The 55,745-nt window shown below is 43.2% G+C and carries 69 protein-coding genes, 1 rRNA gene and 2 other annotated features (1 of these 72 running past the window's edge); of the genes, 69 read left to right on the forward strand and 1 reads right to left on the reverse strand.

Annotation, left to right across the window (positions count from 1 at the left end; genetic code table 11):
- Nucleotides 1-9 precede the first annotated feature (9 nt).
- The 69 genes from rrf to rpsI all read left to right on the forward strand — a co-directional run bounded on the left by rrf (nt 10) and on the right by rpsI (nt 54,588).
- A 5S ribosomal RNA gene (gene rrf, locus O2Q26_RS17700) occupies nt 10-123 on the forward strand.
- An 81-nt stretch (nt 124-204) separates the two neighbouring features.
- Entirely contained in the window at nt 205-897 is a 693-nt protein-coding gene (locus O2Q26_RS17705) for an MgtC/SapB family protein (protein WP_289217146.1), read from the forward strand.
- A gap of 166 nt (nt 898-1,063) precedes the next feature.
- On the forward strand, nt 1,064-1,528 hold the full coding sequence (locus tag O2Q26_RS17710) for a CtsR family transcriptional regulator (RefSeq protein WP_289217147.1): 465 nt from the start codon (nt 1,064-1,066) through the stop codon (nt 1,526-1,528).
- Nucleotides 1,529-1,549: 21 nt separating this feature from the next.
- Entirely contained in the window at nt 1,550-2,095 is a 546-nt protein-coding gene (mcsA, locus tag O2Q26_RS17715) for a protein-arginine kinase activator protein McsA (RefSeq protein WP_289217148.1), read from the forward strand.
- Nucleotides 2,095-3,165 carry a protein-arginine kinase McsB gene (mcsB, locus tag O2Q26_RS17720; protein ID WP_289217149.1) on the forward strand — a complete coding sequence of 357 codons (1,071 nt, stop codon included), beginning with the start codon at nt 2,095-2,097 and terminating at the stop codon, nt 3,163-3,165. Before mcsA ends, mcsB begins: the two co-directional genes overlap by 1 nt.
- A gap of 20 nt (nt 3,166-3,185) precedes the next feature.
- Complete coding sequence (clpC, locus tag O2Q26_RS17725) at nt 3,186-5,636, forward strand: ATP-dependent protease ATP-binding subunit ClpC (RefSeq protein WP_289217150.1); 2,451 nt, start codon at nt 3,186-3,188, stop codon at nt 5,634-5,636.
- Nucleotides 5,637-5,809: 173 nt separating this feature from the next.
- Complete coding sequence (gene radA / locus O2Q26_RS17730; protein WP_289217151.1) at nt 5,810-7,189, forward strand: DNA repair protein RadA; 1,380 nt, start codon at nt 5,810-5,812, stop codon at nt 7,187-7,189.
- 3 nt (nt 7,190-7,192) lie between these two features.
- Nucleotides 7,193-8,266, forward strand: a complete 1,074-nt coding sequence (gene disA / locus O2Q26_RS17735) for a DNA integrity scanning diadenylate cyclase DisA (RefSeq protein WP_253937208.1) — start codon at nt 7,193-7,195, stop codon at nt 8,264-8,266.
- A 141-nt stretch (nt 8,267-8,407) separates the two neighbouring features.
- Nucleotides 8,408-9,511, forward strand: a complete 1,104-nt coding sequence (locus O2Q26_RS17740) for a PIN/TRAM domain-containing protein (RefSeq protein ID WP_289217152.1) — start codon at nt 8,408-8,410, stop codon at nt 9,509-9,511.
- Nucleotides 9,512-9,613: 102 nt separating this feature from the next.
- Entirely contained in the window at nt 9,614-10,804 is a 1,191-nt protein-coding gene (locus O2Q26_RS17745; protein ID WP_289217153.1) for a bifunctional 2-C-methyl-D-erythritol 4-phosphate cytidylyltransferase/2-C-methyl-D-erythritol 2,4-cyclodiphosphate synthase, read from the forward strand.
- A gap of 58 nt (nt 10,805-10,862) precedes the next feature.
- Nucleotides 10,863-12,332, forward strand: coding sequence for a glutamate--tRNA ligase (gltX, locus tag O2Q26_RS17750; protein ID WP_289217154.1), 1,470 nt, complete (start codon nt 10,863-10,865; stop codon nt 12,330-12,332).
- A 44-nt stretch (nt 12,333-12,376) separates the two neighbouring features.
- Nucleotides 12,377-12,590: a binding site (T-box leader), on the forward strand.
- 75 nt (nt 12,591-12,665) lie between these two features.
- Complete coding sequence (gene cysE / locus O2Q26_RS17755) at nt 12,666-13,340, forward strand: serine O-acetyltransferase (protein ID WP_289217155.1); 675 nt, start codon at nt 12,666-12,668, stop codon at nt 13,338-13,340.
- Nucleotides 13,321-14,724, forward strand: coding sequence for a cysteine--tRNA ligase (gene cysS, locus O2Q26_RS17760; RefSeq protein ID WP_289217156.1), 1,404 nt, complete (start codon nt 13,321-13,323; stop codon nt 14,722-14,724). The genes cysE and cysS overlap by 20 nt, the downstream gene beginning before the upstream one ends.
- Nucleotides 14,724-15,131 (forward strand): Mini-ribonuclease 3, encoded by a 408-nt coding sequence (locus tag O2Q26_RS17765; protein WP_289217157.1) that lies wholly within the window; start codon nt 14,724-14,726, stop codon nt 15,129-15,131. The genes cysS and O2Q26_RS17765 overlap by 1 nt, the downstream gene beginning before the upstream one ends.
- Nucleotides 15,128-15,871, forward strand: a complete 744-nt coding sequence (gene rlmB, locus O2Q26_RS17770) for a 23S rRNA (guanosine(2251)-2'-O)-methyltransferase RlmB (RefSeq protein ID WP_289217158.1) — start codon at nt 15,128-15,130, stop codon at nt 15,869-15,871. The genes O2Q26_RS17765 and rlmB overlap by 4 nt, the downstream gene beginning before the upstream one ends.
- A 3-nt stretch (nt 15,872-15,874) precedes the next feature.
- Nucleotides 15,875-16,384: an NYN domain-containing protein gene (locus tag O2Q26_RS17775; protein WP_289217159.1), complete on the forward strand. Its 510-nt coding sequence runs from the start codon at nt 15,875-15,877 to the stop codon at nt 16,382-16,384.
- 79 nt (nt 16,385-16,463) lie between these two features.
- Nucleotides 16,464-17,117, forward strand: coding sequence for an RNA polymerase sporulation sigma factor SigH (gene sigH / locus O2Q26_RS17780; protein WP_289217160.1), 654 nt, complete (start codon nt 16,464-16,466; stop codon nt 17,115-17,117).
- Between the two features lie 79 nt (nt 17,118-17,196).
- Nucleotides 17,197-17,346 (forward strand): 50S ribosomal protein L33, encoded by a 150-nt coding sequence (gene rpmG, locus O2Q26_RS17785; RefSeq protein ID WP_289217161.1) that lies wholly within the window; start codon nt 17,197-17,199, stop codon nt 17,344-17,346.
- 35 nt (nt 17,347-17,381) lie between these two features.
- The gene (secE, locus tag O2Q26_RS17790) at nt 17,382-17,561 is read left to right on the forward strand and encodes a preprotein translocase subunit SecE (RefSeq protein WP_253937216.1); all 180 of its coding nucleotides are present in this window, start codon (nt 17,382-17,384) and stop codon (nt 17,559-17,561) included.
- Between the two features lie 134 nt (nt 17,562-17,695).
- Nucleotides 17,696-18,232 carry a transcription termination/antitermination protein NusG gene (gene nusG / locus O2Q26_RS17795; protein WP_289217162.1) on the forward strand — a complete coding sequence of 179 codons (537 nt, stop codon included), beginning with the start codon at nt 17,696-17,698 and terminating at the stop codon, nt 18,230-18,232.
- A gap of 151 nt (nt 18,233-18,383) precedes the next feature.
- Nucleotides 18,384-18,809 carry a 50S ribosomal protein L11 gene (gene rplK, locus O2Q26_RS17800; RefSeq protein WP_101847060.1) on the forward strand — a complete coding sequence of 142 codons (426 nt, stop codon included), beginning with the start codon at nt 18,384-18,386 and terminating at the stop codon, nt 18,807-18,809.
- 116 nt (nt 18,810-18,925) lie between these two features.
- The gene (rplA, locus tag O2Q26_RS17805) at nt 18,926-19,621 is read left to right on the forward strand and encodes a 50S ribosomal protein L1 (RefSeq protein WP_253937198.1); all 696 of its coding nucleotides are present in this window, start codon (nt 18,926-18,928) and stop codon (nt 19,619-19,621) included.
- A gap of 52 nt (nt 19,622-19,673) precedes the next feature.
- Nucleotides 19,674-19,820, forward strand: a sequence feature (ribosomal protein L10 leader region).
- A 52-nt stretch (nt 19,821-19,872) separates the two neighbouring features.
- Entirely contained in the window at nt 19,873-20,376 is a 504-nt protein-coding gene (gene rplJ, locus O2Q26_RS17810; protein ID WP_289217163.1) for a 50S ribosomal protein L10, read from the forward strand.
- A 60-nt stretch (nt 20,377-20,436) separates the two neighbouring features.
- Entirely contained in the window at nt 20,437-20,802 is a 366-nt protein-coding gene (gene rplL, locus O2Q26_RS17815) for a 50S ribosomal protein L7/L12 (RefSeq protein ID WP_289217164.1), read from the forward strand.
- Between the two features lie 76 nt (nt 20,803-20,878).
- Nucleotides 20,879-21,481 (forward strand): class I SAM-dependent methyltransferase, encoded by a 603-nt coding sequence (locus O2Q26_RS17820; protein WP_289217165.1) that lies wholly within the window; start codon nt 20,879-20,881, stop codon nt 21,479-21,481.
- A 319-nt stretch (nt 21,482-21,800) separates the two neighbouring features.
- A complete protein-coding gene (rpoB, locus tag O2Q26_RS17825; protein ID WP_289217166.1) occupies nt 21,801-25,331 on the forward strand; it encodes a DNA-directed RNA polymerase subunit beta in 3,531 nt (1,176 codons plus the stop codon).
- 54 nt (nt 25,332-25,385) lie between these two features.
- On the forward strand, nt 25,386-28,994 hold the full coding sequence (gene rpoC, locus O2Q26_RS17830; RefSeq protein ID WP_289217167.1) for a DNA-directed RNA polymerase subunit beta': 3,609 nt from the start codon (nt 25,386-25,388) through the stop codon (nt 28,992-28,994).
- Nucleotides 28,995-29,139: 145 nt separating this feature from the next.
- On the forward strand, nt 29,140-29,391 hold the full coding sequence (locus O2Q26_RS17835) for a 50S ribosomal protein L7ae-like protein (RefSeq protein ID WP_289217168.1): 252 nt from the start codon (nt 29,140-29,142) through the stop codon (nt 29,389-29,391).
- 95 nt (nt 29,392-29,486) lie between these two features.
- Nucleotides 29,487-29,900 carry a 30S ribosomal protein S12 gene (rpsL, locus tag O2Q26_RS17840; protein WP_253937192.1) on the forward strand — a complete coding sequence of 138 codons (414 nt, stop codon included), beginning with the start codon at nt 29,487-29,489 and terminating at the stop codon, nt 29,898-29,900.
- Nucleotides 29,901-29,947: 47 nt separating this feature from the next.
- A complete protein-coding gene (gene rpsG / locus O2Q26_RS17845) occupies nt 29,948-30,418 on the forward strand; it encodes a 30S ribosomal protein S7 (RefSeq protein WP_253937191.1) in 471 nt (156 codons plus the stop codon).
- 42 nt (nt 30,419-30,460) lie between these two features.
- Nucleotides 30,461-32,539 carry an elongation factor G gene (fusA, locus tag O2Q26_RS17850; protein ID WP_289217169.1) on the forward strand — a complete coding sequence of 693 codons (2,079 nt, stop codon included), beginning with the start codon at nt 30,461-30,463 and terminating at the stop codon, nt 32,537-32,539.
- Between the two features lie 126 nt (nt 32,540-32,665).
- Complete coding sequence (tuf, locus tag O2Q26_RS17855) at nt 32,666-33,856, forward strand: elongation factor Tu (protein WP_289217170.1); 1,191 nt, start codon at nt 32,666-32,668, stop codon at nt 33,854-33,856.
- A gap of 1,132 nt (nt 33,857-34,988) precedes the next feature.
- Nucleotides 34,989-35,297, forward strand: coding sequence for a 30S ribosomal protein S10 (gene rpsJ / locus O2Q26_RS17860; RefSeq protein WP_145997074.1), 309 nt, complete (start codon nt 34,989-34,991; stop codon nt 35,295-35,297).
- A gap of 34 nt (nt 35,298-35,331) precedes the next feature.
- Nucleotides 35,332-35,967: a 50S ribosomal protein L3 gene (gene rplC, locus O2Q26_RS17865; protein ID WP_289217171.1), complete on the forward strand. Its 636-nt coding sequence runs from the start codon at nt 35,332-35,334 to the stop codon at nt 35,965-35,967.
- 22 nt (nt 35,968-35,989) lie between these two features.
- Complete coding sequence (gene rplD, locus O2Q26_RS17870; RefSeq protein WP_253937154.1) at nt 35,990-36,613, forward strand: 50S ribosomal protein L4; 624 nt, start codon at nt 35,990-35,992, stop codon at nt 36,611-36,613.
- The gene (rplW, locus tag O2Q26_RS17875) at nt 36,613-36,900 is read left to right on the forward strand and encodes a 50S ribosomal protein L23 (RefSeq protein WP_253937153.1); all 288 of its coding nucleotides are present in this window, start codon (nt 36,613-36,615) and stop codon (nt 36,898-36,900) included. The genes rplD and rplW overlap by 1 nt, the downstream gene beginning before the upstream one ends.
- A gap of 34 nt (nt 36,901-36,934) precedes the next feature.
- Entirely contained in the window at nt 36,935-37,774 is an 840-nt protein-coding gene (rplB, locus tag O2Q26_RS17880; protein WP_289217172.1) for a 50S ribosomal protein L2, read from the forward strand.
- A gap of 57 nt (nt 37,775-37,831) precedes the next feature.
- The gene (gene rpsS, locus O2Q26_RS17885; protein ID WP_101847028.1) at nt 37,832-38,110 is read left to right on the forward strand and encodes a 30S ribosomal protein S19; all 279 of its coding nucleotides are present in this window, start codon (nt 37,832-37,834) and stop codon (nt 38,108-38,110) included.
- A gap of 20 nt (nt 38,111-38,130) precedes the next feature.
- Nucleotides 38,131-38,472 carry a 50S ribosomal protein L22 gene (rplV, locus tag O2Q26_RS17890; protein WP_253937151.1) on the forward strand — a complete coding sequence of 114 codons (342 nt, stop codon included), beginning with the start codon at nt 38,131-38,133 and terminating at the stop codon, nt 38,470-38,472.
- A gap of 3 nt (nt 38,473-38,475) precedes the next feature.
- The gene (rpsC, locus tag O2Q26_RS17895; RefSeq protein WP_253937150.1) at nt 38,476-39,117 is read left to right on the forward strand and encodes a 30S ribosomal protein S3; all 642 of its coding nucleotides are present in this window, start codon (nt 38,476-38,478) and stop codon (nt 39,115-39,117) included.
- A gap of 18 nt (nt 39,118-39,135) precedes the next feature.
- Complete coding sequence (rplP, locus tag O2Q26_RS17900) at nt 39,136-39,570, forward strand: 50S ribosomal protein L16 (RefSeq protein WP_101847022.1); 435 nt, start codon at nt 39,136-39,138, stop codon at nt 39,568-39,570.
- Nucleotides 39,560-39,760: a 50S ribosomal protein L29 gene (rpmC, locus tag O2Q26_RS17905; protein ID WP_008636054.1), complete on the forward strand. Its 201-nt coding sequence runs from the start codon at nt 39,560-39,562 to the stop codon at nt 39,758-39,760. Before rplP ends, rpmC begins: the two co-directional genes overlap by 11 nt.
- Before the next feature lie 24 nt (nt 39,761-39,784).
- Nucleotides 39,785-40,051, forward strand: a complete 267-nt coding sequence (gene rpsQ, locus O2Q26_RS17910; RefSeq protein ID WP_253937149.1) for a 30S ribosomal protein S17 — start codon at nt 39,785-39,787, stop codon at nt 40,049-40,051.
- Between the two features lie 41 nt (nt 40,052-40,092).
- On the forward strand, nt 40,093-40,461 hold the full coding sequence (rplN, locus tag O2Q26_RS17915; protein WP_253937148.1) for a 50S ribosomal protein L14: 369 nt from the start codon (nt 40,093-40,095) through the stop codon (nt 40,459-40,461).
- Nucleotides 40,462-40,505: 44 nt separating this feature from the next.
- Nucleotides 40,506-40,817 carry a 50S ribosomal protein L24 gene (rplX, locus tag O2Q26_RS17920; RefSeq protein WP_253937147.1) on the forward strand — a complete coding sequence of 104 codons (312 nt, stop codon included), beginning with the start codon at nt 40,506-40,508 and terminating at the stop codon, nt 40,815-40,817.
- A 26-nt stretch (nt 40,818-40,843) separates the two neighbouring features.
- On the forward strand, nt 40,844-41,383 hold the full coding sequence (gene rplE, locus O2Q26_RS17925) for a 50S ribosomal protein L5 (RefSeq protein ID WP_289217173.1): 540 nt from the start codon (nt 40,844-40,846) through the stop codon (nt 41,381-41,383).
- A gap of 26 nt (nt 41,384-41,409) precedes the next feature.
- A complete protein-coding gene (locus tag O2Q26_RS17930; protein ID WP_253937145.1) occupies nt 41,410-41,595 on the forward strand; it encodes a type Z 30S ribosomal protein S14 in 186 nt (61 codons plus the stop codon).
- Nucleotides 41,596-41,625: 30 nt separating this feature from the next.
- Nucleotides 41,626-42,024 carry a 30S ribosomal protein S8 gene (rpsH, locus tag O2Q26_RS17935; RefSeq protein WP_253937144.1) on the forward strand — a complete coding sequence of 133 codons (399 nt, stop codon included), beginning with the start codon at nt 41,626-41,628 and terminating at the stop codon, nt 42,022-42,024.
- 31 nt (nt 42,025-42,055) lie between these two features.
- Complete coding sequence (gene rplF, locus O2Q26_RS17940; protein ID WP_289217174.1) at nt 42,056-42,592, forward strand: 50S ribosomal protein L6; 537 nt, start codon at nt 42,056-42,058, stop codon at nt 42,590-42,592.
- Nucleotides 42,593-42,627: 35 nt separating this feature from the next.
- The gene (rplR, locus tag O2Q26_RS17945) at nt 42,628-42,990 is read left to right on the forward strand and encodes a 50S ribosomal protein L18 (RefSeq protein ID WP_253937142.1); all 363 of its coding nucleotides are present in this window, start codon (nt 42,628-42,630) and stop codon (nt 42,988-42,990) included.
- 20 nt (nt 42,991-43,010) lie between these two features.
- On the forward strand, nt 43,011-43,511 hold the full coding sequence (gene rpsE / locus O2Q26_RS17950) for a 30S ribosomal protein S5 (RefSeq protein WP_253937141.1): 501 nt from the start codon (nt 43,011-43,013) through the stop codon (nt 43,509-43,511).
- A gap of 18 nt (nt 43,512-43,529) precedes the next feature.
- Complete coding sequence (gene rpmD / locus O2Q26_RS17955; RefSeq protein WP_253937140.1) at nt 43,530-43,712, forward strand: 50S ribosomal protein L30; 183 nt, start codon at nt 43,530-43,532, stop codon at nt 43,710-43,712.
- Nucleotides 43,713-43,742: 30 nt separating this feature from the next.
- Nucleotides 43,743-44,183: a 50S ribosomal protein L15 gene (rplO, locus tag O2Q26_RS17960; RefSeq protein ID WP_253937137.1), complete on the forward strand. Its 441-nt coding sequence runs from the start codon at nt 43,743-43,745 to the stop codon at nt 44,181-44,183.
- The gene (secY, locus tag O2Q26_RS17965) at nt 44,183-45,475 is read left to right on the forward strand and encodes a preprotein translocase subunit SecY (protein WP_253937136.1); all 1,293 of its coding nucleotides are present in this window, start codon (nt 44,183-44,185) and stop codon (nt 45,473-45,475) included. Before rplO ends, secY begins: the two co-directional genes overlap by 1 nt.
- 41 nt (nt 45,476-45,516) lie before the next feature.
- A complete protein-coding gene (locus tag O2Q26_RS17970) occupies nt 45,517-46,170 on the forward strand; it encodes an adenylate kinase (protein ID WP_253937135.1) in 654 nt (217 codons plus the stop codon).
- Nucleotides 46,167-46,913, forward strand: coding sequence for a type I methionyl aminopeptidase (map, locus tag O2Q26_RS17975; protein ID WP_289217175.1), 747 nt, complete (start codon nt 46,167-46,169; stop codon nt 46,911-46,913). Before O2Q26_RS17970 ends, map begins: the two co-directional genes overlap by 4 nt.
- A gap of 16 nt (nt 46,914-46,929) precedes the next feature.
- Complete coding sequence (locus O2Q26_RS17980) at nt 46,930-47,265, forward strand: KOW domain-containing RNA-binding protein (protein WP_253937133.1); 336 nt, start codon at nt 46,930-46,932, stop codon at nt 47,263-47,265.
- Nucleotides 47,243-47,461, forward strand: coding sequence for a translation initiation factor IF-1 (gene infA, locus O2Q26_RS17985; RefSeq protein ID WP_101846995.1), 219 nt, complete (start codon nt 47,243-47,245; stop codon nt 47,459-47,461). Before O2Q26_RS17980 ends, infA begins: the two co-directional genes overlap by 23 nt.
- Before the next feature lie 35 nt (nt 47,462-47,496).
- Entirely contained in the window at nt 47,497-47,610 is a 114-nt protein-coding gene (gene rpmJ / locus O2Q26_RS17990) for a 50S ribosomal protein L36 (protein WP_003156543.1), read from the forward strand.
- Nucleotides 47,611-47,634: 24 nt separating this feature from the next.
- Nucleotides 47,635-48,000, forward strand: coding sequence for a 30S ribosomal protein S13 (gene rpsM, locus O2Q26_RS17995; RefSeq protein WP_253937132.1), 366 nt, complete (start codon nt 47,635-47,637; stop codon nt 47,998-48,000).
- Between the two features lie 26 nt (nt 48,001-48,026).
- Entirely contained in the window at nt 48,027-48,422 is a 396-nt protein-coding gene (gene rpsK, locus O2Q26_RS18000) for a 30S ribosomal protein S11 (RefSeq protein WP_253937131.1), read from the forward strand.
- Between the two features lie 177 nt (nt 48,423-48,599).
- Nucleotides 48,600-49,544 (forward strand): DNA-directed RNA polymerase subunit alpha, encoded by a 945-nt coding sequence (locus O2Q26_RS18005; RefSeq protein ID WP_253937130.1) that lies wholly within the window; start codon nt 48,600-48,602, stop codon nt 49,542-49,544.
- A gap of 44 nt (nt 49,545-49,588) precedes the next feature.
- Nucleotides 49,589-49,948, forward strand: a complete 360-nt coding sequence (gene rplQ / locus O2Q26_RS18010) for a 50S ribosomal protein L17 (protein ID WP_082235745.1) — start codon at nt 49,589-49,591, stop codon at nt 49,946-49,948.
- A gap of 165 nt (nt 49,949-50,113) precedes the next feature.
- Nucleotides 50,114-50,953: an energy-coupling factor ABC transporter ATP-binding protein gene (locus O2Q26_RS18015; protein WP_289217176.1), complete on the forward strand. Its 840-nt coding sequence runs from the start codon at nt 50,114-50,116 to the stop codon at nt 50,951-50,953.
- Nucleotides 50,929-51,801, forward strand: a complete 873-nt coding sequence (locus tag O2Q26_RS18020) for an energy-coupling factor ABC transporter ATP-binding protein (RefSeq protein ID WP_289217177.1) — start codon at nt 50,929-50,931, stop codon at nt 51,799-51,801. Before O2Q26_RS18015 ends, O2Q26_RS18020 begins: the two co-directional genes overlap by 25 nt.
- Nucleotides 51,794-52,591 (forward strand): energy-coupling factor transporter transmembrane component T family protein, encoded by a 798-nt coding sequence (locus tag O2Q26_RS18025; RefSeq protein WP_289217178.1) that lies wholly within the window; start codon nt 51,794-51,796, stop codon nt 52,589-52,591. The genes O2Q26_RS18020 and O2Q26_RS18025 overlap by 8 nt, the downstream gene beginning before the upstream one ends.
- 15 nt (nt 52,592-52,606) lie before the next feature.
- Nucleotides 52,607-53,344, forward strand: a complete 738-nt coding sequence (truA, locus tag O2Q26_RS18030; RefSeq protein WP_289217179.1) for a tRNA pseudouridine(38-40) synthase TruA — start codon at nt 52,607-52,609, stop codon at nt 53,342-53,344.
- Between the two features lie 395 nt (nt 53,345-53,739).
- Nucleotides 53,740-54,177 carry a 50S ribosomal protein L13 gene (rplM, locus tag O2Q26_RS18035; RefSeq protein ID WP_253937125.1) on the forward strand — a complete coding sequence of 146 codons (438 nt, stop codon included), beginning with the start codon at nt 53,740-53,742 and terminating at the stop codon, nt 54,175-54,177.
- Nucleotides 54,178-54,195: 18 nt separating this feature from the next.
- A complete protein-coding gene (rpsI, locus tag O2Q26_RS18040) occupies nt 54,196-54,588 on the forward strand; it encodes a 30S ribosomal protein S9 (RefSeq protein WP_163528039.1) in 393 nt (130 codons plus the stop codon).
- Nucleotides 54,589-54,727: 139 nt separating this feature from the next.
- Here rpsI and O2Q26_RS18045 read toward each other — a convergent pair whose 3' ends face one another.
- A protein-coding gene (locus tag O2Q26_RS18045) for an exo-beta-N-acetylmuramidase NamZ family protein (protein WP_390216790.1) crosses the window boundary here: on the reverse strand, nt 54,728-55,745 show its 3' portion. 224 nt of this gene lie beyond the right edge of the window; 1,018 of the gene's 1,242 nt are visible here — the last part of the coding sequence; its start codon lies off the right edge, out of view; the stop codon is at nt 54,728-54,730.

Consider the following 55,745-nt stretch of genomic DNA (forward strand, 5'->3'; position numbering starts at 1 on the left):
AATCAACGATGTAGTGGCGACAGCGAAGAGGTCACACCTGTTCCCATGCCGAACACAGTAGTTAAGCTCTTCAGCGCCGATGGTAGTCGGGTTTACCCCCGTGAGAGTAGGACGCTGCTACGTCAATGTGAAAGTCGAAAGCATATGCTTTCGACTTTTTTAATATATTAATTTAGTGGCTTTTTCTGAGATAGGGGTGTGAATATGGACCAAGAATATGTATGGTTAGAAAACTTAGACATATTTTTAATTCGCTTAAGTTTAGCATTACTGCTGGCGGGAATGATTGGCTTTGAAAGAGAGCTGAAAAATCATGCCGCTGGTTTTCGTACACATATTCTAGTTGGGGTCAGCTCCTGTTTAATGATGCTTTTATCAATTTATGGATTTGAAAACTTCATAGAAGAATATGATAATATTCGCTTTGATCCATCTCGTATCCCCTCCTACGTAATTAGCGGAATAGGCTTCTTAGGGGCCGGGACGATCATTGTTAATGGTATGACGGTCAGAGGTTTAACTACAGCTGCTTCCATCTGGACTGTTGCAGGTTTAGGACTGGTGATCGGCGCTGGGATGTATGGAGTCGGGATTTTAGCGACTTTTCTCGTCTTATTGAGCTTGATCTTTTTAAATAAGATCGAGAGGAAATTCATGAGGCATTATTATAAGAATTCTTACAGCATTATGGTTAACGAAGCATATCAAATGAATGAAATATTTGAAATATTTGATAGGAGAAATGTTGCGGTAGAAAGAGTGGAAATAGAAAATGCGGGTAATCTGACAAAAAGTATTTTTATTCAAGTGAACCGTAATAACCATTTGACAGAAATAGATATAATAGATGAAATTTCTAAATTGGATTATGTAGAGCGCATCAGCCATAAAGAATAAAGAAAAACTATACGTTTTATTTCGTATAGTTTTTTTGTTTTAATCTTGGATTATTTAGGGAATGATTATTCATGTAGCTTGAAACAAATATGTTGCGAACACGTATAAAATCAGTATAATAAAGTTAAGGTCAAAGATAGTCAAAGTCAAAAGAGGAGGAGGGAAAATGAGGAATATCTCCGATGTAATCGAAGAATACCTTAAGAATATTCTTGATGAAAATAATAAGCACATCGCCGAAATTAAACGAAGTGAAATTGCGGATCAATTTCAGTGTGTCCCCTCTCAAATCAATTACGTGATTAAAACAAGGTTCACCGTGGAAAAGGGATATATAGTCGAAAGTAAACGCGGTGGCGGGGGATATATTCGTATACGCCGCGTCCAGCATCGTTCAGTATCTCAAATGATTGATGAGATTGTCAGTTTAATTCAGCCGAGAGTTTCTCAGCCTGTAGCGCTAGACGTCATTGATAGGTTACTTGAGGATGATAGTATTACAGAACGGGAAGCGCGGATGATGGCCAGTGTTATGGAACGTGAGGTTCTCGCTTTCCCTCTTCCGCTTAGAGACGAGGTTCGCTCCAGAATCCTTACGGCTATGTTGCTCACCCTTAAGTATAAAAATTAGCTGAGGAGGGAGACGGATACTATGGATTGCCAAAGATGCCATAAACGTCCTGCCACTGTTCACTTGACCCAAGTCATTAATGGTGAAAAGACAGAAGTGCATGTATGCGCGTATTGCGCAAAGGAACAAGGTTATATGTCTGACAACCAGGATTTTACTTTAAATGATTTGCTATCGGGTCTTTTCAATTATGATAAGAGCTCTTCTTATAAAGGAAAGCAATCCAAATCCTATCAATCCAACAAGCAGTTGAAATGCCCTGGCTGCGGATTAACCTATCAGGAATTTGCCCAGATAGGAAAATTCGGATGTGCGGATTGTTATAAAACGTTTGATGAGCGCTTGAATCCGATTTTCCGTCGTGTTCACAGTGGAAACATAAAACACGATGGAAAAATCCCGAAACGGGAAGGTGGAAACTTACACCTGAAAAAGCAAATGAATGAATATAAAACACAGCTTCAGCACCTTATAGAACAAGAGGAGTTTGAAGAAGCTGCTAAAATAAGAGATCAAATACGTTCTCTGGATGAACAGATTCACCACGGACAGGGCGGTGAGGAATAATGTCTTTACAACAATTCATTAACGAAGCCATAAGTCCCTGGATGAAAGAAGAAGGACCAGACAGTGATATCGTGATGAGCAGCCGGATCAGACTTGCTCGCAACTTTCAAAATTATCCTTTTCCCATAATTTCTTCTGAAGAACGCATGGAAGAGATTTTGCAGTTCTTCAAAGAAGAATATGCCGGGAAATCATTCAGGGATTATCATCATTTTGAAGTTGTTGAAATGGATAAGCTGCAGTCCGTTGAGAAAAGGGTACTGGTCGAGAAGCACTTGATCAGTCCTCATTTAACTGAACACTCAAAACATTCTGCGTCTTTAATATCGCAAAATGAGCAAGTATCCATTATGATTAATGAAGAAGACCATATTCGAATACAGCTTTACTTTCCGGGTTTTCAATTAGATCGTGCTTTAGAACAAGCTTCCCAGTTAGATGACTGGCTTGAAGAAAAAGTGGATTATGCTTTTGATGAAAATCGCGGATATTTAACGGCTTGTCCTACAAATGTCGGGACAGGGATGAGAGCATCGGTCATGATGCATCTGCCTGCATTAGCCATGACACAGCAGATCACGCGCATGACTCCTGCGATCAACCAGCTTGGCCTAGTGGTGAGAGGGATTTTCGGTGAGGGAAGCGATGCACTTGGAAACATTTTTCAAATATCCAATCAAATCACCTTAGGGAAGTCAGAAGAAGACATTGTCGAGGATTTGCACAGTATTGTAAAACAGTTGATCGACCAGGAACGTAAAGCCCGTCAAGCGTTAATGCATCGTTCAGGAGTCCAGCTGGAGGACAGAGTTTTTCGTTCCTATGGTGTTTTGAAGCACAGTCGTATCATAGAGTCTAAAGAGGCGGCAAAATGTTTATCAGATCTTCGCCTTGGAATCGACTTAGGTTTTATCGACCATATCCCTAAAACGATTCTAAATGAGCTCATGGTTTTAACACAGCCTGGTTTTCTGCAGCAATATGCGAAAGAATCTTTATCACCCTCTGAACGCGATGTTCGCAGGGCTTCATTAATTAGGGAAAGACTTCAATTAGAAAATAAAGAATAATTCGTAAGGAGGTCGTGTCCATGATGTTTGGACGATTTACAGAAAGAGCACAGAAGGTTCTAGCTTTAGCTCAAGAAGAAGCTGTACGCCTTGGTCATAATAACATTGGTACAGAACATATTTTATTAGGTCTTGTAAGTGAGGGAGAAGGTATTGCTGCTAAAGCTTTGACTGCTTTAGGCCTTGAATCAAGTAAAATTCAGCAGGAAGTCGAAAACTTAATCGGCAAAGGGGAGAAAGTCTCCCAGACGATTCATTATACACCTCGTGCTAAAAAAGTAATCGAGCTGTCAATGGATGAAGCTCGTAAATTAGGTCATTCTTATGTAGGTACTGAGCATATTCTTCTAGGTTTGATCCGTGAAGGCGAAGGAGTAGCTGCGCGTGTCCTGAATAACCTTGGTGTTAGCCTGAATAAAGCTCGTCAGCAAGTTCTGCAGCTTCTTGGAAACAATGAATCAACAGGCGGACAGAATCGCCGCGGCGGAAGTGGTGCCCAGGCAGCTAATGCCAGCACACCTACTTTAGATTCTTTAGCCAGAGACCTGACCGCTATAGCAAAAGAAGGCAATATCGATCCAGTAATTGGCCGAAGCAAAGAAATTCAGCGTGTGATCCAAGTGTTGAGCCGTCGTACGAAAAATAATCCAGTCCTCGTAGGGGAACCTGGTGTTGGTAAGACAGCTATTGCAGAAGGTTTAGCACAACAGATCATGAACAATGAAGTTCCGGAAATCCTGCGTGATAAGCGCGTCATGACCCTTGATATGGGTACAGTCGTTGCGGGTACTAAATACCGCGGTGAATTTGAAGATCGCTTGAAAAAAGTGATGGAAGAGATTCGTCAGGCCAACAACATTATCCTGTTCATCGATGAGCTGCACACACTGATTGGTGCAGGGGGTGCTGAAGGTGCAATTGATGCGTCGAACATTCTAAAACCTTCTCTTGCACGTGGAGAACTGCAGTGTATCGGTGCTACTACGCTTGATGAATACAAGAAATATATTGAAAAAGATGCTGCATTAGAGCGTCGTTTCCAGCCTATCCAGGTGGATGAACCGACCCTTGATGAATCGATCCAAATTTTAAAAGGGCTTCGTGACCGCTACGAAGCGCACCACAGAGTGACGATTACCGATGAATCAATAGATTCGGCCGTCCGCTTCTCTGACCGCTATATTTCAGATCGGTTCTTGCCGGATAAAGCGATCGATTTAATCGATGAAGCTGCTTCTAAGGTTCGTTTGCGTTCTTATACAGCTCCGCCAAACTTAAAAGAACTTGAACAAAAACTTGAAGAAGTTAGAAAAGAAAAGGACGCTGCTGTACAGAGCCAGGAATTCGAAAAGGCTGCATCTTTAAGAGATAGTGAACAGCGTTTGCGCGACGAGCTTGACGAGACGAAAGATCAGTGGAAAGAAAAGCAGGGGCAGGAGGATTCAGAGGTAACCGTTGAAGATATCGCCTCTATCGTGTCCACGTGGACGGGAGTTCCAGTTTCTAAAATGACGAAGGATGAAAGTGAACGTCTTCTGCATCTGGAAGATACGCTTCATAATCGAATCATAGGTCAAGAGGAAGCTGTTAAAGCGATATCTAAAGCGATCCGACGTGCTCGTGCCGGACTTAAAGATCCTAAGCGTCCTATCGGCTCATTCATTTTCCTTGGTCCTACAGGTGTCGGTAAGACAGAACTGGCTCGTGCACTAGCTGAAAGCATGTTCGGAGAAGAAGATGCCATGATCAGAATCGATATGTCTGAGTATATGGAAAAACACAGTACGTCCCGTCTAGTCGGATCTCCTCCTGGATATGTAGGATATGAGGAAGGCGGTCAGCTGACGGAGAAAGTACGGAACAAGCCATACTCTGTCATTCTATTGGATGAAATCGAGAAAGCTCACCCAGAAGTCTTCAACATTCTTTTGCAAGTGCTTGAAGATGGGCGCTTGACGGATTCTAAAGGCCGAGTTGTAGACTTCCGTAATACCGTATTGATCATGACGTCCAACGTTGGAGCTCAAGAACTGAAATCTAATAAATATCTTGGGTTCTCTATGGGAGAAGCTGATCAGGACTATAAAGATATGAAATCCAAAGTGACAGACGAATTGAAAAAAGCGTTCCGTCCTGAGTTCTTGAACCGTATTGATGAAACGATTGTGTTCCACTCTCTTGAGAGAAAACACATGAAGCATATCGTGACACTAATGTCAGAACAGCTTAGAAAACGTCTGCTTGATCAAGAGATAGACTTCACGCTGACTGAAAAAGCAATTGAGCATATTGCTGAAGAAGGCTTTGATCCTGAATACGGGGCTCGTCCACTACGCCGCTCCATTCAGAAGAACGTGGAAGATCTATTATCTGAAGAATTGCTGAAGGAAAATATCCAAAAAGGTCAAAAAGTTAAAATTGACCTGAATGATGATAAAGAATTTACAGTTCACACTCAGCAAGAAGCATAAATAAAGGGAAATATGAATAAAGTATGAAAATGTAGAATCGGAAGGTGTTTGCCTTCCGATTTTTTTCCGTTTCAGATATGATTTTAGTAAGAATAAATTAATCTAATTGACACTCTTGTGAAACTTTTTCACAAACAAAAGCGTATATAATAAGAGTAGAGGGAGAGGTTACCTTGGCAAAAAGAAAAATAAAGTTTGTTTGTCAGGAATGCGGGTATGAATCTCCTAAGTGGATGGGGAAGTGTCCAGGGTGTCATCAGTGGAATACACTTGTTGAAGAAGCTGCTATGACAGGCGGCGGAAACTCTCGACACATATTTCAAACGAATTCCCAGACATCTGCGAAGCCGGAGAAAATCACCGCAATAAAATCTGAAAAAGAACCAAGAATGACTACAGACATGCCGGAGTTGAACCGAGTTCTTGGAGGCGGTATAGTGCCTGGGTCTCTGGTTTTAATAGGGGGAGATCCGGGTATCGGGAAGTCAACCTTGCTCTTGCAAGTATCTGCCCAAATTGCGGACAAAGAATTACCGGTTTTATATATATCAGGTGAAGAATCTTCTAGACAGACGAAGCTTCGCGCTGAAAGGTTAGATATTAGATCCGACGAGCTATACGTGCTGTCTGAAACCAATTTACAGGATGTGATCACTCAAATCGAACAAATAGATCCCAAGTTCGTCGTGATCGACTCGATCCAAACGATTTTTAAAGAAGATATTACTTCAGCTCCCGGAAGTGTTTCACAGGTTCGGGAATGTACGAGCCAGCTGATGAGGATTGCTAAAAGTAAAGGCATTCCTATTTTTATAGTGGGCCACGTTACAAAAGAGGGTTCGATTGCAGGACCTCGGCTATTGGAACATATGGTGGATTCCGTTCTATATTTTGAGGGAGAGCGTCATCATACGTTTCGAATATTGAGAAGTGTGAAAAACAGATTCGGAAGCACTCATGAAATGGGTATCTTTGAAATGAAAGAGAAGGGTCTGGAAGAGGTGCTGAACCCTTCAGAGATCTTTTTGGAGGAACGGTCCCAGGGAGCTGCTGGATCGATTGTAGTCGCTTCTATGGAAGGCACAAGGCCTGTTCTAGTTGAGATTCAGGCACTTATATCTCCTACCTCTTTTGGAAACCCTAGACGTATGGCTACGGGTTTGGATACTAGCCGTGTTCCTCTTCTGATGGCCGTCCTCGAAAAGCGGGCTGGCTTACTCTTGCAGAATCAGGATGCCTATATTAAAGTGGCCGGCGGAGTGAAACTAGATGAACCTGCCATCGACTTAGCGGTCGCTTTGAGTATTGCCTCCAGTTTTAGGGAACAAGTATCAAACGGTGATGATGTCGTAGTAGGGGAAGTCGGCTTAACAGGCGAAGTCAGGCGGGTGGCTCGAATTGAGCAGCGTGTCCAGGAAGCTGCCAAGCTTGGTTTTAAGCGAGTCATTATCCCTAAGAAGAATTTAGAAGGCTGGACGCCGCCATCCTCTATTGAAGTGGTGGGTGTCAGTACAGTGCAGGAAGCTATGCAAGTAACATTGGGGGATCGATAGATAATGGAAGGTCATGAACGTAATGAAAACCGCATCGGAGATATGCTTCAATTCGTGGCTCCAGGTACTCCCCTTCGTGATGGCATCGATAACGTGCTGCGTGCGAAGACGGGTGGATTGATTGTCATCGGGTATGGGAAGGAAGTTCAGCAATTAGTGGATGGAGGTTTCCATATACAGTCTGAATTCACTCCAGCCCATTTATATGAACTGGCGAAAATGGATGGAGCTTTGATTCTTAACGATGAAGGTACAGAAATTTTATATGCTAATGCACAATTAATGCCGGACCCCGATATCATCTCGACTGAAACGGGGATGCGCCACCGAACAGCAGAACGAGTAGCCAAACAGACAGGTCACTTAGTTATTGCGATTTCACAAAGGCGAAACGTCATCACTTTATATAAAGGCCCGGTCCGTTATTCACTTCAAGATATCGGGGTCATTTTGACGAAAGCGAATCAAGCCATTCAAACGCTTGAAAAATATAAGCTCGTGCATGACCAAAGTATTACGAATCTTGGGGCGATGGAATTTGAGAATATGGTTTCATTTTCCGAAGTCATCCAAGTTATTCACCGTATCGAAATGGTATTGCGGATCAAAAGGGAAATTTTGAATTACGTAAATGAATTAGGAACAGAAGGCCGTTTGATTCAATTACAGCTCACCGAACTGGTGTCGAATATTGAAGAAGAAGCCTCCCTTCTTTTAAAAGACTACAGTAAGAAGCCGGATTACGAGCCTTACTATATTCTACGAAAAATGCAAGAGGAATCAGGGACAGAGCTCCTCGCGGATGAACAAGTGCTTAAGCTGCTCGGGTACGCATCAGGAACGAAACTTTCCGATATGATTTATCCAAGAGGCTACCGGATTATGCACCGCATCCCGCGCCTCCCTTCACTGATCATTGAACATTTGGTTGAAAGGTTCGGTACTTTGAACGATGTCGTACAGGCCTCTGTTAAAGAACTGGTAGAAGTGGACGGTGTCGGGGAAGTAAGAGCTAAGAAAATATGTGACGGTTTGGAACGAATTCAGGAACAGCTGTTTGTGGATCGACATTTATAGACGTTTCGTGTAGATAAAATAGGCACTTTTGCAAATTGAAAAATATTGGAATTTGTGCTAATTTTATAAACAATCATTTACACCGTTTTACGGTTAGCAGCTATTGAGGTTGGTCATAATGACACTAAGGAGGTGAAGCGAGTGCTTAAACGAATTGTTCAGTTATTTATTGTCATAACCGGCGGTACTGTAGGTTATCTTTATATCCCGGAATTATTTTCAATGATGGACGTGACCTGGCAGAGTTGGATTCAATCTGTAGCAGGAGCTATTATCGGAGCACTTATATTATTTTTATTGACATTTTGGGTTGTGGATTATATTGTCAACTTCCTGAGGTGGGTCGAGGACGCACTTGTACGAGCACCTGTTGCCGATTTGTTATTTGGGAGCCTTGGTTTAATCGTTGGTCTGATCATCGCTTATTTAGTAAATAACCTGCTGCAGGATATTGAAATAAAAGTGGTCAGTCAAATTTTACCGATATTCATTACTTTCCTGCTCGGTTATTTCGGTTTTCAAGTTGGTTTTAAGCGTAAGGATGAATTTTTGAATTTGTTGACGATTGCGAAACGAGACAAGAAGGCTATTGATGGTGAAGATGATCAGGGAGCGATGGTTGATGCTTCTTTAGTTCCAAAAGAAAAAATTCTTGATACGAGTGTTATTATTGATGGTCGTATCGCTGATATTTGTGAAACTCATTTTCTGGAAGGTACGATTGTCATTCCCCAGTTTGTGCTGGAGGAACTTCAGCATATTGCGGATTCCTCGGATGGATTGAAGCGTAATCGGGGACGACGTGGCCTTGATATTCTGAACCGTCTGCAAAAAGATCTGCCGGTGAAAGTAGAAATTTATGATGGCGATTTTGAAGAAGTTCAGGAAGTAGACAGCAAGCTTGTTAAACTGGCTAAATTGATGAATGGAATTGTTGTAACGAATGATTTCAACTTGAATAAAGTCTGCGAATTCCAAAATGTACAAGTGTTGAATATTAATGACCTGGCGAATGCTGTGAAACCTGTTGTGCTGCCAGGAGAAGAAATGTCCATCCAAGTCATTAAAGACGGGAAGGAACAGAGACAGGGCATAGGATATTTGGATGACGGTACGATGATCGTTGTAGAAGAAGGTAAAGATTATATTGGCAAAACGATCGAAGTCATTGTCACAAGTGTGCTTCAGACTTCAGCCGGACGAATGATTTTCGCGAGGCCGAAATCACTTGAAAAAGCATTGTAAAAACGGTATAACAAATAGAGATTAACAAAAGTGATAACGGTATGTTATCGCTTTTGTTGTTTCACTCTTCATCACTAAGTTTGATGATTTAGGATGGTTCTGATGATAAATTACACAGCAATAATATTAGCTGCAGGCCAGGGGAAAAGAATGCTGGCTGGTCAAAACAAACAGTTTCTCATGATTCATGATGTACCTTTGATCATACATACACTGACGGTTTTTGTTCAGGATACTTGGTGTAATGAGATTGTGCTCGTGACCAATGAACAAGAACATACGCAAATGAAGAATCTGCTCAAAGAGCATTCACTCATTCAAAAGGTCCAACTCGTTAATGGTGGGATAGAGCGTCAGGATAGCGTTTATGAAGGACTTCAAGCCATAAAGCTTAAACACCAGCCTGTGTTCATCCACGATGGCGCACGGCCGTTTGTGAAAACGGAACACCTTCATGAGCTTGCGGATCTCGTCGATAAGAAAAGAGCTGGTTTGCTCGCCGTACCGGTAACGGACACCATTAAACAAAAGGATAACGGACGATTGAATACGCTGGACCGGCACACGTTGTGGGCGGCTCAGACTCCACAGGGCTTCGCCTATGATCTGATTAAAGAAGCCCATAACTCGGCGAAAGACTCCGGGTATTATGGAACGGATGATGCTTCACTTGTGGAACGTTTACATTATAAAGTCGAGATCGTTGAAGGAAGCTACGATAATATAAAATTAACTACACCTGAAGATTTGGCAAAAGCCGAATCCTACGTCAAACAAGGTGAAACGAGAAAGGATGCGAATAAATCCATGATGAGGATCGGACAGGGGTTTGACGTTCATCAATTTGCAGACAATCGCCCATGTATCGTCGGAGGCATCACTATTCCGCATGACCAAGGACTTCTTGGCCACTCGGATGCGGACGTGTTACTGCATACGATAGCGGACGCTTGTTTAGGTGCTATCGGTGAGGGTGATATCGGCCGGCACTTCCCGGATACAGATGATTCTTTTAAAGATGCCGATTCCGGCGAGCTTTTGAAAAAAGTATGGGAATTTGTAACCGAGCAAGGATATGAACTCGGAAACCTGGATTGTACGGTCATCGCCCAGGCTCCTAAAATGGCTCCATACATTGAAGAAATCCGTCAGAACATCGCCTCATTGTTAGAAAGCGAACCTGAAAGAATCAATGTGAAAGCGACCACTACTGAAAAGCTGGGCTTTACCGGACGTAAGGAAGGAATGGCCTCTCAGGCTGTAGTGCTTCTGCAAAAGAATCCACAAGCTTAGGAAATTAATGATAGAATGAAAAAAGATGAAGAACGGAAAATGGAAGGGGTATAAAATTATGAGTAACGAAGTACGTGTGCGCTATGCGCCGAGCCCAACGGGGAACCTTCATATAGGGAATGCTCGTACAGCTTTATTTAACTATTTATTCGCAAGGAACGCTGGAGGGAAATTCATCATCCGTGTAGAGGACACTGACGCAAAGCGTAATGTTGCTGGCGGAGAAGAGAGTCAATTGAATTATTTGAAATGGCTTGGCATCGACTGGGATGAAGGGGCAGATATCGGTGGCGATTACGGACCATATCGCCAGATGGAACGTCTGGACCTGTATAAGAAATATGTAGACGAGCTGCTTGAACGCGGCTTGGCTTATAAATGCTATGTTACGGAAGAAGAGCTGGAAGCGGAACGGGAAGCACAAATCGCTCGTGGTGAAGCGCCTAAGTATTCAGGAGCCCATCGTGACCTGACTGCCGAGCAGATCAAACAGTTTGAAGAAGAAGGGCGTCAGCCAAGTATACGGATTCGTGTGCCGGAGAACTATACGTATGTATTTAACGATATTGTACGTGATAAAATCTCGTTTGAATCCAGTGATTTCGGTGACTGGGTCATCGTGAAGAAAAACGGAACGCCGACTTATAATTTTGCCGTAGCTGTAGATGATCATCTGATGGAAATCAGCCACGTACTGCGTGGTGAGGAGCATATTTCCAATACTCCAAAACAAATGATGGTGTATGAAGCGTTTGGATGGGAGCCGCCAAAGTTCGGTCATATGACATTGATTCTAAATGAAAACCGTAAAAAGCTCAGCAAGAGAGATGAGCATATCCTCCAGTTTATTGAACAATATAAGAACTTAGGATATTTACCTGAAGCTCTATTTAATTTTATTACGCTATTAGGATGGTCACCAGTAGGAGAGGAAGAGATCTTCACTCAAGACAAATTAGTGGATATCTTTGACGCAGAGCGTCTTTCCACGTCCCCGGCCATCTTTGATGCCGCCAAACTTAAATGGATGAACAATCAGTATATAAAAGCTTCGAGCTTAGAGCGTGTCGTTGATTTAGCCCTTCCTCATTTAATCGAAGCGGGCCGTGTCCCTGGGGAGATGAAGGAGGAAACGCGTGAATGGACGCATGAATTGATCTCCCTCTACCACGAACAGCTTAGCTACGGAGCAGAAATCGTGGAACTTACCGATCTCTTTTTCAGAAAAGAAATCCAGTACGACGAGGCTGCTCTGGAAGTTCTTCGCGGCGAGCAAGTCCCTGAAGTGCTGGAAGTATTCAAAACTAAGCTTGCTGAACTTGAGGAATGGACGCCTGAAAATATTAAAGCTCAGGTCAAAGCTGTGCAAAAAGAAACCGGCCACAAAGGGAAGAAGCTGTTCATGCCGATCCGAGTGGCAACGACAGGACAGACCCACGGGCCGGAACTTCCGAATGCGATTCGTCTATTAGGATTAGAAACTGTGACCATTCGTCTCAATGATGCCTTGAACCAAATCCAAGGCTAATGTGTTCACAAATTTCAGTTTTTATCATATAGTTAAGATACCAATATGAAACGTTGAAGAGGAGAAGTAAGAATTCTTTCCCTTACTTAGAGATAATCACCTGGGCTGAAAGTGATTTTAAGGGGCGATTCTGAAATGCACCTCTGAGTCCCTTGTCGAATTCAGTAGACTAGGGCGGCTCCTGCCGTTATCCAGGTCAAGATAGGAATGAAAGTAGTTCCTAAACAGAGTGGAACCGCGCTTAAACGCGCCTCTGTGCGATCAAGCACAGAGGCGCGTTTTTTTTCTATTTAGAAGGCATGGTTCTTATGACTACTCAAAGGAGGTAGACAAATGGGGCTTTTCAAGTTGTTTAAAGAAGATGTAGATGTCGTTTTTGACCAAGACCCGGCTGCGCGTTCCTATATTGAAGTCATTTTGACGTATTCGGGACTTCATGCCACTTGGGCACATCGGGTAGCTCATGCCATCTATAAAAGGAAATTTTTCTTTTTAGCACGACTAATATCACAAATCAGCCGCTTCTTTACAGGAATTGAAATCCATCCGGGAGCTAAAATCGGCCGGAGATTTTTCATAGATCATGGTATGGGAGTTGTCATTGGTGAAACTTGTGAAATCGGTGATAATGTAACGTTGTTTCAGGGGGTTACTCTTGGAGGCACAGGCAAAGAGAAAGGCAAACGTCACCCAACGTTAAAGGACAATTCCTTAGTCGCAACGGGAGCTAAAGTATTAGGTTCGATTACAATAGGGGCAAATTCCAAGATTGGTGCCGGTTCTGTCGTACTTAAGGATGTTCCGGATAATTCCACAGTCGTTGGGATCCCTGGTCATGTAGTCGTTCAGGATGGCAAGAAAATCCGCCAGAAGGACTTAGATCATCATAAACTTCCAGATCCCGTTTACGATCGGTTGAATGAAATGCAGGAAGAGATAAAGAATCTGTGTCTGCAGTTGGAAAAAGAGGAAAAAGGAGCGAAAGAGCATGAGCATAAAAGTTTATAATACACTCACACGAGCCAAAGAAACGTTTATCCCGTTAGAAGAAGGAAAAGTCAAGATGTACGTGTGCGGTCCTACCGTCTACAACTATATACACATCGGTAATGCCCGTCCTGCAATCGTATTTGATACGGTCAGAAGGTATTTTGAGTATCGAGGGTATGATGTACAGTACGTATTAAATTTTACAGATGTCGATGATAAGCTCATTAAAGCCGCTAACGAAATGGGGGAAGAGGTCCCGGATATCGCGAATCGCTTTATTGATGCTTATAAGGAAGATGTCGGGGCACTGGGAGTGAAGGAAGCCGTCCACCACCCGCGTGTCACTGAAAATATGAATGAAATCATTGAATTTATCCAGGGGCTGATCGACAAGGGATACGCTTATGAGTCGGAGGGGGATGTGTATTTCCGCACACGGTCCTTTGATCAGTATGGCAAGCTCTCCCACCAGTCGATAGATGAGCTGAGGTCAGGAGCTCGTATTGAAGTAGGCGAGAAAAAAGAAGACCCTTTGGATTTCACCTTATGGAAAGATGCGAAGCCTGAAGAGATCTCCTGGGAAAGTCCGTGGGGGAGCGGCCGTCCTGGCTGGCATATCGAATGCTCGGCGATGGCGAAGAAGTATCTCGGGGATACGATTGATATCCATGCGGGCGGTCAGGATTTGACCTTCCCTCACCACGAAAATGAAATTGCTCAATCCGAAGCGAATAATGGTTCTTCGTTTGCTCGTTATTGGCTTCATAATGGGTATATTAATATTGAGAACGAAAAAATGTCAAAATCACTCGGGAACTTTGTGCTGGCTCATGACCTCGTCAAAAAGCACGATCCGCAGGTCATCAGGTTCTTTATGCTCAGTGTCCATTATCGTCACCCAATCAATTTCAGTGATGAGCTTTTGGGAGGAGCCAAGAACAGCTTCGATCGTATCCGTAACGCATATGAAAACTTGAAGCACCGAGAAGCTTCTAGTCTGGATTTAACGGAAGACAACGATAAATGGCTCGAGGATATCGAAAAATACAAGCAGCAATTCATTGCTGAAATGGATGATGATTTCAATACTGCGAACGCGATATCTGTTTTATTTGATGTAACGAAGGCAGCTAACCTGTATCTCAAATCTGATCAAACCCATACCGAGGTGATTGAACGTTTCATCCAAACGATTGAAGAACTGACAGGAGTACTGGGGCTTGTCATAAAACAGGACGATGAATTGCTTGATGAAGAAATCGATGCGCTTATCGAAGAAAGAAAGCAGGCGCGTAAAGATAGGAACTTCGCACGAGCAGATGAGATTCGTGATGAATTGAAATCCCGTGATATCGTATTAGAAGATACAGCTCAAGGTACTCGCTGGAAACGAGGGTCCTGATGGAATTCACTAACGTTAAACAAATGAAAAGCCTCGCGCTCGCTTATATGGGGGACGGGGTTTATGAACTATATGTGCGCCGCCACCTATTAGCAAAAGGAGAAATCAAACCAGAGCAGCTGCATAGAGCAGCCGTCCAGTTTGTTTCCGCAAAATCACAGGCCAAAGTCGTACAAGCATGGAACGACCAGGGCATGCTGACCGAAGAAGAAGAAGGTGTCTTACGGCGAGGGCGTAACGCAAAATCAGGAACCATTCCTAAAAACACCGATGTACAGACTTATCGGTACTCGACAGCTTTTGAAGCGGTTCTTGGATTTCATTATTTATCCGGAAACGAGGAACGCTTGCAAGAGCTGATCGATTCCGCTATACAAATTGTCGAGGAAAGGAGAAGCAAATCATGAGTGATGAATGGATTATCGGTAAAAACCCAGTCCTCGAGGCGATGAGGTCAGGCCGCTCCATTAATAAAGTGTTTGTATCCGATCAGCTGCAGCCGCAAGCGTTACGGAAAATAGAACAAACGGCGAAAGAGAATGGGGTGCTTGTCCAGAAAGCCCCGAAGAAAAAGATTGATCAACTATCTGATGGCAACCATCAGGGAGTGATTGCCGCGGTAGCCGCTTATGAATACAGTGACATCGATGACCTTTTTGCACGAGCCGAGTCTAAAGGGGAAGAGCCGTTTTTTATTATTCTAGATGAAATCGAAGACCCTCATAACTTAGGTTCCATTTTGCGAACGGCTGACGCTAGCGGGGCTCATGGGGTGATTATTCCGAAGCGGCGCTCGGTAGGCTTGACTTCGACCGTCGCTAAGACATCCACAGGAGCGATTGAATATATTCCTGTAGCCAGAGTCACGAACCTGTCACGGACGATCGATGATCTGAAGGAGCGGTTTGTGTGGGTCGTCGGCACAGATGCAGAAGGCACCGAGGATTATCGTCAGCTTGATGGAAAAATGGCGATAGCCTTAGTGATTGGAAGCGAAGGTAAAGGAATGAGCCGTCTGACAAAAGATAAATGCGATTGGACTGTGAGTTTGCCGATGGCTGGACAAGTCACTTCGCTGAATGCATCAGTGGCTGCTTCATTACTGATGTATGAAGTCTACAGGAAGCGTCACCCTCTAGGGGATTAAGAGATGAATGTCTTATTAGTAGATGGCTATAATATCATTGGTGCTTGGCCGGATCTCAAAAAGATGAAAGATACAGACCTTGGACAAGCCAGACAGCTCCTTGTTGAAATGCTGGCTGAGTACCAGTCCTACACGGGCGTCCGCTTAATTATCGTGTTTGATGCCTACCACGTCAGAGGTCTTGAAAATAAACAAAAGAATTTCAATGTGGAAGTCATTTATACAAAAGAAAATGAAACAGCAGATGAGAGGATCGAAAAGCTGGCTGGTGAATTGAATGATGTGCGGACCCAAGTCTATGTAGCAACGTCTGATTATGCAGAACAGCGGACGATTTTTGCCCAGGGCGCTTTTAGGAAATCAGCAAGGGAATTGTACATTGAATTGACCAATATTCAACAAGAAATAAAAAAAGATGTTGAATCTCATAAACAATTAAAATATCAGTCTAAAATCCCGATGAATAAAGAAATACGTGATATTTTTGAGAAGTGGAGACGAGGCGATAAATAGCTTTCGCCTTATTGACGCTTTTGAAACGCTTACTGTATAATATTTCTATATTTAGGAATCTAAGTCGGAGGGATCCTGTGTGAGCATCGGACAAACGAAGACAGGCATCGAGAAGTTGGATTTTAGTAGACTTGATGACGAAGAAATAATAGAAAGAATCAATCTGGGACAAGTCCAGGCGCTTGATTTTTTGATTGATAAGTACAAAAATTTCGTTCGTGCCAAAGCCCGGACGTATTTCCTCATTGGCGCAGATCGGGAAGACATTGTGCAAGAAGGGATGATCGGTCTGTATAAGGCTATCCGTGATTATCAGGGGGACAAACTCTCTTCTTTCAAAGCTTTTGCTGAACTGTGTGTTACCCGTCAGATTATTACCGCTATTAAAACTGCCACTCGTCAAAAACACATTCCACTAAATTCATACGTCTCACTGGACAAGCCTATTTTTGATGAAGAAGCAGATCGCACCCTCCTTGATGTCATAGCCGGCTCGAAAGCTATCGACCCCCAGGAGTTGATGGTCAACAAAGAAAGATTTGGAGACATAGAAGAAAAAATCTCTGAGCTGTTAAGCGACCTCGAGCAGAAAGTATTGGCTCTATATTTAGATGGAAAGACGTATCAGGAGATTTCAATTGAGCTGAACCGGCATATCAAATCAATAGATAATGCACTGCAGCGGGTGAAACGTAAGCTTGAGAGGTATATAGAGTTCTCAGAAACTACTTAACAAAACGTGAATTGACACTAGATAGTAAGCGTGCTACATTAGTGAAAGTGAATATACCTCTGAAATGAGGTGACTGTCGTTGAGAAAAAAAGTTATTCTTGCCTGTACACAATGTTTAAGCCGTAATTATACTACAAATATAAATCGCTCGAATCAGTCCGAACGTTTAGAAGTTCGCAAGTTTTGCAAAACGTGTAGTGAACATACACTTCACCGTGAAACGAAATAGAGGATGAAGCCGGTGGGCGTAAGTTTGGGGGTAGTATCAGTATGATCAAGTTCTTTAAAAATGTATCTCGGGAAATGCGTAAAGTGAGCTGGCCTAAAGGGCAGGAATTAACGAGGTATACGATTACCGTACTTTTTACTGTAGCTTTTGTAGCCGTGTTTTTTGCGGTAGTAGACTTAGGCATTACACAAATACTTGAACTCATTCCGAGCTAATAGTACAGTCAAATTTGTGATATACTAGATAATAGTCTTGTTGCAAAAAACCCGTCTAACGGGTTTTTTCATGTTGGAAATCTTTTTAATACGATCGAAAAGGGAGGGAAGGGCAAGCCGCTTGTCCTGCATAAATGGAAAAAAGATGGTATGTGGTCCACACGTATTCAGGTTATGAAAACAAAGTGAAGACCAACTTAGAAAAACGAGTCGAGTCAATGGGAATGGAAGATAAGATCTTTCGTATCCTTGTTCCCGAAGATGAAGAAACTGAAATCAAAAATGGTAAACGTAAAGTGAATAAGAAAAAGGTGTTCCCGGGTTATGTCATCGCCGAAATGGTTATGACGGACGACTCCTGGTATGTCGTTCGAAATACTCCTGGAGTCACTGGCTTCGTTGGCTCGACTGGTTCCGGCTCAAAGCCAATCCCTCTCTTGCCTGAAGAAGCAGATACCGTGCTTAAACGCATGGGAATGAAGGAGCCTTCTAAAGCAGATATCGATTTTGATATAAAAGAGAGCGTCACTGTAAAAGAAGGGCCGTTCGCCAATTTTACTGGCACTATCGAATCGATTGATGTCGATAAGCAGAAAGTCAAAGTACATGTCAATATGTTCGGCCGTGAAACTCCGGTTGAATTAGATTTCTCACAAATAGAAAAATTATAAAATCTCTTCCTGCTCTTGCAATATGTTTGAATAGATGCTAAAATTCTTATGTTCATTATGTGCCTCGAGGAAGAGGCTTTAACGCATATTGTAATTGAGTGGGAGGGGCAAACCCTATTACCACATCACGGACTTTAAGGAGGTGTGTCTCGTGGCTAAAAAAGTTATTAAAGTTGTAAAGCTACAGATTCCAGCAGGTAAAGCGAACCCAGCTCCACCGGTAGGACCGGCACTAGGACAAGCGGGTATTAATATCATGGGCTTCTGTAAAGAATTTAACGCTAAAACACAAGATCAAGCAGGAATGATCATTCCCGTAGAGATCTCTGTTTTTGAAGATCGTTCTTTTACATTTGTTACAAAAACTCCACCAGCTGCTGTTCTGCTTAAGAAAGCAGCCGGAATCGAATCAGGTTCAGGTGAGCCAAACCGTAACAAGGTAGCTTCTGTTAAACGCGATCAAGTAAAAGAAATCGCTGAAACAAAAATGCCTGACTTGAATGCTGCTGACGTTGAAGCTGCAATGCGCATGGTTGAAGGTACAGCGCGCAGTATGGGAATCACAGTTGAAGACTAATCCCACAGCGTCACTCTAATGGAGTTAAAGGTTGCGAAACAGGAGTGATCCTAGGTTCGCAACCTTTATTCGTGGGAGGTTAATCCGTTAAAACCACAATGAGGAGGAAATAAAAAATGGCTAAAAAAAGCAAAAAGCAACAAGAACTGCAAAAACTTGTTGACCGTACAAAAGCTTATGAAGTACAAGAAGCAGTTAGTCTTGTGAAAGAAACATCAAAGGCGAGCTTTGATGAAACTGTTGAAGCGGCTTTCCGTCTTGGGGTTGACCCTAAGAAAGCAGACCAGCAAATCCGTGGAGCGATGGTGCTTCCACACGGTACAGGTAAAACTCAGCGCGTTCTAGTTTTCGCTAAAGGTGATAAAGCGAAAGAAGCAGAAGCTGCTGGAGCTGACTACGTAGGAGAACAAGACTTGATCAGCCAAATTAATCAAGGATGGTTCGATTTTGACGTAGTTGTTGCAACACCTGATATGATGGCTGAAGTTGGTAAGCTTGGCCGAGTACTTGGACCAAAAGGACTTATGCCGAACCCTAAAACAGGAACAGTTACTTTTGAAGTTGAAAAAGCAGTTAATGAAATTAAAGCAGGTAAAGTAGAATACCGCGTCGATAAAGCGGCTAACATCCATGTACCTATTGGAAAAGCTTCTTTCGATCAAGAAAAGCTTGTTGAGAACTTCAAAGCAATCACTGATCAGTTAGTGAAAGCTAAGCCTCAAGCTTCAAAAGGTACCTACATGCGTAATGCTGCCGTATCTTCTACAATGGGGCCTGGAATCAAAGTTGATGTATCCGGCTTCGTGAAGTAATAAATAATGGTTGACTTTCCGTTTTTAATTTCTTATAATTAGAAACGTTGTATAAATTGAATACGTTATACCGAAGACAGCAGGTGCGGTTCCCGCTTAATTTCCTGCCGAGGTGTGTGCATAAACAGGACAGCTTTTCATCGACCTGTTCTGACATACGTACCTCCATGTCTTGTGGAGGTACTTTTTATTTTGTGAAGCACGAACTCCCATCGGTATGATAAGTCATTAAGTTATTAGGAGGTGGAACGATGAGCAAAATTATTGAGCAAAAGCAGCAGGTTGTAACTGAAATTGCTGACAAATTCCGTAACAGTAAGTCTGCAGTACTTGTAGATTACCGCGGACTAAGTGTTGCTGAAGTAACAGAGCTTCGTACGCAGCTTCGTGAAGCAGGAGTTGAGTTCAAAGTGTATAAAAACACAATGACTCGCCGTGCGACTGCTGAAACAGATCTTACTGAACTGGATGAAGTTCTTGTTGGACCGACTGCTTTAGCATTCAGTGAAGACGACGCTGTATCCCCAGCGAAAGTTCTTAACAACTTTGCAAAAGATCACCAAAACCTTGAACTTAAAGGTGGAGTGATTGAAGGACAGGTTGCAACTCTTGATCAAATCAAGGAACTTGCTACTCTTCCAAGCTACGAAGGTCTTGTATCTATGTTCCTAAGCGTGATTCAAGCTCCAGTTCGCAACTTTGCTTATGCTACAAAAGCAATTGCAGAACAAAAAGAAGAAGAAGAAAGCGCGTAAGTTAACACCCATGTTTGAATGAATAAAAATTTATTTTAAAATCTAAGGAGGAAATTTCTCATGTCTAACGAACAAATTATCGAAGCGATTAAAGAAATGACTGTTCTTGAGCTTAACGACCTAGTTAAAGCAATTGAAGAAGAATTTGGTGTAACTGCTGCAGCTCCAGTTGCTGCTGGTGGTGCTGCTGCAGGTGGCGAAGCTGAAGAAGAGCAAACTGAATTTGATGTAGTACTAGAATCTGCTGGAAGCTCTAAGATCAAAGTAGTTAAAGCAGTTCGCGAAATCACTGGTCTTGGTCTTAAAGACGCAAAAGAGCTAGTTGATAACGCTCCTGGCGCTATCAAAGAAGGCGTTGCTAAAGAAGAAGCTGAAGAAGTTAAAGCTAAGCTAGAAGAAGCTGGAGCTTCTGTAGAAGTTAAGTAATTGCATGAAATAAGTTAAGCTCGCTGATTATCGGCGAGCTTTCTTTTTCTTATTTTTTTTCAAGAAGGTGTTCTTAATGGCTGAACATTATTATTCAAAAAAAACAGAGGCGAAAAGCGATGAACGCACATGGTCTTTCTCTTTGAAAGGGAATCCCTTTACTTTTACGACTGATCATGCCGTCTTCTCAAAATCTGAAGTAGATTTCGGGTCGCGTGTGTTAATTGAGGCTTTTACGCCGCCGGAAGTCGATGGTGATATTCTTGACCTGGGCTGCGGCTATGGGCCGATCGGCTTAGCCCTGGGGAAATCTTTTCATGATCGTCATATTGTGATGGTCGATGTAAATGAGAGGGCCCTGACCTTAGCAGAACGGAATGCTGAGCAAAACCACGTGAAGAATGTTTCTATTAAAGAGAGTGATCGATTTTCCAATATAGACGACCGTTCGTTTGCGGCGATCCTTACCAATCCTCCCATTCGCGCAGGTAAACAAGTAGTTCACAGCATGTTCACCGAAGCAGCAGAAGCTTTGCTTCCGGGCGGAGAGTTATGGGTGGTCATTCAAAAGAAACAAGGGGCTCCTTCAGCAAAGGAGAAGCTTGAAGAGTTGTTTGGTCACACGGAGGTAGTCGTTAAGAAAAAAGGCTATCACGTCTTAAAATCTATAAAAGTTTGACGCTCTATCTCATTTGTGCTATTATTGAAAAATGCCAATATGACCATTGGGTGTCAAGTCCTTTTTTAAAAAACAGTGTATATTTTTTTAAAAAGTGGATAGAATGGTAAATCGTACATGTAAATCGAAATGAGGTTTTTGGTTGAAAACCCTTTTTCTTTTTTGTCTAACGTTAGAGAGAAATGAAGAAACACCATCTGCCAACATGCGGATGTTTGATAAATAGCGCTTGTGGCAAGATCAACCGCAAGCCTGTTCGGCATGTCTTTGCCGAACCCTTTTTTCGTTATAAAAATGCTTGTTTGAAGGGGTGAATCAGTTGACAGGTCAACTAGTTCAATATGGACGACACCGCCAACGCAGAAGTTACGCACGTATCAGTGAGGTTTTAGAATTACCCAACTTAATCGAAATACAAACCGCTTCTTATGATTGGTTCTTAAAAGAAGGTTTGAAAGAGATGTTCAAAGACATCTCACCGATTGAGGATTTCACAGGTAATCTATCACTAGAATTTGTAGACTACAGCTTAGGCGAGCCAAAGTATCCAGTCGATGAGTCAAAAGATCGGGACGTAACGTATAATGCACCGCTTCGTGTGAAAGTTCGTCTACTAAATAATGAGACAGGCGAAGTGAAAGAGCAAGAGGTATTCATGGGAGATTTCCCACTGATGACCGATACTGGTACCTTCGTCATTAATGGTGCCGAACGTGTTATCGTTTCTCAGCTTGTTCGTTCACCAAGCGTGTATTTCAACAAAAAAATAGATAAGAACGGGAAGCGCGGTTATTCGGCTACTGTAATTCCGAACCGTGGGGCATGGTTAGAATTCGAAACGGACGCAAAAGATGTAGTCCATGTGCGAATCGACCGTACTCGTAAGCTCCCGATTACTGTATTGCTTCGTGCTCTAGGATTCGGGACAGATCAAGAAATTATTGATTTGATCGGCGAAAATGAGTATTTGAAAAATACACTGGAAAAAGATAACACAGAAAACAGCGAAAAAGCATTGCTTGAGATTTATGAGCGTCTACGCCCTGGCGAACCGCCGACAGTGGAAAATGCAAAAAGCTTACTAGTTTCTCGTTTCTTTGATCCTAAGCGTTACGACCTTGCTAGAGTAGGTCGTTATAAAATGAATAAAAAGCTTCACATTAAAGATCGTTTGTTCAACCAGACTCTTGCAGAGACGTTAGTAGACGAACAAACAGGTGAAGTGTTAGCAGAAAAAGGTTCGAAAATCGACCGTCGTTTGCTGGATAAATTAATTCCGCATTTCGATAACGAAGAAGAAACCACCAGCGAACGCTCGCTTGACCCTGTTGAGGGAGTGTTAGAAGAGCCGATTCGTGTTCAGTCTGTGAAAATAGTAGACCCTACTGATCCAGAAGGGGAACGCTCTATCAACGTAATCGGAAATGCTAATATTGATAAAGACGTGAAGAATATCACTCCAGCTGACATCTTGTCTTCAATCAGTTATTTCTTTAACTTGCTGCATGATGTAGGTGGAACAGATGATATTGACCACTTAGGCAACCGTCGTCTTCGTTCAGTAGGTGAATTACTGCAGAACCAATTCCGTATCGGTTTATCCCGTATGGAGCGTGTGGTACGTGAGCGTATGTCTATTCAAGATACGTCTTCAATTACACCACAGCAATTGATTAATATTCGCCCGGTTATTGCATCGATCAAAGAGTTCTTCGGAAGCTCTCAGCTTTCCCAGTTCATGGATCAGACGAACCCTCTTGCAGAATTGACGCACAAACGTCGTCTATCTGCGCTTGGACCCGGTGGTCTGACGCGTGAACGTGCCGGCTTTGAAGTTCGTGACGTACACTACTCCCACTATGGTCGTATGTGTCCGATCGAAACGCCTGAAGGACCAAACATCGGTCTGATCAACTCACTGTCTTCTTACGCTAAAGTTAACGAGTTTGGTTTCATCGAAACACCGTATCGTCGAGTGGATCCTGAAACGAGCAAAGTAACGGCTCAGATCGATTATTTAACGGCTGATGAAGAAGATAACTATGTTGTGGCGCAAGCGAACGCGAAACTTGAAGAAGATGGAGCCTTTACAGATCCAGAGGTTATCGCTCGTTTCCGCGGGGAAAACACCGTCGTTGCTCGCGATCGTTTAGACTACATGGACGTATCTCCTAAACAGGTAGTTTCCGCTGCGACAGCTTGTATTCCATTCTTGGAAAACGATGACTCCAACCGTTCCCTGATGGGTGCGAACATGCAGCGTCAAGCAGTACCTTTGCTTCAGCCGGATGCTCCGATTGTCGGAACTGGAATGGAGTATGTATCTGGTAAAGATTCAGGTGCAGCAGTCATTTGCCGTCATGACGGTATTGTTGAGCGCGTTGAAGCTAAAGAAGTGCTCGTGCGCCGTATTTCTGAAGTAGATGGAAGAGAAACAGAAGGTGACTTAGACCGTTACCGTCTTCAAAAGTTCATCCGCTCCAACCAGGGAAGCTGTTACAACCAGCGCCCGATTGTAGCAAAAGGTGACCGCGTCACTACTGGAGAAATCCTGGCTGACGGTCCATCTATGGATATGGGTGAATTAGCCCTCGGTCAAAACCCTCTTGTCGCCTTTATGACATGGGATGGTTATAACTACGAGGATGCTATCATCATGAGTGAACGCCTTGTGAAAGATGATGTATACACCTCTATTCATATAGAAGAATATGAGTCTGAAGCTCGTGATACGAAGCTGGGACCAGAAGAAATCACTCGTGATATCCCTAACGTAGGGGAAGATGCTTTACGTGATTTGGATGAACGGGGAATTATCCGAGTAGGTGCAGAAGTAAGTGATGGAGATCTTCTTGTTGGTAAAGTAACTCCTAAAGGGGTAACTGAACTTTCTGCAGAAGAACGTCTGCTTCATGCAATCTTTGGAGAAAAAGCTCGAGAAGTTCGTGATACTTCACTTCGTGTACCACACGGAGCAGGCGGAATTGTCCTCGATGTGAAGATTTTCAACCGTGAAGACGGCGATGAACTTCCACCAGGGGTCAACCAGCTGATTCGTGCGTATATCGTTCAGAAGCGTAAGATCTCTGAAGGGGATAAGATGGCAGGAAGACACGGTAACAAAGGTGTTATTTCTAAAATTCTACCTGAAGAAGATATGCCTTTCCTTCCTGACGGTACACCGGTAGATATCATGCTTAACCCATTAGGGGTACCTTCACGTATGAACATCGGACAAGTACTAGAACTACACTTAGGGATGGCTGCCCGCCAGCTTGGACTTCGTGTGGCGACGCCGGTATTCGATGGTGCCCGTGAGGAAGATGTTTGGGAAACTCTTGATGAAGCAGGAATGGCACGCGATGCAAAAACAATCCTTTACGATGGCCGTACAGGCGAACCTTTTGATAACCGTGTATCTGTAGGGGTTATGTATATGATTAAGTTAGCCCACATGGTTGATGATAAGCTGCACGCCCGTTCTACAGGACCTTATTCACTTGTTACCCAGCAGCCGCTTGGTGGTAAAGCACAGTTTGGTGGACAGCGTTTTGGTGAGATGGAGGTATGGGCACTTGAAGCTTATGGTGCTGCCTACACTTTACAAGAAATCTTGACCGTTAAATCCGATGATGTCGTTGGTCGTGTGAAAACATACGAAGCCATCGTCAAAGGTGATAACGTGCCTGAACCAGGCGTACCAGAATCATTCAAAGTTCTTATTAAAGAGCTACAAAGTTTAGGTATGGACGTTAAGATACTAGATGGTGATGACGAAGAGATTGAAATGAGAGACATTGAAGAAGAGCAAACCAAAGAATCCGACAGTATGAATCTAGAGGAACAATAAAAGATTTCCTGAAGCTAAGGGTAGAACCTGGATACTAAAAGGGAGGTAAGCCCCTTGATAGATGTTAATAGATTTGAATATATGAAAATTGGTCTTGCTTCACCAGACAAGATACGCTCTTGGTCTTATGGTGAGGTCAAGAAACCAGAAACAATCAATTATCGTACGTTGAAGCCAGAGAAAGACGGCTTGTTCTGTGAGAGAATTTTCGGTCCTCAAAAAGACTGGGAATGTCACTGTGGAAAATATAAGCGTGTACGTTACAAAGGTGTCGTATGTGACCGTTGTGGCGTAGAAGTAACAAAAGCGAAAGTACGTCGTGAGCGTATGGGGCACTTAGAATTAGCTGCCCCTGTCTCTCACATTTGGTACTTCAAAGGTATTCCGAGCCGTATGGGGCTTGTACTTGATATGTCTCCTCGTGCTTTAGAAGAAGTTATTTATTTTGCGGCTTATATAGTAACCGAACCTGGTGAAACTGCCCTTGATAAAAAGCAGCTTCTTTCTGAAAAAGAATATCGTTCTTACCGCGAGAAATTTGGGCAAGGCTTCCAGGCAGCTATGGGTGCTGAAGCCATTCGTAAACTCCTTTTCGATATCGATCTTGATGGTGAGGTAGATACGTTAAAAGAAGAGCTTAAAACAGCCCAGGGTCAGCGTCGTACTCGAGCGATCAAGCGTTTGGAAGTACTTGAGTCGTTCCGTAATTCAGGAAATGATCCATCATGGATGATTTTAGATGTTCTTCCTGTCATCCCGCCTGAGCTGCGCCCAATGGTTCAGCTTGACGGAGGACGTTTTGCAACATCTGACTTGAACGATTTATATCGTCGTGTCATTAACCGTAACAACCGTTTGAAGCGCCTGCTTGACCTTGGGGCTCCTACGATTATTGTTCAAAATGAAAAGCGTATGCTTCAAGAAGCAGTCGATGCTTTAATTGACAACGGCCGTCGCGGTCGTCCAGTTACCGGACCAGGAAACCGTCCGCTTAAATCTCTTTCTCATATGCTGAAAGGGAAGCAAGGGCGTTTCCGTCAAAACCTATTAGGTAAGCGTGTAGACTACTCCGGTCGTTCAGTAATCGTTGTAGGACCTAATTTGAAAATGTATCAGTGTGGTCTGCCAAAAGAGATGGCACTGGAATTATTTAAGCCATTCGTTATGAAAGAGCTTGTATCTCGAGGGTTGGCTCATAACATTAAATCAGCTAAACGTAAGATCGAGCGTGTGCACCCTGAAGTTTGGGACGTTCTAGAAGACGTCATTAAAGAACACCCAGTCTTGTTAAACCGTGCACCTACGTTACACCGTTTAGGTATTCAAGCCTTTGAACCGACATTGGTCGAAGGACGCGCCATTCGTCTTCACCCACTCGTATGTACAGCATATAACGCTGACTTCGATGGTGACCAAATGGCTGTCCACGTACCATTATCATCAGAAGCTCAGGCTGAAGCACGTATTTTAATGCTTGCTGCTCAAAACATCCTGAACCCTAAAGATGGTAAGCCAGTCGTAACGCCTTCACAGGATATGGTACTAGGTAACTATTACCTTACTTTAGAACGTATAGGCGCTGTTGGAGAAGGTATGGTTGTTAAAGACTTGAATGAAGCGCTTATGGCTTATCAAAATGGATATGTCCATCTGCATACTCGTGTAGCTGTTCAAGCCAGCTCTTTAAACAACGAAACCTTTACAGAAGCTCAGAATAATCAATTGCTGGTTACATCAATCGGTAAGTTGATTTTCAATGAAATGCTTCCTAACTCGTTCCCTTATATGAACGAACCAACGCAGGAAAACCTTGAAATTAAAACTCCAGACCACTACTTTATCGAGAAAGGTACGGACGTAAGAAAAGACATCGCCAGCCGCGATGAAGTCCTTCCATTCAAGAAAGGTATCCTTGGAGATATCATTGCGGAAGTATTTAAACGCTTCTCAATCAGTGAAACATCTAAAATGCTGGACCGTATGAAAGATCTAGGGTTTGCTTATTCTACAAAAGCAGGTATTACAGTCGGTGTATCTGACGTTGTTGTATTACCTGAAAAACAAGAAATCCTTGAAGAAGCTCAGGCTAAGGTCGATAAAGTTCTTAAGCAATTCCGTCGTGGTTTGATTACGGATGGAGAACGTTACGACCGCGTTATCGAAATTTGGTCAGCATGTAAAGATAATATCCAAAATCGATTGATGAATTCCTTGAATCCGCGTAACCCTATCTTCATGATGAGTGACTCTGGAGCTCGTGGTAACGCGTCCAACTTCACTCAGCTTGCTGGTATGCGTGGTTTGATGGCCAACCCGGCTGGACGAATCATTGAATTACCGATCAAATCAAGCTTCCGTGAAGGTCTAACTGTACTTGAGTACTTTATTTCTACTCACGGTGCACGTAAAGGTCTTGCCGATACGGCACTGAAGACAGCCGACTCAGGTTACTTGACTCGTCGTCTAGTGGATGTGGCTCAGGATGTAATCGTCCGTGAAGAAGATTGTGGAACCGATCGTGGATTACCAGTAAGTTCTCTAAGAGAAGGCACTGAAATGATTGAACCACTTATTGATCGCTTAATCGGACGTACCGCTTACCAGACAGTGAAACACCCTGAAACGGGCCAAATACTTGCTTCTCGTAATGAAGTAATCTTCGAAGATGCCGCTAAGCAGATCGTAGATGCGGGCGTCGAAAAAGTAGTGATACGTTCAGCCTTTACATGTAACACGAAACACGGTGTATGTAAGAAATGTTATGGCCGTAACTTAGCTACTGGAGATGAAGTAGAAGTAGGAGAAGCCGTCGGTATCATTGCAGCCCAGTCAATCGGTGAGCCGGGTACACAGTTAACCATGCGTACCTTCCACACAGGCGGGGTAGCAGGAGACGATATCACGCAAGGTCTTCCTCGTATCCAAGAGATCGTTGAAGCTCGTAATCCTAAAGGTCAAGCTGTTATTTCAGAGATCCAGGGTACAGTTCACGAAATCAAAGAAGTAAAAGAAAAACAAGAAATTGTTGTTCAAGGCGAAGTAGAAACTCGCTCTTACACAGCTCCTTATGGCTCAAGGATGAAAGTTTCCGAAGGCGATAAAGTAGAAGCTGGTGAACCACTTACAGAAGGTTCGATCGACCCTAAAGAGTTATTGACTGTTCAAGGGTTGGACGGAGTTCAAGAGTATCTGCTGAAAGAAGTTCAAAAAGTATACCGTATGCAAGGTGTTGAGATTTCCGATAAACACGTAGAGGTTATGGTCCGCCAGATGCTTCGTAAAGTTCGTGTTCTTGACTCTGGAGATACGGATGTACTTCCAGGTTCCTTGCTTGAAATTCACCAGTTCAAAGAAGCGAACCAAAAAGTTCTCATGGAAGGCGGCCAGCCGGCTGTCGGCCGACCAGTTATTCTCGGTATTACTAAAGCATCGCTTGAAACAGACAGCTTCTTGTCTGCAGCATCCTTCCAGGAGACGACTCGTGTCCTGACAGATGCAGCGATTAAAGGTAAACGTGATGAATTACTAGGACTTAAAGAAAATGTTATCATCGGTAAACTTGTTCCTGCTGGTACAGGAATGACGAGATACCGTAAAATTAAAGCAGAATCAGAACAAAAAGAAGTAAAAGCTGAAGCTGCTCAAGAAGTAACTCAGCCTTAATATAAAGCTGAAGGTAATTAGAGGATAATGTTCGGGAGTACCTTGAGATGAAACTATTTTCAATACCAGGTTGACATGAGTTTTCGGTAGTGATAATATAATCAAGGTGCTTCCGTTTATCCTTGTTACTTTGGAGGATATGAAGATGTCTTATGAAAAAGTAGCACAGGCTAAATCAGAGATAGTGATTGGGACCAAACAAACACTCAAAGCTATGAAAAGCGGCGAAGTGATTGAAGTCTTGACGGCTGACGATGCTGATCAGTCGATGACAATGAAAGTAGCTAATCTTGCTGCACAGCTGAACATTCCACATACAAGAGTTACATCTATGAAGGAATTAGGAAACGCATGCGGCATTGATGTTGGAGCTGCTACCGTGGCTATAAAGCAATAAAGTTTTGGCGAATCATCGCGAAAGCTTTGTTTTTTGCCTTTTTATGAACCACCTGGATGTGTGGTATTAAAAAAGTGGAAGGGAGGATAAATATTATGCCAACTATTAATCAATTAGTACGTAAAGGACGCGTAAGCAAAGGTAAGAAAACTGACTCTCCAGCTTTGAACAAAGGCTATAACAGCTATAAGAAGCGTATGACAGATCAGTCTTCTCCACAAAAACGTGGGGTTTGCACACGTGTAGGTACAATGACTCCGAAGAAACCGAACTCCGCACTACGTAAGTATGCTCGTGTTCGTTTGACTAACCAAATCGAAGTGAATGCCTACATTCCTGGAATCGGCCACAACTTGCAAGAGCACAGTGTTGTTCTTATCCGTGGCGGACGTGTTAAAGACTTACCTGGTGTGCGTTATCACATCGTTCGTGGTGCACTTGATACTGCAAGCGTGGATGGCCGTATGCAAGGTCGTTCTAAATACGGTACCAAGAAGCCTAAAAAATAATTAAACTTATTTATTCGTAAATAACAACAAGGAAGGGAGGGGAACATATGCCACGTAAAGGACCAGTAGCAAAACGTGATGTGTTACCAGATCCAATGTACAACTCTAAGCTTGTAACTCGCTTAATCAACCAAATCATGGTTGACGGACAGCGCGGTAAAGCTCAGAAAATTCTTTATAAAGCTTTTGAACTTGTTCAAGAACGTAGCGGAAATGAAGCTATGGAAGCTTTTGAACAAGCGATGAAGAACGTAGCGCCTGTACTAGAAGTACGCGCTCGTCGTGTGGGTGGTTCAAACTACCAAGTACCAGTTGAGGTACGCCCAGAACGTCGTCAAGCACTAGGACTGCGTTTCATTGTAAACTATGCGCGTCTACGCGGAGAAAAGACAATGGAAGAGCGCCTGGCTAATGAAATTCTAGATGCAGCAAACAACACAGGTGCAGCAGTTAAGCGCCGTGAAGATATGCACAAAATGGCGGAAGCTAACAAAGCATTCGCTCACTACCGTTGGTAATCATCAACGTAATAATCTTTCAACCAGGAAGGAGAAAAAATCATGCCTAGAGAGTTCTCCTTGGAAAGGACTCGTAATATCGGTGTCATGGCACACATTGACGCCGGTAAAACGACTGCCACCGAGCGTATTCTTTTCTACACAGGACGTATCCACAAAATTGGTGAAACACACGAAGGTGCTTCACAGATGGACTGGATGGAGCAGGAACAGGAGCGCGGAATCACAATCACTTCCGCTGCTACGACTGCTCAGTGGAGAGACCACCGTATTAACATCATTGATACTCCAGGACACGTAGACTTCACAGTAGAAGTTGAACGTTCCCTTCGTGTACTTGATGGTGCTGTAGCTGTACTGGATGCTCAGTCTGGTGTTGAACCACAAACTGAAACTGTATGGCGTCAAGCAACAACTTATGGCGTGCCACGTATTGTATTCATCAACAAAATGGATAAAATCGGCGCGGACTTCGTTTACTCCTTAGGTACTCTAAAAGACCGCCTTGGAGCAAATGCTGCGGCAGTTCAACTTCCAATCGGTGCAGAGGATGATTTCGAAGGAATCATCGATCTAGTAACTATGGAAGCATTCTATTACCTTGATGATCTAGGTACACGCGCAGAAGCTCGTCCAATTCCGGATGAGTACAAAGAACAAGCTGAAGAGTATCGTGGATTGCTTGTAGAAGCAGTTGCGGAACTTGATGAAGACTTGATGATGAAGTACCTAGAAGGTGAAGAAATCACTAATGAAGAGTTGAAAGTAGCCATTCGTACTGCCACTCTAACAGTAGATTTCTATCCTGTCTTCTGTGGTTCTGCTTTCAAAAACAAGGGTGTACAACTTTTGATTGATGGAGTTATTGATTATCTTCCATCTCCATTAGACGTACCTCCGATTGAAGGTCACGTACCACAAACAGAGGAACAAGTTGTTCGTAAGCCTGACGATAAAGAGCCGTTTTCTGCTTTAGCATTTAAAGTAGCAACCGACCCTTATGTTGGTAAACTTACATTCTTCCGTGTTTACTCTGGTACACTTAACTCTGGTTCATACGTGAAAAACGCTACTAAGGATAAGCGTGAGCGCGTAGGTCGTATCCTGCAAATGCACGCGAACTCCCGTGAAGAGATTTCCACTGTATATGCCGGAGATATCGCCGGTGCTGTTGGACTGAAAGACACTGGAACAGGTGATACTCTATGTGATGAGAAGAGTCTTGTTATTCTTGAGTCTATGGAATTCCCAGATCCAGTTATCTCTGTTGCGATCGAGCCTAAATCTAAAGCCGATCAAGACAAGATGTCTATCGCACTTGGTAAACTTGCTGAAGAGGATCCAACATTCCAGACTGAAACAAACGTAGAGACTGGTCAAACAATCATCGCTGGTATGGGTGAACTTCACCTTGACATCATCGTTGACCGTCTGCGCCGTGAGTTTAAAGTTGAAGCGAACATTGGTGCTCCGCAAGTTGCATACCGTGAAACTTTCCGCGGAAGTGCGGAAGTCGAAGGTAAATTCGTACGTCAGTCCGGTGGTCGTGGACAATTCGGTCACGTTTGGGTTAAATTCGAGCCAAACGATGAAGGTGCTGGATACGAATTCGTAAACAAAATCGTTGGTGGTGTAGTCCCTCGTGAATACATTCCATCTGTAGAAGCTGGTATTAGAGATTCTATGGAAAACGGAGTATTAGCAGGATACCCAATGGTAGACATTAAGGCTACTCTATACGATGGTTCTTACCACGATGTCGACTCCAACGAAATGGCCTTTAAAGTTGCAGCATCTATGGCACTTAAAGAAGCTAAAAACAAATGTAAACCAGTTCTTCTTGAACCAATGATGAAAGTAGAAGTCGTTATTCCTGAAGAATATATGGGTGATATCATGGGTGATGTAACTTCCCGTCGCGGACGTGTTGAAGGTATGGAAACTCGTGGTACAGCTCAGGTTGTTAAAGCATTTGTCCCACTATCTGAAATGTTCGGTTATGCCACTGCGCTTCGTTCAAACACTCAGGGACGTGGAACGTACACTATGCATTTCGATCACTATGAAGAAGTTCCGAAGAGCATCTCTGAGGAAATCATCAAGAAAAATGCTGGTGAGTAATTGATTTTTTTGCTAAGTTGAAGTATAACTTGTATTGTAAGCTTAGGAGTTTTTTGAAACTCCTTTGCTTCAAATAAATTATCAATTGAAAATAACTTTGTTTTTATTTAAAGGAGGAAATATAGAATGGGTAAAGAAAAATTCGACCGTTCCAAGTCCCACGTAAACATCGGGACTATTGGACACGTTGACCACGGTAAAACAACTCTAACTGCAGCTATCACGACTGTACTTCACAAAAGATCTGGTGAAGGTTCAGCAATGGCTTATGACATGATCGACGGTGCTCCTGAAGAGCGCGAGCGTGGAATCACTATCTCCACTGCACACGTTGAGTACGAAACTGAAAACCGTCACTATGCACACGTTGACTGCCCAGGTCACGCTGACTATGTTAAAAACATGATCACTGGTGCTGCACAAATGGACGGAGCTATCCTAGTTGTATCTGCAGCTGATGGCCCAATGCCACAAACTCGTGAGCACATCCTTCTTTCTCGTCAAGTTGGTGTACCTGCGATTGTTGTATTCCTTAACAAAGTTGACATGGTAGACGACGAAGAGCTACTTGAACTAGTTGAAATGGAAGTTCGCGACCTTCTTTCTGAGTATGACTTCGAAGGTGACGATGTACCAGTAGTAAGCGGTTCTGCTCTTAAAGCTCTTGAAGGTGAAGAAAAGTATGAGCAAGCGATCTATGACCTAATGGACGCTGTTGATGACTACATTCCAAACCCAGAGCGTGACGTTGACCAGCCATTCATGATGCCTGTTGAGGATGTATTCTCGATCACTGGTCGTGGTACAGTAGCAACTGGCCGTGTTGAGCGTGGTAAGATCAAAGTTGGAGACGAAATCGAAATCATCGGTCTTGCTCCAGAAGCTCGCAAAACTACAATCACTGGTGTTGAAATGTTCCGTAAGCTTCTTGACTATGCTGAAGCTGGCGACAACATTGGCGCACTTCTTCGTGGTGTTAACCGTGAAGATATCAACCGTGGACAAGTACTTGCTAAGCCTGGTACAATCACTCCACACACTAAGTTCCAAGCAGAAGTTTACGTTCTTTCAAAAGACGAAGGTGGACGTCACACTCCATTCTTCTCAAACTACCGTCCTCAGTTCTACTTCCGTACAACTGACGTAACTGGTGTTATTCAACTTCCAGAAGGCGTAGAGATGGTAATGCCTGGCGATAACGTAGAAATGACTGTAGAACTTATCTCTCCAATCGCGATCGAAGATGGAACTAAGTTCTCTATCCGTGAAGGTGGCCGTACAGTAGGCGCCGGCGTTGTAGCTAAAATTACTGAATAATAATAAGACATTTGTCTTTTAAGAAGCAGCAGCTCAATTGAGCTGCTGCTTTTTTATGTACTTTTTAACTGGTGCTGTTTTATATGTTACTGGTTTTAAAATCAGTTCCCTCTATTAATAATCTCAATTGCTAATCACTCAAATGTTCTCTTAAATGACATAGAGAGTAGTGTCAGGAAGGCAGATCATATGAATTGTGAGTACTTTATCAAAAGGCGTAGATAAGTTCCGTAATGATATTCATATAAGCTCCCTTTAGTGGAAGACTCAGATTCGAGATATCCGAGCTGTTTCCGTTATGAGTGACAGCGTTTAGAGCTCCGGGAAACCACTCGCTTTCCGTGGGAGCGCAGTGAGCCTCCTCGAGCTAAAGCTCTCCGGGGTCTCACCAAGCACTCTTTTCCCACAGGAGTCTCGCGATTTGCCGGAGCTCCTTACGATGATTAGTAGCTCGGAAACTCCTTTGATATAACATTATAATCTACGATCCGAGAACTGTCTCTCTCCTTAACTAATAAATCTAAACGCAAGAGGAAGCTCACTTCCCAACAACCCCTGACTCTCAATACGGTAACGATCCCAGACTTTCTTGAAACCGAGTCTTCCATTATCCTGACATATTGTTGAATAACTCACTTATCAATATCAACAACCACCTTTAGCATAGCCTATCCAAAATATATTCCACACGATTATGATTAGAACTTACTCAATTACATTTCATTCGCTAGGGCATTATTTGATTTAATACTTAAAATTTGTTAGCTTAAATAATGGTCAGAACGAAATATACAAAAAAGTAACGGTGAAAACAAAAACTTATAAGCAGTTATCTTTCAATAAAGAATTAAAAAGGCTTTTTAATTTAATGAAGACTACTAAAAAGTCTAATAACCTATTGAAATTCCTCATAAATCTTAGTATAATATCTTGAGGTGTTTATAAATGAAACTTTTATGAATAAACACTTGCATTGGCCGGACTTTTTCTTTATAATAAGGAATGTTGGTCATAAAAGGCGATGATGCGAAAGGTTGTTGACACACACGGCCCCTTTGCCATGGCTGGTGAGTCGAGGAATTTTCGCGGAGAATGTCTATTTTATAAAATGGGCGAAGAAGGAGGGAACATAATGGCAAAAGAAAAAATTCGTATTCGTTTAAAAGCGTATGATCATAGGGTTCTAGATCAGTCCGCTGAAAAGATCGTAGACACGGCGAAGCGCTCCGGAGCAAACGTATCTGGTCCGATCCCGCTTCCAACTGAAAAGTCTGTCTATACTGTACTTCGTGCAACTCATAAGTATAAAGATGCTCGTGAGCAGTTCGAAATGCGTACACACAAACGTCTAATCGACATTGTTAATCCAACGCCACAGACGGTCGACTCATTAATGAGACTTGATCTACCATCTGGTGTGGATATCGAAATTAAATTATAAAATAAAAATGAATGAATAATAGGAGGTGTAACGGATGACGAAAGGAATCTTAGGACGTAAAGTCGGTATGACTCAAATCTTCTCTGAAGATGGCGAGCTAATTCCAGTAACAGTTGTACAAGCTGAGCCAAACGTTGTTTTACAAAAGAAAACAGCTGAAAACGACGGCTATGAAGCTATTCAGCTAGGTTTTGCAGACCAAAAGTCTAACCGCTTGAAAAAAGCTGATGTAGGCCACGCTGAAAAAGCGAGTGCATCACCTAAGCGCTACATTCGTGAATTCCGTAATACTAACCTTGATGACTATGAATTAGGTCAAGAGGTTAAGGTGGATATTTTCGAAGCTGGAGACGTTATTGATGTAACAGGAACTTCTAAAGGGAAAGGTTTCTCAGGTGTAATTAAGCGCCATAACCAATCTCGCGGGCCAATGAGCCACGGTTCCCGTTTCCACCGTAGATCCGGTTCTATGGGACAGGGTGCTGACCCATCCAAAGTTTTCAAAGGTAAAGGCCTTGCAGGACAAATGGGTGGAGAAACAGTAACTCTACAAAACCTTGAAGTAGTAAGAGTTGACGCTGAGCGTAACTTGCTATTAATCAAAGGTAATGTACCTGGACCGAAGAAATCTTACGTTAAAGTAACGAGTGCAATAAAGGCTAGCAAATAATTTAAGGAAGGGAGGATATGTCATGCCTAAAGTAGCACTATTAAACCAAAGCGGCTCTAAAGTTGGAGATGTTGAACTGAATGACGCTGTTTTTGGTATCGAACCAAACACTCATGTTTTACATGAAGCAGTAGTGTCCCAGCGCGCAAATCTGCGTCAAGGTACACACAAAGTAAAAAACCGTGCGGAAGTACGCGGCGGCGGTCGTAAACCGTGGCGCCAAAAAGGTACAGGACGTGCGCGTCAAGGTACCATCCGTGCACCACAGTGGGTAGGCGGTGGGACTGTATTCGGTCCGACACCACGTAGCTACAGCTACAAGCTGCCTAGAAAAGTTCGTCGTCTAGCACTTCAATCAGCTTACTCTTCTAAAGTTCAAGAGAACAACGTTTTTGTACTTGAAAGTCTATCTTTCGATGCACCGAAAACTAAAGAAGTAGTAAACCTGCTTAAAGGACTAGAAGTGAACGAGAAAGCTCTTATTGTTACTGCAGACAAGAACGATAATGTAGTTCTTTCTTCTAACAATATCCCTACAGTGAAAGCAGTAACTGTAGACGAAGTAAGTGTGTTAGATATATTAACGCATGACAAGCTTATCCTAACGAAGGACGCAGCTGAAAAAGCAGGGGAGGTGCTCTCATAATGAAAGAACCACGCGATATTATCAAACGCCCTGTCATTACTGAACAATCTGCTGACCTTATGGGAGAAAAGAAATATACGTTTGAAGTGAGCACTAAAGCAAACAAAACCGAAATCAAAAGCGCAATTGAAGAGATTTTCGGAGTTAAAGTTGCTGGCGTGAACACAATGAACCTTAAAGGTAAATTCAAGCGTATGGGTCGTTACGGTGGATACCGTTCTGATCGTAAGAAAGCAGTTATTACGTTGACTGAAGACAGTGAAGAACTAGATTTCTTTGAAGCATAAATTATAAATCCAATAAGTGAAGGAGGGAAAAAAGATGGCGATTAAAAAGTTTCGACCAATTACAAATGGTCGTCGACACATGACAGTATCTGATTTCGCTGAGATCACTACTGACAAACCTGAACGCTCCCTATTGTCTCCACTACACAAACGCGGTGGACGTAACAACCAGGGTAAGCTGACAGTTCGTCATCAGGGCGGAGGTCACAAGCGTCATTACCGTATCATCGACTTCAAACGTGATAAAGATGGAATACCTGGACGCGTTGCTACGATCGAATACGATCCGAACCGCTCCGCTAACATTGCACTAATTAACTATGTTGATGGTGAAAAACGTTACATCCTTGCTCCAAAAGGGCTTAAAGTAGGTAACGAAATTATTTCAGGTCAAGGATCTGATATTAAAACAGGTAACTCTCTTCAATTGAAAGACATTCCTGTTGGTACAATCGTACACAACATCGAGCTTAAACCTGGCCGCGGTGGACAGTTAGTCCGTTCTGCTGGTGCTTCTGCTCAAATCCTTGGTCGTGAAGAAAAATATACCCTTGTACGCCTTGCTTCTGGTGAAGTTCGTTTAGTACTAAGCACTTGCCGTGCGACAATCGGTCAAGTTGGTAACTTAGAACACGAATTAATCAGCGTAGGTAAAGCTGGACGTTCTCGCTGGAAAGGCAAGCGCCCAACTGTACGTGGTTCCGTAATGAACCCTAGCGATCACCCACACGGTGGTGGTGAAGGACGTGCGCCAATCGGTAGACCTTCTCCAGTATCTCCATGGGGTAAACCAACTCTTGGGTACAAAACGCGTAAACGTAACAAACCGTCTGATAAATATATCGTTCGTAGAAGAGGTAAAGGTAAAAAATAACGGGATTGAACGACGGGCGATAAACCCCGTCTCTCAATCGCGAAGGGAGGTTTATGCATGGGCCGCAGCCTAAAAAAGGGACCTTTTGTAGATGACCATTTAATGAAAAAAGTTGAGAAGTTAAACGAAGACAGCAAAAACCAGGTAATTAAAACTTGGTCTCGCCGTTCAACAATCTTCCCTAACTTTGTAGGACACACAATTGCAGTTTATGACGGACGTAAACATGTACCTGTATATGTTACAGAAGACATGGTAGGTCATAAACTAGGTGAATTCGCGCCAACCCGTACGTTCAAGGGACACTCTGGCGATGACAAGAAAACAAAACGATAAGGTAGAGAGGAGGCACTCTAATGCAAGCTAAAGCAGTTGCTAAAACCGTTCGTATTGCTCCTCGTAAAGCTCGTTTAGTTATCGATTTAATTCGAGGAAAAAACGTAGGTGACGCGATCGCAACATTGCGCTTAACACAGCGCGGCGCTTCTCCAGTTATTGAGAAAGTGCTTAATTCTGCGATTGCTAATGCTGAACACAATTATGAAATGGATCCGGACAATCTATATGTTTCCGAAGCGTTTGTAAATGAAGGCGTAACTCTTAAAAGATTCCGCCCTCGCGCTATGGGACGTGCAAGCCAGATCAACAAACGCACCAGCCACATCACAGTGGTTGTATCAGAAAAGAAGGAGGGATAATCAGTGGGTCAAAAAATAAATCCGGTAGGTCTTCGTATTGGCGTCATCCGTGACTGGGAGTCTAAGTGGTACGCTGGTAAAGACTATGCTGACTTGTTGCATGAAGACATTAAAATTCGTGAATATACTGAAAAACGTCTAAAAGACGCAGCCGTATCTACGATCGAAATTGAACGCGCAGCTAACCGTGTAAATATTACAATTCACACTGGTAAACCAGGAATGGTTATCGGTAAAGGCGGTTCCGAAGTTGAAGCACTTCGTAAATCGTTGAATGAACTTACTGGTAAACGTGTTCACATCAACATCGTTGAGGTGAAGAAACCTGATCTTAGCGCTACGCTTGTAGCTGACAATATCGCACGTCAACTGGAAAACCGTGTATCTTTCCGTCGTGCTCAAAAACAAACGATCCAACGTGCTATGCGCGCAGGAGCTAAAGGTATTCGTACACAAGTATCTGGACGCCTAGGCGGTGCGGATATAGCTCGTGCAGAATATTACAGTGAAGGAACAGTACCACTTCACACACTTCGTGCAGATATCGATTACGGAACTGCAGAAGCTGACACAACTTACGGTAAACTTGGTGTTAAAGTGTGGATCTATCGTGGAGAAGTCCTTCCAACTAAATCTAACAAATAAGGAAGGGGGAACAGCATTATGTTAATGCCTAAACGTGTTAAATATCGTCGTCAACACCGTGCTAGTTTAAAAGGCCGTGCTAAAGGCGGAACATCCGTATCATTCGGTGAATACGGTTTACAAGCAATCGATCCTGCATGGATCACAGCTCGTCAAATCGAGGCAGCTCGTATTGCCATGACCCGTTACATGAAACGTGGCGGTAAAGTATGGATCAAAATCTTCCCAGACAAACCTTACACTGCTAAGCCCCTAGAAGTTCGAATGGGTTCAGGTAAAGGTGCTCCAGAAGGTTTCGTGGCTGTAGTAAAACCAGGAAAAATTTTGTTTGAGATTGCAGGTGTATCAGAAGAAGTTGCTCGCGAAGCGTTGCGTCTTGCTTCTCACAAGCTGCCGATCAGAACTAAATTTGTAAAACGTGAAGAAATTGGTGGTGAAATCAATGAAGGCTAATGAAATCCGTGAATTAACCACTGCCGAAATTGAACAAAAAGTTAAGTCTCTAAAAGAAGAACTTTTCAACCTACGTTTCCAGCTGGCAACAGGTCAACTTGAGAACACTGCGCGTATTCGCGAAGTTCGTAAGTCGATCGCTCGCATGAAAACTGTTGCTCGCGAACGCGAGCTAGGCGTAAATAACTAATAGTTGAGAGGAGGTCACCCTCACATGAGTGAAGAACGTAATAATCGTAAAGTTTATACTGGCCGTGTAGTATCTGATAAAATGGATAAAACAATCACTGTTTTAGTTGAAACTTATAAATTCCACAAACTTTATGGCAAGCGCGTAAAGTACTCTAAAAAATTCAAGACTCACGACGAAAACAACCAAGCCAAAAATGGTGATGTTGTACGTATTATGGAAACTCGTCCGCTATCAGCAACGAAGCGTTTCCGTCTTCTAGAAGTCGTAGAAGAGTCTGTTATTATCTAATATAGTTCGCTCGGAGAGATTCCGAAGGGAGGTTACAGTGTATGATTCAACAGGAGACTCGTTTGAAAGTAGCCGACAACTCTGGTGCACGTGAAATCCAAACCATCAAAGTTTTGGGTGGATCTGGTCGCAAGACTGCTAATATCGGTGATATCATCACCGCTACTGTGAAACAAGCAACACCAGGGGGCGTTGTTAAAAAAGGTGAAGTAGTAAAAGCCGTAATTGTACGTTCTAAGAGCGGCATGCGTCGTAAAGATGGTTCTTATATCCGTTTCGACGAAAACGCAGCCGTAATTGTCCGTGATGATAAAGGTCCACGTGGTACTCGTATCTTCGGACCAGTTGCTCGTGAACTTCGTGAAGCTAAATTCATGAAGATTGTATCACTAGCTCCAGAAGTATTATAAAAAATAATTGAAATGATAAGCCTTGTTAAGGAGGTGCGCGAAACATGCACGTGAAAAAAGGTGACAAAGTAATGGTTATTTCCGGCAAGGACAAAGGCAAGCAAGGTACGATCCTTGAAGCTTACCCTAAGAAGGACCGCGTCCTAGTCGAAGGAATTAACGAAATCAAGAAACACGCGAAGCCTTCACAAGATAACCCACAGGGTGGGATTCTTACTCAAGAAGCTCCAATTCACGTCTCAAACGTTATGCCTGTCGATCCTAAGTCTGGCGAACCAACTCGTGTTGGTTATAAAGTTGAAGACGGTAAGAAAGTTCGTATCGCGAAAAAATCTGGTGAAGCATTAGATAACTAATCCAGTGATGAAAGGAGGGCCACTTGATGAACGAACTTAAGAAAAGATATCAAGAAGAAATTGTGCCATCTATGATGAGCAAGTTTGAATACGATTCTGTAATGCAAGCACCTAAAGTTGAAAAGATTGTAATTAATATGGGTGTTGGTGATGCTGTACAAAATGCGAAAGCACTTGATTCAGCAGTTGAAGAACTATCAATGATCTCTGGTCAAAAACCTATGATCACTAAAGCTAAGAAATCAATCGCGGGATTCCGCCTGCGTGAAGGTATGCCAATCGGTGCGAAGGTAACACTTCGTGGAGAGCGTATGTACGAATTCTTCCAAAAACTGATTGCTGTGTCTTTACCACGTGTTCGTGACTTCCGTGGAATCTCAAAGAAAGCTTTTGACGGTCGTGGAAACTACACTCTAGGTGTAAAAGAACAGTTGATTTTCCCAGAAATTAATTATGACAAAGTAGATAAAGTACGTGGCATGGATATCGTTATTGTTACAACTGCTGACACTGACGAAGAATCACGTGAACTATTAGCTCAATTCGGTATGCCGTTTCAGAAGTAATGAGCTAACCATAAGGAGGGAAAATAGTGGCTAAAAAATCTATGGTTACTAAGCAACAGCGCAAACAAAAGTATGGAGTTCGCGAATATACTCGCTGTGAACGTTGCGGACGTCCTCACTCTGTACTACGCAAATTCAAACTTTGCCGTATTTGTTTCCGTGAACTTGCGCACAAAGGACAAATTCCTGGTGTTAAAAAAGCCAGCTGGTAAACCCGATATAGGGAAGGAGGTAAATTAGTTATGACTATGACAGATCCAATTGCAGATATGCTTACGCGTATTCGTAACGCGAATATGGTTCGTCACGAGAAGCTTGAACTTCCAGCTTCTACAGTGAAAAAAGAGATTGCTGACATTCTAAAGCGTGAAGGTTTCGTACGTGATTACGAGTTTGTAGAAGATAACAAACAAGGTGTTCTTCGCATTTTCCTGAAATACGGACAAAATGAAGAGCGTGTAATTACTGGCCTTAAGCGTATCAGTAAGCCAGGACTACGTGTTTATGCTAAAGCAGAAGAGATTCCAAAGGTTCTTAATGGCTTAGGCGTAGCCGTTGTTTCTACTTCAAAAGGTGTTTTAACAGATAAAGAAGCTCGTGAACAAGCCATCGGTGGCGAAGTACTTGCTTACGTTTGGTAATTGAAACAGAAAAGACAGGAGGTGCAAGTGAATGTCTCGCGTAGGATTAAAATCATTGGAAATTCCTGAAGGTGTTGAAATCATTCAGGATAACCATACAATTACAGTTAAAGGCCCAAAAGGTGAATTAACTCGTACGTTCCATGAGGATATGACAGTGAAGGTTGAAGATAACGTTCTTACCGTGGCTCGCCCAAGCGATCACAAAGAACATCGTGCTCTTCACGGTACTACTCGCAGCCTGATCGGTAATATGGTTGAGGGAGTATCCAAAGGATTCGAGAGAAACCTTGAAATTAACGGGGTTGGGTACCGTGCTCAGAAACAAGGAGAGAATGTAATCATCAACGCTGGTTACTCTCACCCTGTAGAAGTTGAAAAGCGCGAAGGTATCGAAATCGATGTCCCTTCAAACACAAAACTTACGGTTAAAGGAATCGACAAAGAGTTAGTCGGTGCTGTTGCAGCTAAAATCCGTGCTATCCGTCCTCCAGAGCCTTACAAAGGTAAAGGAATTCGTTTTGAAAACGAACATGTACGCAGAAAAGAAGGTAAGACAGCTAAATAAGGTTCTCAGGTAAGGAATAGAAAGGAGTGACCCAGATGATCACAAAGGCTGATAAGAATGTTGTTCGTAAAAAACGTCATGCGCGTGTTCGCTCAAGCGTAGTCGGAACAGCAGAACGCCCGCGTTTAAACGTTTATCGTTCTAACAAACACATCTATGCACAATTAATTAATGATGAATCACAACACACTGTGGCAAGTGCTTCTACTGTAGATAAAGATTTCGATCTTGATAATACAGGTAACGTTGAAGCAGCACAAAAAGTCGGTGAATTAGTCGCTAACCGTGCGAAAGAGAATGGCTATAAAGTAGTTGTGTTCGACCGTGGTGGTTACTTGTATCATGGACGTGTGAAAGCACTAGCAGATGCGGCTCGCGAAGCCGGTCTAGAATTTTAATCGTTAAAGGAGGGACATATATGCTAACTACAAACATTGACCCTAGTAAACTAGATCTTGAAGAACGCGTAGTTACGATCAACCGTGTTGCAAAGGTAGTTAAAGGTGGACGTCGCTTTCGTTTTGCTGCACTAGTTGTCGTAGGAGATAAAAACGGCCATGTAGGATTTGGTACAGGTAAAGCACAAGAAGTACCAGACGCTATTAAAAAGGCTATTGATGATGCGAAGAAGAATCTGATTACAGTACCAATTAAAGATACAACGATTCCTCACGAAATCACAGGACAGTTTGGTGCAGGCAGCATCCTTATGAAACCAGCTGCAGAAGGTACCGGAGTTATCGCAGGTGGTCCTGTACGTGCAGTCCTTGAGCTTGCAGGTGTTCAAGACATCCTATCTAAGTCACTTGGTTCAAACACACCAATCAACATGGTGCGTGCGACACTAAAAGGACTTGGTGAGCTTAAGCGCGCAGAAGACGTTGCTCGACTTCGTGGGAAGTCTGTAGAAGAACTGTAGGATAAGGAGGGAAATGAAATGGCTAAAAAGTTAGAAGTTACCCTCACGCGCAGTGTTATTGGCAGACCACAGGATCAGCGCTCAACCGTTAAAGCGCTAGGTCTAAACAAGATTCGTCAAACTGTCGTAGTTGAAGATAACCCGGCGATTCGAGGTATGACTGAAAAGGTATCTCACCTTGTATCGATTAAAGAAGTATAAGTAAAGAATCAATAATAAGGAGGTGCTCGTATGAAACTGCATGAACTGAAACCATCAGCTGGATCCAACAAAGAACGCAACCGCGTAGGACGCGGAATGTCTTCTGGTAATGGTAAGACTTCAGGCCGTGGCCACAAAGGTCAAGGACAACGATCTGGCAGTAAGACTCGTCCAGGTTTTGAAGGTGGTCAAATGCCACTATTCCAACGTCTGCCTAAACGTGGATTTACGAATATTCACCGTAAAGAATTTGCGATTGTTAATCTAGATGCTCTTAACCGTTTTGAAGAGGGCACTGAGGTTACTCCTGAGCTTCTGCTTGAAACTGGCGTAGTCAGCAAAGAAAAAGCTGGCATTAAAGTTCTAGCTAAAGGTTCTGTCGAAAAGAAACTTACTGTGAAAGCTCATAAGTTCTCTGCTTCAGCAAAAGAAGCTATCGAAGCAGCGGGCGGTCAAACTGAGGTGATTTAATGTTCCGGACAATCTCCAATTTTATGCGCGTGGGTGACATTCGACGGAAAATCATCTTCACTTTATTGATGCTCGTTGTTTTTCGCTTGGGAACATTCATCCCTGTACCTTTCTCTGATCGAGATGCCATTGACTTCATGGATGAACAGAATGCATTTGGCTTCTTGAATACTTTTGGAGGCGGTGCGCTGCAGAACTTCTCCATTTTCGCAATGGGAATTATGCCGTACATTACAGCCTCCATTATCATGCAATTGTTACAGATGGATGTAGTACCGAAGTTTGCGGAATGGAAAAAGCAGGGTGAAGTTGGCCGTCGGAAATTAGCTCAGTTTACCCGCTATGGAACGATCGTTCTTGCCTTCATACAAGCTATTGGGATGTCAATCGGCTTCAATGCGTTAGCAGGCGGTCAGCTTATCGCTGATCCAGGCCCTGTAAAGTTCGCTGTCATTGCGCTTGTATTGACAGGAGGTACGGCTTTCTTGATGTGGCTTGGTGAGCAAATCACGACTCACGGTGTTGGAAATGGTATTTCCATTTTGATTTTTGCCGGTATCGTTGCTGCGATTCCGACAGGAGCCAATCAACTGTATGATCAGTATATTACTGGCGCAGGAGATGAGCTTTTTATTAATTTAGTGATTATCGCACTTATTGCATTGGTTATCGTTGCGGTTGTTGTTGGGGTTATATTCATTCAGCAAGCCCTTCGTAAAATCCCGATTCAGTATGCGAAAAAACTTGTTAACCGTTCTCCAGTAGGTGGGCATTCTACTCACTTGCCGCTGAAGGTTAATGCAGCAGGGGTTATTCCGGTAATCTTTGCAATTTCATTCATTATTGCTCCTAGAACCGTAGCCGGTTTCTTTGAAGGTAATGAAGTAGCCTCTGTTATTCAATATATTTTTGATTATCAGAACTGGCCTGGAATGATCATCTATGTAGCGTTGATTATTGCATTCACTTACTTCTATACATTTGTTCAGGTAAACCCGGAACAAATGGCAGAGAACTTGAAAAAACAAGGCGGGTATATTCCTGGGATTCGTCCTGGGGCGAATACTGAAACGTATTTGACTCGTGTGATGTACCGATTAACGTTTGTAGGATCTATTTTCCTAGCAGCTGTATCTATCCTGCCGATCATTCTTGGTGCTGTAGCAGGTCTGCCGCCAAGTGTTCAAGTAGGAGGAACCGGTTTGCTCATCGTCGTCGGGGTTGCCCTTGAAATGATGAAGCAGCTGGAAAGTCAGTTAGTGAAACGCCATTACAAAGGCTTTATTAAATAGATTGTGAAAAAGCTAATGAATAAGAGAGCGGAGGGAAGACGTTGAATTTGATTCTGATGGGTCTTCCTGGTGCCGGCAAAGGTACTCAGGCAGAAAAGATTGTCGAAAAATATAACATCCCTCATATCTCAACAGGAGATATGTTCCGTTTAGCTATCAAAGAAGGAACAGCACTTGGTCAAGAAGCTAAATCATATATGGATAAAGGCGAATTAGTTCCAGATGAAGTAACGATTGGGATTGTTCGCGAGCGTCTAAGTAAACCAGATTGTCAAGAAGGCTTCTTGCTGGATGGCTTCCCGCGTACGATTGCCCAGGCAGACGCCCTTGAAAATCTGTTGGCAGATATGAACGAATCAGTCGATTATGTTCTTCATATTGATGTTCCAAAAGAGCAGCTTGTCGAGCGTCTAACTGGACGAAGAGTTTGCCCAACTTGTGGAGCAACCTATCATGTGATCTTCAATCCTCCTAAAGAGGAAGGGAAATGTGATCATGATGGAGCTGAACTGATTCAGCGTGAAGACGATCAGCCTGAAACCGTTAAGAAACGTTTAGAAGTTAATGTAGAGCAAGCTCAACCGCTTCTTGACTTCTACCAGGACAAAGGATATTTAGTCACATTTGATGGTGACCGAAATATCGATGATGTTTTCGTAGATATTGATAAAAAGCTCGGAGGCCTTGTTAAATGATTATTTGCAAAACACCACGGGAGTTAGACATCATGCGTGAAGCCGGCAGAATAGTCGCCTTGACGCACCAGGAAATGAAGAAGAACATCCGGCCAGGTATTACAACAGGAGAATTAGATCGGATCGCTGATCAGTTCATACGCAGCATGGATGCAATCCCTTCATTTAAAGGTTATAATGGATTCCGTGGTAGTATTTGTGCGTCGGTCAATGAAGAGCTCGTTCATGGCATCCCGGGAGATCGGGTGCTTAACGAGGGAGATATCATTAGTATCGATATTGGTGCGAAATACCAAGGTTATCATGGTGACTCGGCTTGGACTTATCCGGTCGGCACAGTTGATGAGAACACTGCGAGTTTGCTGAGAGTTACGGAAGAATGTTTATTCAAAGGACTTGATGAAGCAAAGCCGGGTGTCCGCCTTTCAAATATATCCCACGCCATTCAAAGCTTTGTCGAAGCTGAAGGTTTTTCGATTGTACGCGAATATGTAGGTCACGGAGTCGGGCAGGAGCTGCATGAGGATCCTCAAATTCCTCATTATGGACCGCCTAACAAAGGACCTCGCTTGAAACCTGGAATGGTGCTGGCTGTAGAGCCGATGGTCAATGCTGGATCTCGATACGTCAAGACACTGGCAGATCATTGGACGGTAGTGACAAAAGATGGTAGAATGTGTGCGCACTTTGAACACACCATCGCGATTACGGAAGAGGGTTACGAAGTATTAACTACAACCTAAGTGAAGGTGATCGTGTTTGAATGAATCTGAGTCGAGTCCACGAATAGGTCAAGTTGTTCGTATTGTACAGGGACGTGAGGCGGGACAGTATGCTGTAGTCATCGATATTTTGGATGGCCGCTTCCTGCTGCTTGCTGACGGAGAGAAACGTAAGTATGATCGACCAAAGAAAAAGAATCTGCAGCACGTAGAGCTTATGGATTTCGTCTCTCCGGAAGTCCAAAACAGCCTTCTAGAAACTGGTCGCGTCACGAATGGCAAGCTTCGCTTTGCCGTAGCAAAATATGTCAATGAAGAAGTGACTGATTTGAAGAAGGGAGATCAACTCGATGGCGAAAGACGATGTAATTGAGGTGGAAGGAACAGTCGTTGAAACTCTGCCTAATGCACAATTTAAAGTAGAGCTTGAAAACGGCCATACCGTTTTAGCCCACGTTTCCGGTAAAATTCGTATGCACTTTATCCGGATCTTACCTGGGGACAAAGTGACGGTGGAACTTTCTCCGTATGATCTGACAAGAGGACGTATTACGTACCGTTATAAATAATAAACACTGCTCCGTTATAAAAGGAGGTATGGATGATGAAGGTAAGGCCTTCTGTAAAACCAATTTGTGAGAAATGCAAAGTTATCCGTCGTAAAGGTAAAGTAATGGTTATCTGTGAAAACCCTAAACACAAACAAAAACAAGGTTAATCTAAAAGGAGGTGCACGTACCAAATGGCACGTATATCAGGTGTAGATATCCCTCGTGATAAGCGAGTAGTCGTATCTCTAACTTATATTTATGGTGTTGGAAAGTCATTGGCAAGCGATGTTCTTGCAGAAGCTGGCGTTTCTGAAAGCACTCGCGTTCGTGATCTTACCGAGGATGAATTAGGTAAGATTCGTAAAGCTCTAGACAACCACAACGTCGAAGGTGACCTTCGTCGTGAGAACTCATTAAACATCAAACGTTTAATTGAAATCGGTTCTTACCGTGGAATCCGTCACCGCCGCGGACTTCCAGCTCGCGGACAGAAAACTAAAAACAACTCTCGTACACGTAAAGGCCCACGTCGTACTGTGGCTAACAAACGTAAATAATTAGATAAGAAGGAGGTTTAATCTATATGGCACGTAAAGGAAACACTCGTAGTCGTAAACGTCGCGTGAAAAAGAATATAGAGAGTGGAGTAGCTCATATTCGCTCTACTTTTAACAATACGATCGTAACGGTCACCGACGTACAAGGGAACGTTATTACTTGGAGCAGTTCTGGATCACTTGGTTTCAAAGGATCCCGTAAATCTACTCCATTCGCTGCCCAAATGGCTTCTGAAGCCGCTGCGAAAGACGCTATGGATAACGGAATGAAAACTATTGAAGTTACTGTTAAAGGCCCTGGCGCTGGTCGTGAAGCAGCGATTCGTTCACTACAAGCCGTAGGTCTAGAGATCACTGCGATTCGTGACGTGACTCCAGTACCACACAACGGTTGCCGTCCACCAAAACGTCGTCGCGTATAATAATTCTGTATAGAATTTGTAACCCTGTCTATAATGGGGTATGATAGCTTGTAAATAGCACCGCCATAGACAGTCATATAGTAGTTGTCTTGTAATAGAGACTGCCTACCTGAGGAATTTCGGTTAGATCATATGTCTAACCGAGGTTTCGACGTTTTGAAGGAGGGTTTTGTTTAAATGATCGAAATTGAAAAGCCAAAAATTGAACCGGTTGAGATCAGCAGTGATTCCACATTCGGTAAATTCGTCGTTGAACCGCTTGAGCGTGGATATGGTACAACACTAGGTAACTCCTTACGTCGTATTTTACTATCCTCACTACCTGGTGCAGCCGTTACGTCTGTTCAAATTGATGGAGTTCTTCATGAATTCTCCACAATTGAAGGTGTTGTAGAAGATGTAACTACCGTTGTACTAAATCTAAAGAAACTAGCTTTGAAGATTTATTCTGATGAAGAAAAGACTTTAGAGATTGATGTGCAAACAGAAGGTAAGGTTACTGCAGCAGACATTACGCACGATAGTGATGTAGAAGTGCTTAACCCGGATCTTCACATCGCGACACTGGATAGTAAAACACCTCTTCGTATGCGTATTACTGCTGAGCGCGGTCGCGGATACCGTCCCGCTGAAGGTAATAATCATGATGATTTACCAATTGGTGTCATTCCAGTTGATTCGATTTTCACACCTGTTTCTCGTGTGACGTATCAAGTAGAAAACACGCGTATCGGACAAACTTCAAACTTTGATAAGCTTACTCTAGACGTTTGGACTGATGGCAGTACTCGTCCTGAAGAAGCGATCTCACTTGGAGCTAAAATCTATATGGAGCACCTCAACATCTTCGTAGGCCTGACAGATGAAGCTCAAAAAGCTGAAATCATGGTTGAAAAAGAAGAGGACCAAAAAGAAAAAGTTCTTGAGATGACGATCGAAGAGCTTGATTTGTCTGTCCGTTCTTATAACTGCTTGAAGCGTGCAGGTATTAACACTGTACAAGAGCTTGCGAATAAATCAGAGGACGATATGATGAAGGTTCGTAATCTAGGTCGTAAATCACTAGAAGAAGTGAAATACAAGCTGGACGAGCTCGGTTTAGGTTTAAGAAAAGAAGACTAATTGATCATCACATCTAAGAGATTCCTATAAGGGAGGGATATTTCATGGCTAGAAAGCTAGGACGTACGACAGACCAACGTATGGCACTTCTTCGCAACTTAGCGACAGATTTGATCATTCATGAACGTATTGAAACTACAGAAGCTAAAGCAAAAGAGCTTCGTTCTGTTGTTGAAAAAATGATTACACTAGGCAAGCGCGGCGATCTTCATGCACGTCGTCAAGCTGAGTCGTTCCTTTACAAAGCAGATGCGAATGAAGAAGGAGATCAAACAGCACTTCAAAAGCTGTTCTCTGACATCGCACCACGCTATGAGGAACGCCAAGGTGGTTACACTCGCGTGCTTAAATTAGGCGAGCGTAAAGGTGACGGAGCTAAAATGGCGATCATTGAACTAGTTTAATGTCACCATTTAAAATGGGTTAAAAGGGCAGGACGGAATCTCATCAGAGGTTGACTCCAGCCCTTTTTTTATTGCTTCAAATTAATTGCCTGGGAAATGTGTCGTATAGTATAAATAAATGGTGAAATATATTTCCCAGGAAATATGGAGAGCGGAGGACCCATTATGGAGAATAGTAAGATAGAGTTCAGAAATGTTTCTTTTCGTTATCAAGAGGATATGCCCTGGGTGTTGAAGAATGTCAGTTTTACGATATCTGCAGATGAATGGGTTGCTATTATTGGCCATAATGGTTCTGGAAAGTCTACCATCGCGAAACTCATGAACGGTCTGCTATTCCCCCAGGAGGGAGAAATCTATGTGAATGGCCAGAAAGTGAGCCGGGAAACCATTTGGGATGTCCGGGAAAAGGTAGGAATGGTCTTTCAGAACCCTGATAACCAATTCGTAGGGACTACTGTGAGAGATGATGTAGCGTTTGGCATGGAAAACCATGGAATGCCCCGTGAGTTAATGCTCGAACGGATCGAAACCAGTTTGGCTGCTGTAGGCATGCAGGGGTATGAAGAGCAGGAGCCGCACCGGCTGTCCGGCGGGCAGAAACAAAGAGTGGCTATTGCTAGTGTGCTAGCAGTTTCACCAAAGTATATAATATTGGATGAAGCCACGGCGATGCTCGATCCTAAAGGCAGGAAGGAAATCTTAAAAACTGTATTAGAAGTACAAGAACAAAGAAACCTTTGCTTGGTCACTATTACACACGATTTGCTGGAAGTTACCCAGGCTGATCGGGTAATGGTTATGAACGAAGGAGAAGTTTGGCTTGAGGCGAGTCCAAGAGAAGTGTTCTCGAAGCAGGAACAGCTGCAGGAAATTGGCTTAGATACTCCATTCATTACAAAACTAGCAGATGAATTGAAAGCTGCTGGTATCAGTCTTACCCGTGAGCCACTTAATCACCAGGAGTTGTTGGAGGAATTATGGACATTACGTTCGACCATGTAAGCTATACGTATCAGCCTAATAGTCCTTTTGAGCATCACGCTTTAAAAGACCTGTCTTTTCAATTTTCGTCAGGATCTTTTGTTGCTGTTATTGGACATACGGGTTCTGGTAAATCTACGTTGATTCAACATTTGAACGGCTTGGTTCAGCCGACAGAGGGTGCGGTGTCCATAGGTTCCTACCACCTTCAAGCAGGAAAAAAGAATAAGAAATTAAGAGAGCTTCGTGAAAAGGTGGGAGTGGTATTTCAATATCCTGAACATCAACTATTTGAAGAGACGGTAGAAAAAGATATTGCCTTCGGTCCTTCGAATTTCGGAGTAGGAGAAGAGGATATCAAACAACGTACGAAAGAAGCTATCTCTGCCGTTCATTTATCAGAGGATATGCTGCAGCGGTCTCCATTTGATTTAAGTGGAGGGCAAATGCGCAGAGTAGCGATTGCCGGAGTGTTAGCTATGGATCCTGATGTACTCGTATTAGATGAACCTACCGCAGGTCTGGACCCTCGAGGCCAAAAAGAGATTATGGATATGTTTGCTCGCCTGCATAAGCAAAAACAACTGACTACCGTTCTGGTGACGCACAGTATGGAAGACGCTCTGAATTATGCGGACCATGTGATTATTTTAAAAGACGGTGAAGTTTATAAAGAAGGGGCGCCTCTTGAAATCTTTAAGGAAAAAGAAGCGCTGCAAAGTGTTCAGTTAGATGTTCCTGAGGTTATCGAATTTCTCGGCGAAGTGGAAAGAACACTGGATGAAAAAATCTCCTATCAAGGTCAATCTATAGCTGAATTAGCAAAAGAACTGGCTCAAGTGGTAAAAGGGGGCCGCGATCATGAGTAGTTCTATGATGATCGGCCAATATATCCCGGCGGGTTCCTTTATTCATAAGCTTGATCCGCGGACGAAAATCGCTATTATCTTTTTCTTTGTTGTGATCGTATTTTTTGCTAATTCCGTTATGAGCTATGGACTGCTCACTTTATTTGCCGTAGGAAGCGCTTTTGCTACTAAAATACGCGTGCGTTATATATTAAAAGGGTTGAAACCTGTTTGGTTCCTTATCGCCTTTACATTTCTTCTTCATTTATTTGTAACAAGGGAGGGAGAAGTAATCGCCACAGTCTTCGGGTGGGAGCTTTATCGGGAGGCGCTTATCCAGGGGTCTACGATTTCCCTGCGCTTTTTCCTGCTGATCATGGTCACTTCACTGTTGACTTTGACGACCACGCCCATAGAGATCACAGATGCGATCGAGCAGCTGCTCGGGCCCTTTAAGAGGTTCCGTTTTCCAGCACATGAACTGGCTCTTATGATGTCGATCTCGCTTCGATTTATACCGACTTTGATGCAGGAAACGGAAAAAATCTCTAAAGCTCAAGCGTCCAGAGGTGTGGACTTCCGCACAGGCTCATTTAAAGACCGTATAAAGGCGGTTATCCCTCTTTTGGTACCTTTGTTTGTCAGCGCGTTCAAAAGAGCTGAGGAGCTCGCTATGGCCATGGAAGCAAGGGGGTATAAAGGCGGTGAAGGACGTACGAAGTTGAGAGAGCTGCACATTGGATGGAAGGATTATGTAGTGTACGGATTGTTTATTCTATTAATGGCTGGATTATTCTTAACTAGGAATTAGCTGGAGGATTAAGATATGAGATTAAAATGCAGAGTGGAATACGATGGGACACAGTATGCGGGATATCAGATTCAGCCTAACGGCAATACGGTCCAAGCTGAATTAGAAAAAGCACTGGCCAAGATGCATAAAGGCGAAAAGGTGAAAGTGACAGCCTCTGGGCGGACAGACTCCGGCGTCCACGCAAGAGGGCAGATCATCCATTTTGATACGAATCTATCTATCCCTCCACACAACTGGAAAAGAGCGCTGGATTCTATGCTTCCTCAAGACATCCATATCGCTGAAGCAGAGGAAGCTGCGGCTGACTTCCACGCCCGTTATGACACAATCGGAAAAGAGTATCGATATTTCGTTTGGAACAGCCGAGAGCCAGATATCTTCAAAAGACACTATACGACACACATAAAATTTCCGCTAAATGTAGAGGCAATGAAAAAAGCGTGTCGGCTGATTGAAGGAGAACATGATTTTACTTCCTTCTGTTCGTCCCGGACTGATTTGAAAGGAAGCAAAGTGAGAACGATCCACCGAGCTTCAATTGAGCAGGAGGGAGCCGAGCTGGTATTTATTTTTAAAGGAAGCGGCTTTTTATACAATATGGTTCGTATCCTGGTAGGAACTCTGCTAGAGGTAGGGCGGGGTGAACGCAACCCTGAGGAATTGCAGGCTGTGTTTGAAGCCCGTGAACGGAAAGCGGCTGGAAAAACGGCGCCCCCTCATGGGTTGTTTTTGTGGCAAGTTGATTACTGAGGGGTGCTGCAAGTGCACTCGTTTTTATTTGGAAAGATCGTCTGATTACGGAATTTTGTTTATGCGTGGCGTGTCTACCCGGCCACTTCCGCATTTCTGATGTCCAGCTGCGAAAGGCAAGCCTTCGCGACATAAGCAATCTACCTCCATCGGGAAAGGCCACCCGATTGCGGCATCTTGCTTATGCGTTTCAGGCTTAAACGCCTTTCTTCGCATTTCTTTTTAAAAAAACAACGTTTCCTTGCGTTTAGGCTCTTGACATTGGGGACAGGAGTGTTATATTATATTCTATGGCATTTTATTTCTATACCACGGTTAGCCCCGGAAACTAATCGTATTTGAGATAAATAATAATTGAAGCTTTGTGAAACTAACAATTCAGGAGGGAAACCAATATGCGCACAACTTTCATGGCAAATGAAAACAACGTGGAACGCAAATGGTTCGTCGTGGATGCTGCAGGGCAGACACTAGGCCGTTTGGCAAGCGAAGTTGCTGCGATCCTTCGCGGTAAAAATAAACCAACGTATACTCCGCATGTTGATACAGGTGACCATGTCATCATCATCAATGCTGGAGAAATCGAACTAACAGGTAACAAAATCAATGATAAGATTTATTACCGTCACTCAAATCACCCAGGTGGTTTGAAATCTCGTACAGCTAACGAAATGCGTACAAAATACCCTGAGCAAATGCTAGAACTTGCTGTTAAAGGTATGCTGCCTAAAGGAAGCCTAGGACGCAAAATGGGCAAGAAACTTCATGTATACGCTGGATCTGAGCATAAGCATGAAGCACAACAACCAGAAGTTTACGAACTTCGCGGATAATAAAAGGGAGGTAATCGAGTGGCACAAGTACAATACTCCGGTACTGGACGTCGTAAAAAGTCAACAGCTCGTGTACGTCTAGTTCCAGGAACTGGTCGTGTAGTAGTAAATAAGCGTGACGCTGAAGACTTTTTCCCATACGAAACTCTTCGTATGATTCTGAAGCAGCCTTTAGCTGTTACAGAGACTGAAGGAAACTATGATGTGTATGTTAATGTTGATGGTGGAGGTTTCACTGGTCAAGCTGGTGCGATCCGTCACGGAATCGCTCGTGCTCTGCTTCAAGCAGACCCAGAATACCGTACACCACTTAAGCGCGCAGGACTTCTAACGCGTGACGCACGTATGAAAGAGCGTAAGAAATACGGTCTTAAAGGTGCTCGTCGTGCTCCACAGTTCTCCAAGCGTTAATATTTTTTATCAAGAGAAGCTCTTTTCCTTTCATCGGGAAGAGAGCTTTTTTTATGCTGGCAGTTTTGTAAACTATCGATAAGCTCTGGCGCGGCTTGAAAAATCCCCCGGGCTGGATGAGAGCCCGGGGGATTCAAATTTACTTATAAAGCAAGTATTGTTTACGAACCTTCTCAAATTCTTTCAATTCATCTTCCCATTCAGCTTGCATGTCTTCTACGGATTCCCCGTTTTCAATAGCTTCACGAACCCATCCGTTTCCGATCAAGTTATCGAAAAAGGAAATACCGGCTGCATTTTCAGCGCGGAATTCGAAATCCTCTGGATACATGTCGTGAATGGTTTTTACGAGATGCAGTCCCGTTTCCACAGGCTGATAGGATTCTTTATGTGTGACATGTATTTCTACACCGTTGCTTAATTGACCCTGATGCTTGGAAAAGCTTGGGGTGAAGGAGGCGGCACGGAAAGTGACGCCTGGCAGCTGCAGGTTGTTCAGTTCAGCAGCCAGTTCTGTACTGTTAATGAAGGGAGCTCCAATCAACTCAAACGGCTGAGTTGTTCCTCGGCCCTCTGATACGTTGGTTCCTTCAATCAATGCAGCACCGGGATACACAAGGGCTGTTTCTGTCGTCGGCATGTTCGGCGATGGAGCGACGAAATCAAGAGGTGTATCGTCATAGTACATGTCACGCTTCCACTTATTCATTTCGACAACGGTTAAATCGGCACCAATTTCAAATTCCTCATTGAAAAGTTTTGCGAGTTCCCCAACTGTCATGCCATGGCGAAGCGGGATTTCATAATTTCCAACGAAAGATTTATATTCTTCTTCTAACACAGGGCCTTCTACTTTGTCACCGCTTAAAGGGTTTGGACGATCCAGTACGATGAATGGAATATCATTCTCTTCTGCAGCTTCCATTGCGTAAGCCATCGTGTAGATATAAGTATAGAAACGGGTACCGACATCCTGAATATCAAAAAGCAGGACATCAACATCTTCTAACATTTCTGGAGTAGGTTTACGAGTTTCTCCGTATAAGCTGTAAACAGGCAGGTCAGTTTGTTCATCGATATAATACTCTACATATTCTCCGGCTTGGGCGCTGCCTCGTACGCCATGCTCAGGTCCGTAAAGAGCGGTCAGATCTACG

The sequence above is a fragment of the Halobacillus campisalis genome, from assembly GCF_030345335.1.
In the GTDB taxonomy this organism is placed as follows: Bacteria; Bacillota; Bacilli; order Bacillales; family Halobacillaceae; genus Halobacillus_A; species Halobacillus_A campisalis.

What these genes read in the sequence shown, in the direction of transcription:
- O2Q26_RS17705 (WP_289217146.1), top strand. Translation starts at nt 205, where the DNA reads ATGGACCAAGAATATGTATGGTTAGAAAACTTAGACATATTTTTAATT.
- O2Q26_RS17710 (WP_289217147.1), top strand. Translation starts at nt 1,064, where the DNA reads ATGAGGAATATCTCCGATGTAATCGAAGAATACCTTAAGAATATTCTT.
- mcsA (WP_289217148.1), top strand. Translation starts at nt 1,550, where the DNA reads ATGGATTGCCAAAGATGCCATAAACGTCCTGCCACTGTTCACTTGACC.
- mcsB (WP_289217149.1), top strand. Translation starts at nt 2,095, where the DNA reads ATGTCTTTACAACAATTCATTAACGAAGCCATAAGTCCCTGGATGAAA.
- clpC (WP_289217150.1), top strand. Translation starts at nt 3,186, where the DNA reads ATGATGTTTGGACGATTTACAGAAAGAGCACAGAAGGTTCTAGCTTTA.
- disA (WP_253937208.1), top strand. Translation starts at nt 7,193, where the DNA reads ATGGAAGGTCATGAACGTAATGAAAACCGCATCGGAGATATGCTTCAA.
- O2Q26_RS17745 (WP_289217153.1), top strand. Translation starts at nt 9,614, where the DNA reads ATGATAAATTACACAGCAATAATATTAGCTGCAGGCCAGGGGAAAAGA.
- gltX (WP_289217154.1), top strand. Translation starts at nt 10,863, where the DNA reads ATGAGTAACGAAGTACGTGTGCGCTATGCGCCGAGCCCAACGGGGAAC.
- cysE (WP_289217155.1), top strand. Translation starts at nt 12,666, where the DNA reads ATGGGGCTTTTCAAGTTGTTTAAAGAAGATGTAGATGTCGTTTTTGAC.
- cysS (WP_289217156.1), top strand. Translation starts at nt 13,321, where the DNA reads ATGAGCATAAAAGTTTATAATACACTCACACGAGCCAAAGAAACGTTT.
- O2Q26_RS17765 (WP_289217157.1), top strand. Translation starts at nt 14,724, where the DNA reads ATGGAATTCACTAACGTTAAACAAATGAAAAGCCTCGCGCTCGCTTAT.
- rlmB (WP_289217158.1), top strand. Translation starts at nt 15,128, where the DNA reads ATGAGTGATGAATGGATTATCGGTAAAAACCCAGTCCTCGAGGCGATG.
- O2Q26_RS17775 (WP_289217159.1), top strand. Translation starts at nt 15,875, where the DNA reads ATGAATGTCTTATTAGTAGATGGCTATAATATCATTGGTGCTTGGCCG.
- nusG (WP_289217162.1), top strand. Translation starts at nt 17,696, where the DNA reads ATGGAAAAAAGATGGTATGTGGTCCACACGTATTCAGGTTATGAAAAC.
- rplA (WP_253937198.1), top strand. Translation starts at nt 18,926, where the DNA reads ATGGCTAAAAAAAGCAAAAAGCAACAAGAACTGCAAAAACTTGTTGAC.
- rplJ (WP_289217163.1), top strand. Translation starts at nt 19,873, where the DNA reads ATGAGCAAAATTATTGAGCAAAAGCAGCAGGTTGTAACTGAAATTGCT.
- rplL (WP_289217164.1), top strand. Translation starts at nt 20,437, where the DNA reads ATGTCTAACGAACAAATTATCGAAGCGATTAAAGAAATGACTGTTCTT.
- O2Q26_RS17820 (WP_289217165.1), top strand. Translation starts at nt 20,879, where the DNA reads ATGGCTGAACATTATTATTCAAAAAAAACAGAGGCGAAAAGCGATGAA.
- O2Q26_RS17835 (WP_289217168.1), top strand. Translation starts at nt 29,140, where the DNA reads ATGTCTTATGAAAAAGTAGCACAGGCTAAATCAGAGATAGTGATTGGG.
- rpsL (WP_253937192.1), top strand. Translation starts at nt 29,487, where the DNA reads ATGCCAACTATTAATCAATTAGTACGTAAAGGACGCGTAAGCAAAGGT.
- rpsG (WP_253937191.1), top strand. Translation starts at nt 29,948, where the DNA reads ATGCCACGTAAAGGACCAGTAGCAAAACGTGATGTGTTACCAGATCCA.
- fusA (WP_289217169.1), top strand. Translation starts at nt 30,461, where the DNA reads ATGCCTAGAGAGTTCTCCTTGGAAAGGACTCGTAATATCGGTGTCATG.
- tuf (WP_289217170.1), top strand. Translation starts at nt 32,666, where the DNA reads ATGGGTAAAGAAAAATTCGACCGTTCCAAGTCCCACGTAAACATCGGG.
- rpsJ (WP_145997074.1), top strand. Translation starts at nt 34,989, where the DNA reads ATGGCAAAAGAAAAAATTCGTATTCGTTTAAAAGCGTATGATCATAGG.
- rplC (WP_289217171.1), top strand. Translation starts at nt 35,332, where the DNA reads ATGACGAAAGGAATCTTAGGACGTAAAGTCGGTATGACTCAAATCTTC.
- rplD (WP_253937154.1), top strand. Translation starts at nt 35,990, where the DNA reads ATGCCTAAAGTAGCACTATTAAACCAAAGCGGCTCTAAAGTTGGAGAT.
- rplW (WP_253937153.1), top strand. Translation starts at nt 36,613, where the DNA reads ATGAAAGAACCACGCGATATTATCAAACGCCCTGTCATTACTGAACAA.
- rplB (WP_289217172.1), top strand. Translation starts at nt 36,935, where the DNA reads ATGGCGATTAAAAAGTTTCGACCAATTACAAATGGTCGTCGACACATG.
- rpsS (WP_101847028.1), top strand. Translation starts at nt 37,832, where the DNA reads ATGGGCCGCAGCCTAAAAAAGGGACCTTTTGTAGATGACCATTTAATG.
- rplV (WP_253937151.1), top strand. Translation starts at nt 38,131, where the DNA reads ATGCAAGCTAAAGCAGTTGCTAAAACCGTTCGTATTGCTCCTCGTAAA.
- rplP (WP_101847022.1), top strand. Translation starts at nt 39,136, where the DNA reads ATGTTAATGCCTAAACGTGTTAAATATCGTCGTCAACACCGTGCTAGT.
- rpmC (WP_008636054.1), top strand. Translation starts at nt 39,560, where the DNA reads ATGAAGGCTAATGAAATCCGTGAATTAACCACTGCCGAAATTGAACAA.
- rpsQ (WP_253937149.1), top strand. Translation starts at nt 39,785, where the DNA reads ATGAGTGAAGAACGTAATAATCGTAAAGTTTATACTGGCCGTGTAGTA.
- rplN (WP_253937148.1), top strand. Translation starts at nt 40,093, where the DNA reads ATGATTCAACAGGAGACTCGTTTGAAAGTAGCCGACAACTCTGGTGCA.
- rplX (WP_253937147.1), top strand. Translation starts at nt 40,506, where the DNA reads ATGCACGTGAAAAAAGGTGACAAAGTAATGGTTATTTCCGGCAAGGAC.
- rplE (WP_289217173.1), top strand. Translation starts at nt 40,844, where the DNA reads ATGAACGAACTTAAGAAAAGATATCAAGAAGAAATTGTGCCATCTATG.
- rpsH (WP_253937144.1), top strand. Translation starts at nt 41,626, where the DNA reads ATGACTATGACAGATCCAATTGCAGATATGCTTACGCGTATTCGTAAC.
- rplF (WP_289217174.1), top strand. Translation starts at nt 42,056, where the DNA reads ATGTCTCGCGTAGGATTAAAATCATTGGAAATTCCTGAAGGTGTTGAA.
- rplR (WP_253937142.1), top strand. Translation starts at nt 42,628, where the DNA reads ATGATCACAAAGGCTGATAAGAATGTTGTTCGTAAAAAACGTCATGCG.
- rpsE (WP_253937141.1), top strand. Translation starts at nt 43,011, where the DNA reads ATGCTAACTACAAACATTGACCCTAGTAAACTAGATCTTGAAGAACGC.
- rpmD (WP_253937140.1), top strand. Translation starts at nt 43,530, where the DNA reads ATGGCTAAAAAGTTAGAAGTTACCCTCACGCGCAGTGTTATTGGCAGA.
- rplO (WP_253937137.1), top strand. Translation starts at nt 43,743, where the DNA reads ATGAAACTGCATGAACTGAAACCATCAGCTGGATCCAACAAAGAACGC.
- secY (WP_253937136.1), top strand. Translation starts at nt 44,183, where the DNA reads ATGTTCCGGACAATCTCCAATTTTATGCGCGTGGGTGACATTCGACGG.
- map (WP_289217175.1), top strand. Translation starts at nt 46,167, where the DNA reads ATGATTATTTGCAAAACACCACGGGAGTTAGACATCATGCGTGAAGCC.
- infA (WP_101846995.1), top strand. Translation starts at nt 47,243, where the DNA reads ATGGCGAAAGACGATGTAATTGAGGTGGAAGGAACAGTCGTTGAAACT.
- rpmJ (WP_003156543.1), top strand. Translation starts at nt 47,497, where the DNA reads ATGAAGGTAAGGCCTTCTGTAAAACCAATTTGTGAGAAATGCAAAGTT.
- rpsM (WP_253937132.1), top strand. Translation starts at nt 47,635, where the DNA reads ATGGCACGTATATCAGGTGTAGATATCCCTCGTGATAAGCGAGTAGTC.
- rpsK (WP_253937131.1), top strand. Translation starts at nt 48,027, where the DNA reads ATGGCACGTAAAGGAAACACTCGTAGTCGTAAACGTCGCGTGAAAAAG.
- O2Q26_RS18005 (WP_253937130.1), top strand. Translation starts at nt 48,600, where the DNA reads ATGATCGAAATTGAAAAGCCAAAAATTGAACCGGTTGAGATCAGCAGT.
- rplQ (WP_082235745.1), top strand. Translation starts at nt 49,589, where the DNA reads ATGGCTAGAAAGCTAGGACGTACGACAGACCAACGTATGGCACTTCTT.
- O2Q26_RS18015 (WP_289217176.1), top strand. Translation starts at nt 50,114, where the DNA reads ATGGAGAATAGTAAGATAGAGTTCAGAAATGTTTCTTTTCGTTATCAA.
- O2Q26_RS18020 (WP_289217177.1), top strand. Translation starts at nt 50,929, where the DNA reads ATGGACATTACGTTCGACCATGTAAGCTATACGTATCAGCCTAATAGT.
- O2Q26_RS18025 (WP_289217178.1), top strand. Translation starts at nt 51,794, where the DNA reads ATGAGTAGTTCTATGATGATCGGCCAATATATCCCGGCGGGTTCCTTT.
- truA (WP_289217179.1), top strand. Translation starts at nt 52,607, where the DNA reads ATGAGATTAAAATGCAGAGTGGAATACGATGGGACACAGTATGCGGGA.
- rplM (WP_253937125.1), top strand. Translation starts at nt 53,740, where the DNA reads ATGCGCACAACTTTCATGGCAAATGAAAACAACGTGGAACGCAAATGG.